Origin of the sequence: Acinetobacter sp. TAC-1 (assembly GCF_029025845.1) — a bacterium.
GTDB classification, from domain to species: Bacteria; Pseudomonadota; Gammaproteobacteria; order Pseudomonadales; family Moraxellaceae; genus Acinetobacter; species Acinetobacter guillouiae.
Genome location: NZ_CP118892.1, coordinates 2,592,618 through 2,650,288 on the forward strand (window position 1 = coordinate 2,592,618; position 57,671 = coordinate 2,650,288).

Sequence of the window (57,671 nt, forward strand, 5' to 3'; positions counted from 1 at the left end):
TGACCACCAAAGCCGCCTTGTTGACCACCGAAGCCACCTTGACCACCGAAGCCACCAGCTTGACCGCCGAAGCCGCCAGCTTGACCGCCGAAGCCACCAGCAGCGCCTTGAGCACCAGCAGGAGCACCAGCTGGACGTGGATTACGTGCAGGTACTACAGTTGAGATAGCATGCTTATAAACCATTTGGCTTACTGTGTTTTTCAACAAAACAACATACTGGTCAAAAGATTCAATATGACCTTGTAATTTAATACCGTTTACAAGAAAAATAGAAACAGGAATACGTTCTTTACGGAGAGAATTTAAGAACGGATCTTGTAAAGTTTGACCTTTAGACATTTTATACTCCAAAAAAAATTAAAATCAGCGCAAAAACTACCTTTATTTTTCAATTAAAATTTATAAAAAAGGTAGTTGTTAAATTTTGCTTTATCCGTATAAGTTTCGCAAGTCTTCTTGTGCTTGGTTTATCGTAAAAAAAGTTTGAAAAGAGTGTATTTCTTGCAAAGATCGTAACCATGTGTATTGACGTTTTGCTAATTGTCGTGTCGCAAATAGTGCTTTATCCTTCATTTGACGCTCACTTTCTTGACTCAAATCACTGTTTTTTAAAAAATCTATCGCTTGTCGGTATCCAACAGAGCGTGAAGAAGGTAAATTTTCTTCGAGATCGTATTTTTTCATAAGATTTTCAACCTCATTTAAAAATCCGATTTCCCACATTTTTTCCAAACGAAGTTCAATTCTCTTGTGCAGCTCTAGGCGATCAGGCAATAAAGCATAATTATGAAAATCATATCGGTACGGTTGATTCTTCGGTTGTTCCGCCTGTAGTTGAGTAATCGGACGACCAGTAATTTTATACACTTCTAAAGCGCGAATGATTCTTTGCTTATCACTGACTTTAAATTTTTCGCCTGCCAATACATCAACAGATTTTAATTCATCATACACCGATTGCCAGCCTTCCGTTTCACCTTTTAACTCAATCGCAGCACGAATCGCGTAATCAGCACTCGGTAAATTTGTAGAAAGCCCCTCAAGCAACGCTTTAAAATATAGCATTGTACCGCCAACTAAAATAGGTGTTTTACCGCGTGCATGGATATCATCAATCAGTTGACAAGCATCCTCGACAAATTCAGCAGCGGAATAAACCTCAAGTGGGGTAATAATATCAATCAAATGATGCGGATAACGCTCCTGCTCCGCTTTGGTCGGCTTTGCAGTACCAATATCCATATCTTTATAGACCAAGGCAGAATCTACAGAAATGAGCTCATAATTCCCATGGTCATACAATTCACATGCCAAAGCAGTTTTACCGCTTGCGGTTGGTCCCATTAAATTGATGACGGGCAATTGATTTGACATGTACAACTACTCTCCTCGAGCAAATAATTTATCTAATTGGGGCAATGGAAATGCACGCCATGTTGGTCGACCATGATTACACTGACTGGCAAATTCTGTGTGCTCCATTTGACGCAACAAAGCATTCATTTCGGAAAGACTTAGCATCCGATGGGCACGCACTGCACCATGGCATGCCATGCCTGCTAAAATTTGATCACGTTTTTGCTGTAGAGCCTGCGCTTCATCATTTGGATCTAAATCATTGAGTAATTCAGGTACCAAGGATTCAAAATCTGCTTTATGTAAAATCGCAGGTACACCACGTACAATCACTTGATCATCACCATATTGATCGATTTCTAGGCCTAAGCGTTCCAACTGTGGTTTTAAATCATCAACACGGGTTGCCTGCATACGGGTAATCGAAATAACTTTAGGAATAAGCAACTGTTGTGAGGTCCAAAATTCTGGTTTATCCCATGCAGATTTCATTTGTTGTAGCAAAATACGTTCATGCGCTGCATGCATATCGACAATAATCAGGCCTTCCGTATTCTGTGCAAGAATATAAATTCCATGTAATTGCGCTATTGCAATTCCCAACGGATATTCATCAACCTGATGGGCCTGTTTATTTTGAATCTCTTGTACAGATCGCTCATAGGACGCTTGATCTGTTAATTCTTGATCAGCATCCCCAGACTCACGTAAAGGAGCTAAATAGCTTTTCAAGGCGTTATTGAGTTGTTGAGTGCCACGATACTGCTGTTGTGGTTCATAGTGAGAATAATTGACTGTTTGGGCTTGTGTATCACTAAAATCTGTTAAACCACTATGCTGTATAGCCCCATCTGAATTGCTTCGGCTATTTTGATCACTTACATGTTGCTCAGCTGGCGTATTGCGATGTAAAGGAAATTGTTCCTGATAGCGTGGCTGCGCTGACAATGCTTGATTTTCTGTTGCTCCATCCTGCTTCATTGCAGAAGATAAATCCGCAGTTGCAGTTTGAAATTGAGATAAGGTGTCTTTAGCAAAATGTCGCACAAACTCATGTACTTCACGCTGATTAAGGAAGCGGATTTCATGTTTAGTTGGATGCACATTGACATCAATATTTTCAGGATCAACTTCTAAAAACAGCAAATACGCTGCATGTTGATGTCCATGCAAAATACCATCATATGCCATACGCAAAGCATGAGAAATGGTTTTATCTTTGACAATACGACCATTCACATAGACATATTGCAAATCGGCTTGTGCTCGCGCATCTGAAGGATGTCCTAACCAGCCTGATAAACGCATGCTAATACTGTCTGCATCTATCCAATAAGCATTTTCAGTAAATTGGCGACCCAATAATTGCTGTACCCGTTGAAATCTTAGCTCACCACTATCTGCAATCGGCAAATTAAGGCGAATATTGTCATTATGTTCTAAAACAAAGCGGATATCGAAATGCGTAAGCGCCATTCGACGTACAATTTCCTCAATATGACCAAATTCAGTACTTGGTTTCTTTAAAAATTTACGCCGCGCAGGCACATTAAAAAACAAATCCTGAATACGGATATGTGTACCTTGTTGGGTTGCTACCGCTTGAATATCTTGATGGTCAAATGCAGTACCATTGACTTCCAGTTGGTAACCGACACCTGAATCATCCTGACTACTGGTTAAGGTTAAACGCGAAACCGCTGCGATTGAGGCAAGCGCCTCTCCACGAAAGCCCAAACTCACAATTGCATGTAAATCTTCAGCAGATTGAATTTTACTGGTTGCATGACGGGTGACTGAAAGTGCTAGATCCTCAGCGTGAATACCTCGACCATTGTCAATAATTTCAATCAGGGTACTGCCGCCATTTGCCACACGAATAATCAGCTCAGTCGCACCTGCATCAATCGAGTTTTCAAGCAACTCTTTCACTACAGATGATGGTCGTTCAATCACCTCACCTGCAGCAATTTGGTTGGCCAGTGCTGGATCTAAGTTTTGGATACGTCTTAAACTGATATCTTCGCGTTGCATTCAATTAACCTAAAAATTTAAATAAATTAAAATATATGATGGGCTTAAAATGCTGAAACCATTGATCAAGTCAACGCTTCAATCAATTCAGCAGAAATACTTTCAATGACCACTTCTCGTGCAGCTTCATCTTCTGTTTTTAAAATGCGAATGACATGATCTGGCTGTGGAATTTCATCACCGCCCTTAGAAGGCCATTCAAACAAGAATAAAGCATTCTCGACCTCTAAATAATCACGAATACCCATCAATTCAAGCTCATAAGGATCATTTAAACGGTATAAGTCAAAATGAAACACCTCTTTCGCATTGATATTATAAGGTTCCACCAAGGTATATGTTGGACTTTTAACCGCACCCTGATGACCTAAACTTTGCAACCAATAGCGTGTAAGTGTGGTTTTACCTGCCCCCAAGTCACCGATTAAATAAATCACGCCTTTTGCAATATGTTGAGCTAACTTTTGTGCCAACATTTGGGTGTCTTGTTCATTGCTCAGACTTAATTTATATGAATATTGCATAACGCTCACGACATGATTCAAACCAGACAATATGATAGCATTGCGTGACTTTAAAACCTATGTTGCATTGTTTAGAAATCATGTTTTGATACTTTCCAACACGCTTAGACAACTCACTTTAAACTTATCTGCATAAAAAATACGCTTATGAAACCCGCCACCCCTGTTTCAGAATATCAACCGCCAATGAGAGATGGTGTAACTGCATCAAAAGTTTATCTCCCCAAGCGAGCAGATTTACCTAAAAATTTATTCAGTTATTTATGTGAGCATTTTTCACATATTTCATCCAATGAATGGCAACAACGTTTTCAAGACCAACTCATTATCGATATGCAAGGTCAAGCATTAACCGTTGATCAGCCTTATCTAGAAAATACCCATCTTTACTACTATCGATTTCTCCCCCATGAAATTCATGTGCCATTTCAAGAAAAGATATTGTTTGAAAATGAAGATTTAATCGTGGTAGACAAGCCTCACTTTTTAACCATCAGTCCTTCTGGGCAATATCTACAAGAAACCTTATTAGTTCGTTTAAAAAAAATCACAAATAACCCAGACCTTACCCCAATCCATCGCTTAGATCGGGAAACTGCTGGCGTTGTATTGTTTTCAAAACGGTCTCAAACACGTGGTTTATATCAACAAATGTTTGCTGAGCGGCAAGTCAATAAGACCTATCAAGCGATTGCTCAATTCAATGCTGATTTAAAATTTCCATGTGCTGTGGACTTGAGAATGGAAAAGGGCGACCCCTTTTACACCATGAAAGTTGTTGAGGGAAAATCAAACTCATATACCGAAATTAATCTAATTGAACACAATCAAATTTGGGCAAAATACTTACTAAAGCCGACTACAGGTAAACAACATCAATTACGGGTACATTTAAATTGGTTAAATATTCCAATTAAAAACGATCCTTTTTATCCGCAAGTTCTACATAAAGATGCTGCTGATTTTTCACAACCTTTACAGCTATTAGCCAAGAAAATTGAGTTCCTTGATCCGATTACACAAGCCGAATATTGCTTTTGTTCTGACTATGAATTGACACTGTAATTTTGACGTAATGACAAATATATGACTTTTTGACGATTAAGCATTGAAATTCCGAAAGCTTTGATTAAAATAAGCATTCAAACTCAAATTTTGTTTGGTCACTATTCATGAGAAAAACCGAAGTCTATCAAGTACGTCTTGATTCACAAGAAAAAAAACTAGCATTTGCTGTTTTTAAACAATTGGGGATTACGCCTGCACAAGCAGTTCGACTGTTTTTTAAACAAGTTGTCATCACAAAATCCATCCCTTTCGCCATAGAAAATCAAAATATCAATATGGATCAGTTATTCAAGCTGAGAAAACTTAAGCAAGACCAACAAAACGGACAACTGAATTCTTCTGTTGATTTAAATGATGACGATGAAGATCTATTTGCAGAGTTAAATGCCATCTTGGGTGAAAGTGACAAAAAATAACACTGTCGCATTTTTAAACAAATAATTAAGTTTACTTTTCTATTTTTTGGTTATGCTCTTTTGCAAAGATAAAAATCATTGCAAGGAGTAATAAATGATCGTTAGACGAGCGACCAAAGAAGATTTAAATCAACTTGCTACTTTATTTGATGAATATCGCCAATTTTATGGTGCATCTTCCAATATCCAACAGTCCTTTAATTTTTTAAAACAACGTTTTGAAAATAAAGAAAGTGTTATCTTCATCCATGTAAAAGATGATGTTTTTACAGGCTTTGTGTTGTTATACCAAGGCTTTTCATCAGTTTCTTGTTCAAAGTACTATATTTTAGATGATGTATATGTAACACCTGTTTTTCGTCGACAAGGTTCTGCCAAACAACTGATTGATACTGCAATTCTGTTTGCACGCCATGAAGATGCGCAACGGATCAGTTTAGAAACCCAGAAAAACAATTACCATTCACATCAGCTCTATGAGCAAATGGGCTTTGTTAAAGACAATGAATTCCAGACATTTCATTGTTTCCTCAAGTAGTTTTTTACAATGCATTTTTTAATCAATTCAACATAGGTTTCCACATCTTTGCGAATTTAAGTACATTGGGTATCGTATCCTGTGAAATAGGAAAGACCACAGCACAGGATTTTTTAGCATCCAATACTGTACTTTCATGCCCTAAATAACACTTTAATTGAGCAATTTTATCAAATTCTTTTTGATTCACCTTGACCACAACTTTACGAAAAGAATGTTCTAACCAATTTTTATAACTTTCAGCATCAGCATCTTGAACAAATTGTAAGTGCGCAGCCAAGACTGCATGCGCAACAAGGGTTGGAACCATAAAGTCTGGCATTTCATCTAAAACAGCAATATAGAGCTTTAAAGCCATGATCAAATCACTATTTGTTCATTTTGACTATTTCTAGCAGCATTCACCTGATCTTCTGTCAAATAAACCCACTCACCTTCAACTAAGTCTTTGAGTGCTAATTGCCCGACTTGTGCACGATGCAAGCTTTCAACCTTATTCCCCACAGCAGCCAACATCCGTTTGACTTGATGATAAACCCCTTGGTGCACAGTGATTTGTAATGCATATTCAGCCAAGCGCTGTACATCTGTTGCTGCAAAGGTACCCTTTTCATTGCGTAATTCTACACCCTGTTCAAGTTGTTGAATCTGATCATCTGTAATCGGATCGGCTGTTTGTATTTGATAAACTTTAGCCACATGCTTTTTAGGATGAGTCAATGCTTGCAAAAACTGCCCATCATCCGTCAGTAGCAATAAACCCGTCGTATCCTGATCTAAACGACCAACAGTTTGTAAACCACGGTTCATAAGGACATCATCGAATAAATCAAAAACACTAAAATGGTGTGTTGATTGATGGGAACATTCGTAGTCCTGCGGTTTATTTAAGGCAATATAGACTTTTTCACGGTATTGAAATGTTTCGGTATACACTGAAAATACTAGATTTTGGGTATCAAGTTTAAATTTAGGGTCAGTAACGACCTCGTTTTGGATTTGAATTGCACCATTTTTAATGAGTTGTTGGCAATGCTTACGTGAACCAAAGCCTTGTGATTGCAACATTTTTTCCAAGAACATAAATCAATACCTTAAAAATTCACGATACATTTTAAAGTATCGTGAATTGAAACCCAAACAACATTCAGACTTTTTTAGCCTTATTGATTAATCAATAGATGCTTTTATCAAGTATTAAAGATAAATGACTTATGTACAGCAACACCCGCCAGTGCCCCATCTGCGACTGAGAAAGCAACTGAACCACCTGAACGGGTAATATCACCACAAGCATATATCCCTTTAAGATTGGTTTCTTTCATGGCTGTGGTTTGAATGGCTTCGCTATATTCATTTATATCAAGCACTATCCCCAGTTTTTTAATCCAAGGCGCGCTGATGCGCATAAAAGTAGAAACGAATAATCCATCTAATTGAACCTGTTCACCATCTTCAAAGACTAAATCACAATGATTGTGTATTTTGACAATTTTGCGTGTATCCAATTTCACATTTCTTTGTTTAAGTTGTTCAAGTATGACGGGATCTAATTCAGCTTGTGAAATTGCATCATTTAAAAATAAAGTGGTATTGCCCCAGTCGGGCAACATCAGTGCCATATGGATCGAATGTAAACCTGAACATAACATTCCAAGTGTTCCAAGATTTAACTCATAGCCATCACAGTATGGACAATGAAAAATGCTTTTCCCCCACCGTACTGCTAAACCATCGATTTTAGGTAAATCATCTTTAACACCTGTAGCAATAATTATTTTTTTGACTTGAATGGTTGTACCCGTGTCATCGGCTTGGTCTATTTGAATCTCATATTGCTGCCCGACAGCCCTCACATCGGTGACGGATGCGTTAATACATGACAAAGTTTGGTATTTGTCTAACTGTAATTTTGCATCACGAATAATTGCGGCTGGCGTATTGCCATCTTGGGTTAAGAAATTATGCGAATGTTCAGCAAAACGATTACGACGCATGCCTGCATCAATCATTAACACTTTTTTTCTAGCACGAAGCAATGGTAATGCTGCGGATAAACCTGCATAACTCCCACCAATAATTACGACGTCATAGTTCATTTTCAATATCAATAAGTAACTTTTAAAGTTACTATATTGAGTTATTTTTCTAATTGCAACTTTTAATGTTACAATTAACAAAAGAGTGTTGACTAAAAAACTATGCGTAAAGACAGTAAGCTTTCTCGGATGTTGCATGTGCTATTACATATGGCCCGTGAAAAAAAACCGTTCACCTCTGAACAGATTTCAATCATGTTAGACACCAATCCTGTCGTAGTACGTCGTACCATGTCTGGTTTAAAAAAAGCAGGCTTTGTCCATGCAGACAAAGGCCCCGGTGGAGGCTGGACCTTAGTACAAGCTTTAGAGGAAATATCTTTATTTGATATTTATCAGGCTGTTGGAGAACCTACTATTTTTGCCATTGGCAATGAACAAGAAACACCCAACTGTCTGGTTGAATTGGTGGTGAATAAGGCTTTAAACCAAGCCATGCAAGAAGCACAAAACATTTTAATACAACAACTTAAATCAACAAATCTGTCTAAACTGGCGCAAGACTTTGAGTATGAATGGAATTTATTGGGTGCTGAAACTCAAAAATTTATTGTCCACTAAATCCACACTCGACTGAATTTAAATGTGAATCATTGCCAGACAAGGCAAATTCCCATACCGCTTTTCAGTATAATGGATGGATATATTAATTTTTAATGCTGAATATTGATGAGTCTTTCTAGTCTAGACCTAAATTTAATTGTGCTCCTTGTTTTATTGGCCTGTGGCATTTTTAGTCACAATACTGCGGTCACCATTGCAGCAGGCGTTTTGATCATCTTTAGAATCACACCTTTAAGTGAATTTTTCCCATTATTACAAACCCACGGTTTAGAAGTCGGCATTATTATTTTAACTATTGGCGTGCTTACTCCAATTGCCAGTGGCAAAATCCCCGGTGATGTCATCTTAAAATCATTTATGCACTGGAAATCATTAACAGCCATTGCGATCGGTTTATTGGTTGCATGGTTAGGTGGTCGTGGCGTTTCCTTAATGAGCAGCCAACCCAATGTTGTTGCAGGCTTATTGATTGGAACAGTCGCTGGAGTTGCATTGCTCAGAGGAGTTCCTGTGGGTCCCTTGATTGCTGCAGGAATCCTATCTTTACTGATTGGAAAAACTTAAGGTATTTTAAAATCACCAATTGTGTATCTAAAAATCATGTGCTCGCTGAACTTTATCAATGGACTTACTTTCGCCAGTAATTCTATTGATAAAGCACAAATTTTGAATTTTCACACATCATTGATCATCCTTCCACTGCTTTAATAAGATTAATTTTTTAAAATTTACTCATTATATTAGGACTCTTGCATAAGTCTTTTTAAAACCAAAGCTCAGCGTAAAATCCCCCTCATTCTAGCCTTCTCTCAAAGGGAAAAAAGAACGTTCAATCCCCATACAACTCACTTTCCATGATCTTTTTTGACTTTTAAAAGATCTTTATTCATCAGATAAATAACAATTTGTTATCATAAAATAAGTAAACAAATCATCGTATTTAAAATAGAAACTCAAGATATTTTAATCAAACAATTACAAGTCATCGCTACGCTTGTTTTTTTCTTAGCCCATTTATCGGGTTTATCATCTGGTATAAATAAGCTACTATATAAGCTTGTATAAAAATACTTTTAAAAATCAGAATCAATACAGAAACATTTTTAGATTGGTTCACCTTACCATTTTTTGATTTGCTCAAATAAAATGAGGAACCATATTAGACATGAAGAATAATGCAAATTCGATAGAAATACAGTCTTCTACGCTGCAATCAGCAAATTATCAGACGCAAATGCAAAGCAACATTGTCGATCATAATGGAAATACTTTATTTAGTATCGTTTATCCAAATCCAGACAAAGAGACACTAATTTTATTGCATGGAGGACCCGGTTTTCCAAGTGATCTCTCTGCCGTTGCCGATCTTTTAAAAGATCATTTCCAAGTGGTCACATTTCATCAAAGAGGAACCCAAAAATCTCCTTGTCTTGATAAAGACTATTCTATGCAGGCTTATTTAAGCGATATTGAAACTGTTCGAGAATTTTATAAAATCAATAAGTTTCATTTATGGGGACACTCTTGGGGTGGACTTTATGCACAAATCTATGCTGAAAAACATTCTGATAATTTACTCAGTCTTTTTTTATGTAGCCCAGGCTCAGGTACCAATACGCAATGGAAACAAACTGAGAAAGAAGTCATGCAACTCAACAAGTCCAAAACAAGTGCTTGGGCATGGACAAAAATGGGATTAAATAGCCTTTTAGGCGCGCTTGGAAGCGATGAAGCTTATAAACGCCTCTTTAAACAAGTCATGAAAAACTATAATGAAGGATTTATTGCAACAGATCATCCAGATCTCGCTGATGATTTTGATTTACTGAAAGCAGAGCCGATCAATAAAACCAGACCTGAAATCATCAAGTATCCGCTGTTAACTGGATTAGAAAAACCAGATTTTAAAATTACCATTGTCTATGGAGATCAGGACATTTATACAACAAGTAAAAACTTTGTGATCAATCGATACCCTACAGCACATTTATTTACACTTTCAAGCTCAGGGCATATTCCTTGGTTACATCATCCAGAGGCTTATAACAATATAGTGATGAGTCATTATCAGTAATTAGTTATTATCAGCGCTAATATGTATAGCTCAAACCTGATCTGACAGTTACCGATATTTGATTGAGACTGTCAGGTTAAATTTGAGCTACATTCAATTCATAAAATTGATAAATGCGTGTACATAATGATTGCAGATACTTTCAATGCATATACTCAATATAAATGATATTGATGAGATCTAAACCTCACTAAAACTTATTTCCTATCAAAGATCTTAAATTTCAAGTGTTTAGATTAATCATTTTTCTAGAACGTTTATGTTCATACATTTTAAGGTCTGCAAATTCAATCAATTTATTGAGTTCAATACCATCTTCAGGAAATAAAGCCAGACCGACACTTGCACCCATAGTTAATTTGACATTTTCAAATACAAACGGTAATCCACATGCCTCAACAATGCGATTCATGACTTTTTTTGCCAGCTCTTGATCGCCAAGACTACTTAATATCACTGCAAACTCATCACCACCTAAACGCGCAACCAAATCATCGTGTCGGGTAATATTAACGATACGTTTACCTATTTCTTTTAATGCCTCATCACCTAAACGATGTCCATATTGATCATTGATTGGTTTCAAACCATCCATATCGATGATCAAGATTCCAAGTAACTTTTGTGTACGTTTAGCTTGTTCAACACCTTGTCTTAAACAATCGAGGAATAAAGCACGGTTGGCAAGTCCTGTTAACTGATCCTGTGTCGCAAGTTTATAGAGTTCTTGAGCACCAAACCTACTGGCATGATACATCGCAGCAGCAATTAGTTCAGACATCAGTGTAAGTAAATTGATATCACTTTCTTTAAAGGCATTTACCCGTTCTGATTAAATTTTTAATACACCAATCGGTTCATCACAATGAATTAGCGGTACAACAGCCATAGAACGCAATCCAACCCGTCTACATGCTTCACGATCTACACGCTCATCAGTTTCACTGTCTTTACAATATAAAGTCGTATTCTGCGCGATACAAAGCCCAGAAAGGCTAGAATCCATCTTTAAGCGTAGGCCTAGAAATTGATTTGCACCATTCGAAACGGCACGATAGACCATATCACCTTCTTCAGCGAGCTCTACAATTGCACCTTTTGCATGGGTAATCAATTGAACTTGCTCTGCCACTAAAGTCATGACAGCATTGATATCTAAGCCTAATTTTGCAATTGCTGTCTGTGTCTGAATCACTGACAGTAATTGTTTTGAGGTTGGTTGTTTCGTTTTAGACATACATCATCCTAGACGAGTGTGATCCAATTTAAGTATATACGCTCAAACGCTACACTGATGAAATAAATGCTAGTGCCTAGCACTGACTTAATTTCAAAGCTTGAACACGCAAAATATATCAAATACAGCGTTTGTGGCATACATATTATGATGATTCATATTTAAAGTATATTACTGTGTTCATTAAATTTTTGAGTAAAACTTCAATCCGTTACATCCTTTAAGCGTTGATCTCGCTCAAATATTCAATTCCTCATCTAAGTGTTTTTGAAAGTTTAAAGTCACCAACAGAAAACCTTAGTCTAAATCACGATTTATTGCAGCCATATGAATTGTATAAAACAGTGTGAGATTCAAAAGAGTAATGATCAAACTGATTTAAATACAAAAAAAACAGCCACTTTTTGTGGCTGTTTCCCAAATGCTTAAGTCATCACATCGCTTTTTCTAACAGAACATTTAAAAGAACTTTGTAATGGTTTGAATAACAACGGCATTCACAATATCAACAAAAAATGCGCCAGTTAGAGGAATAATTAAAAATGCTTTATGCGAAGGCCCATAAGTATTGGTTACAGCTTGAATATTGGCAATAGCAGTCGGTGTTGCGCCTAAATTTACCCCACACTGACCTGCACACAATACTGCTGCATCATAATTTTTACCCATAACCCGGAAAGTAACAAAAAACAGATATAAAGCAAGAAAAACCGTCTGAACGATCAGAATGATCACCAATGGACCAGCTAAATCAGCAAGTAACCACAATTGCAAAGACATCAAGGCGATAGCTAAAAATAAAGCCAAAGAGGCATTACCAAATACATCGATACAACGGTCAAACAGTTCAATTTTAAATACATATTCCAGTGTATTACGTAAAAATACCCCACAACCCAATGCCCATACAAAGGTCGGTAACTCAAACCATTGTCCTTTAGCAACACCGGTCATAAAGTTAGCAAAGACGATACACAGTGCAAACATTCCTATGGTTTTAACCGCATCATCAGCGGTAATCAAACGGGTTTTTTCTGGATATTCAAATGGCGCTGTTTCAGCAGATGGAGGAGCTTGCATACGCGCTGCAGATGGTGCTATTTCTTCAGCCAATTGATAACGACGAATCAGAAATTTTGCAACTGGACCACCCATCATTCCACCAATGACCAGACCAAATGTTGCACTCGCCATTCCTAAGACAATCGCACCTTTGATACCATAATTTTCTTCAAAAATACTGCCCCATGCTCCAGCTGTACCATGCCCACCAGTTAAAGTAACAGATCCTGCAATCAAGCCAATCAAAGGATTTAAATCGAGTGCGGTTGCCAAACTTATCCCAACAGCATTTTGCAGTAGCACATAGATCACTACGCAGACCATAAAAAGAAGCAGCGACTTGCCTCCTTCTTTTAACTTAAGCAGACTTGCACTCAGTCCAACAGAAGTAAAAAACATCAACATAAAACTTTGTTGAATATTGGCATTAAAATTTACGGTTAAATTAAATTGCTTAAAAAGCACAAAAGTTACAGCGGCAGCAATTAACCCACCCACGACAGGTTCAGGAATATTATATTGCTTCAATATACTGATCTTATTTACAAGAAAATAACCAATAAAAAGAACGGCTACAGCAATTGCAATCGTGCCAAAAATATCAACATTAATGTTCATTGTTAACCATTCAAAACTTTTATGGCGTTATTAATACTTAAATTTGCTCAATAATTCATTAAAAAATATGTAAAAAATAAATTTAAAACTCTTATTCAGCTATTCGTTGGTCAAAATATTTAGAAGAGTTTTCATCATTATATAGATTGAATTTATCGTTTTTATGGTTAAGCGCTTTCAGCATTTGGAGCAGATAAAGCCAGGATTGATTCGTATCAGCCAATATAAGGATGGATACAGCTATGCAGATGATGACTGCTGAGTCTAAATAATTCACTACTAATATCATGATAAATGGCAATTACTCATTTTCATTTTAGAGTCAATTCATTATTAAAAAAATTTTCACGCTGAATCAATTCATCCCACTCCCTATAACTGTACAACTTCAAATTTTCGACTTTATTACCTGTTAATAAATAACGTCCATCCCATGACAATACTTCACGACAGTCATCAGGTTGAATTTCCGAAAATTTCGGTAATTGAAATAAATGCTGTTCTAAAATCATTCCTATTTCCAATAGTTCTTTGAGATTTTTCACATTTTTTGGAATCATTGAAAACAACGGACACAAAGTTAAAATCTCTGCCACGATTCCGATTGGTTCTTCATACAAATCATCTAGACACCAGTTTCCATCCAAAGTTCTCCAGATATAGATATTCCAATGCCCTATACCAATAGTTAATGTTTCAGGATCGGCATCAGGTTCTTGATAATACACTTGATATTTTAAAGAAGCTGTAGACACGATATCCATTTGTGGAAGTTTTAAATATGGATAATTTTGACAAACCTCCTCAAAAAATGATTGCAATCGTTTTTGTAAAATATCTAGCCCAAAACTTTCAGAAAAAATACTCACGAATTTAGCTTTTTGTTGTTCAGAAAGATTAAGTTTATTCATCCAAATACTCACTCAGGTAACTTATAACCGCAATTTGGACAGAAACAATACTTGTTTTTTTCTCTTTCCAATTCCTGTTCTTTACGTTCACGAATCAGTTGTAAAACAATATCTCGCGTCTGTTCAGCAGATAAGCCAACATCTCTACGAATATCATCAATCTTGTCTTCATCATGAATGATGTCAATTTCACAGCTTTCTAACAGATCTCGAAACTTTAACTCCAGTTGTTGCTTTCTTAATTCCAACTCATTGGCTAAACCATTTGCCAAGATACCAGCGGGTAAAGCAGCCAATCCAACACCGAGTATGGTAATCAAAGCACCAAGGAAACGTCCAAGTGGGGTAATTGGCGTTACATCACCATAACCCACAGTAGTGAGCGTCACCACCGCCCACCACATAGATGCAGGGATTGAGCTAAAGACATCGGGTTGCGCACGACCTTCGACAACATAAATGCCAGCTGCCGCCATCACGATCATAATCACCAAAATAAAAATCACGGCTTGAAATGAACCTTTTTCACGTTCTATAACGCGCAGTAAAATCTGTAGTGAAATAAAATATCGAGTAAGTTTTAATAAACGCAGTAAGCGTAAAATCCGCAAAAATCTCAAATCAATATGTACAAAGAAGTTGATATATGCAGGTAAAATCGCCAGTAAATCGATAATCGCAGCACCACTGGTCACATATTTCCAGCGTACTCTCCACTCAGCATCAAACGGTTCTTTTTCTGCAACACTCCAAAAACGTAAAATATATTCAACTGTAAAGACAATGATTGAAAAATCCTCAAATGCATCGAAGTAAAGCTGATAGGCTTTATAAACATCATTGATTGACTCTAAAAGTACCGCGACAACATTACCAATGATTAGAAAAATCAAAGAGAAATTGATCGCACGACTAAACCACGTTTCATAATCTTCATTATGCAAATTGTCATATACAAATTTTCGGAGTGTGTACCAAGCTGTGAATCGCATGCATTATTCTTTATTTTAAAGATAAATCATCTTAATACTTCTCGATTTAATTGCACATCTTCAGCTGCTTGAGTTTACAATTTTGTTGATTATTTTGGCTGTTAAAGCATCGAACTCAAAGTATAAATATATCTTATTCATTGCATAATTTTTTGTTATACAATAAATAAGATTACAATGTCTTATTGAATCATATGCAATTTGTGAAGGCGCGGTTGAATTTTATCCTTTTAAAACTATTTTTATAATTTTTTTAAAGCGTAAAATAAGGTCGCGGACAGTATCGTTAAAGGCACCCTTTCCTCTAAAGATACTATCCGCTAAATCAAAGCCAGTCTCCCAAATGTCTTTGATTTGATAAGTTTATTCTAGCGTTCTACTGAATAGAATGTTTCCCGTATTTAATATAAATCTCCAGTATTTTCGGAATGATTTTTCACATATTCCATTATTCTCGAAAATATTTTCTGTGGTAAAGCTCATGAATGAAAGTCAGTACACTTTAGATAGGATTGATCGCAAAATTTTATCGGCACTTCGAAAAGATGGTCGTTTAACGGTCGCTCAGCTCTCTGAACTGGTTGGACTCTCCTCTTCGCCATGTTGGACACGTGTTAAACGTCTAGAATCTTTAAATGTCATTGAAGGCTATACTGCCACCATTAATGCCAAAGCCATCGGGATTAATGAACTATTTTTTATTGAGATCACCTTAGAACGTCATGATGACGAAATTTTAGAACAATTTAGTGATGCACTCAGTCAAATGCCTGAAGTTGTAGAAGCGCACTTGGTAACAGGCGATTATGATTATTTGGTCAAAGTTGCGGTGAAAAATGCTGAACATTATGAGCGCTTTTTACGTAAAAATTTATATTCAATGAAAGGTATTCGTCATACCCGCTCTATTTTTGCTTTACGTCCTTTAAAGCTTGAAAATAAATCAGACCTCATGATGATTGAATAAGCAAAAAGATCTTGAGAAGAGTTTTCATATTGAGGCTGGAAAACTCTTCTATCTCAGCATATTTTTTAGCCAAATTAAAGCTACAAAAAGCTTAACACCTACAAAAAATAGTACTTTAGTCTAAGACTTTTTTGAATATTTATTACACAAATATACTAATCAAATTTTAATCTGGTTGTTTTTTGTACACATCTTTACAAATTTAAAAACAAATTATTTCATATATTTAAATCATTTACGAAAAAAATCATTACACAAACTAACATTTATGTAACTTTTCTACATTACAATATTATTAAAACTTGATGAAACAGGAAATATATGAAGAGATTTTTTAAATACCTACTGATTGTCATCGGGGTTATTTTTGTTATTGGATTGATCTTTTTATTCAGACCAATTGCTTCTAAAAAAGTCAACACAACAGCAGATGAACCAGTTGTAGATGTGGTACTTGTTGGTGGCGGTATTATGAGTGCAACCTTGGGGACTTACCTCAATGAAGTTGAACCAGACTGGACCATCAATATGTATGAGCGTTTGGATCAGGTAGGTCAAGAAAGTTCTGCAGGATTCAACAACGCAGGAACGGGACACTCTGGCTTTATGGAAATGAACTATACCCCTGAAAAAGACGGTAAAGTTGATATTAAAAAAGCCATTGATACTGCTTCACAATTTGAAGTAAGTAAACAATTCTGGGCTTATCAGGTCAAAAATGGCGTGTTGGGTCAACCAAACAGCTTTATTAATCCTGTACCACATATTGCCTTTGTTTGGGGCGATAGCGTGAACTACATGAAAAAACGTTATGAAGCGATGAGCCAAAGCCCAATGTTCGAAGGATTAAAATATACTGAAAATCCTGCTGAAATTAAGCAATGGGCGCCTTTAGTTATGCAAGGCCGTGATGCAAACCAAAAAGTTGCTGCAACACGTATGGACGTAGGTTCTGATGTAAATTATGGTTCAATTACGACTCAATTAATTGATCATTTGAAAAAACAGCCTAAATTCAAACTTGAAACTTCATCTGAAGTAACAGGTATTAGTCAAAATGCAGACAAAACTTGGACTGTATCGTTTAAAAATCTAAAAACCAACACAACCAGCCATGTTAAAACTCGTCATGTGTTTATTGGTGCGGGCGGTGCTGCGATTAGATTATTGCAAATGACAGGTCTGGAAGAGACTAAGCAATATGCTGGCTTCCCGATCGGTGGTATTTTCTTGATGACAGACAATCCAGCTGTTACATCACAACATACTGCAAAAGTCTATGGTAAGCCTGAATTAGGTGCACCTCCAATGTCTGTACCACACATTGATACTCGTTATGTTGATGGTAAAAAGTATGTATTGTTTGGTCCATTCGCAACCTATTCAAACAAGTTCCTAAAAAATGGTTCTCAGTTTGATTTGATTGATGCGACCAACAAAAACAATGTGATTCCAATGGCAACCATTGGTATGGAAAATCTGGACTTGGTGAAATATTTAGTCAGCCAAGTGGCAATGTCTAAGCAAGATCAGTTCAATGAATTGAAAAAGTATTATCCAGATGCAAAAATTGAAGACTGGACTTTAAGCCAAGCTGGCCAACGTGTTCAAATCATCAAAAAAGCACCGGGTAAACCTGCAACACTTCAATTCGGTACAGAGATCTTCACCTCTAAAGATGGTTCAATCACTGGCCTTCTTGGTGCTTCACCAGGTGCATCAACCTCTCCATACATTATGTTGAGCTTGATGGAAAAAGCATTCCCTGAGCAAGTGAAAGGTAAATGGAATCCAAAATTGCATGAGATTGTGAAGTCTTATCAACAGGACTTAAATACCAACCCTGCTCTGCTTGATCAAGTGCGTACATATACCAGCTCGACTTTAGGTTTAAACTACACACCTACTCGTAAAGCTGCAAATGATGCGACAGCCGCTGCTGCACCTGCTGTAGCAAATGCACACTAATTTTCTTGTGTAAAAAAGATGAGCTACGGCTCATCTTTTTTATGGCTGAATATCTCATTTTGTGTTTTAATACAACCAGTATGAGATGAGCCTTATATAAGTATAGAGTGATCTATACGACTAGCCCCTGAATAAGGGGCTTTTTATTGTCTGATCATTTGATCAATAAGTTAAATGAGTATTATTATTTTAAAACGCAGTGAGAATATAAAAGTGATAAATTTCAAAGACACATACCGGGTTGATTTCAATTATATCAAGTTAGATTAAATTGCTTAAAATCATTATGCATAATGAAATAACTATAGAAGCTGAAGATCAATCGTATAATATTAATAAATATGAGATATAGAATTAGGACTTATTTTTAATCAAGCTATATATAAGCTGTTTTAAATTATCTTGAATATCTTTAGGCAGTTGTATAAATAGTGCATCTATGGGCATCTGATCCCAGTTCTCAGCAATGTTTTCATCATCATCTAAGCTTTCTGCCAATAAAAACAATTGCGCTACAGTGCAATTAAATGCTTCAGCAAGGTATTGGAGTATTGCAGGACTGTACCCTTGATTGCCATTCTCAAGATTGGAAATATTACTTTTTGAAGTATTGGAAAAATCGGCTAATTGCTGCTGAGTCCAGCCTTTCCGTTTTCTCAAATAACGTATTGCATGACCTATATTCATTCTTTGATATTAGCTTAACAAAGTATCTTAGACGTATTGCAATGCAATATATTCTGCACCATAAGTATTGTTTTACAAAACAATAGTTTTGCAATACAATACCCATTGATTCACTAAAACTTAAAAAAATGATGCCTTATTCTAATATTATCCAAAATTTATCTGCGGATTTAGCAAGTTCATTTGCCTTGATTCAAAGTATGCTTAAAAACTATTTCATCGATTTAAATATTTTAGTGGTTGATAAAGATGAGTTTGACTACTTCTGTATGGCATTATTATTTACCATATGTTCAAAAAATCTAAGCAATGATGATCAAGAATTCATTCTATCTGGTTTTAAATACTCAGAATATGCAAAAATAAAAGTTAATTATTATATTGAATATTTTAATTTAGATTCATCTTGTATTATCCATGACCTAGAGATCAACTCACTAACAAATGCATTATTTGATTCCGTGAACACTGATTTTGATCCATCGAGCATCAATCATTTTGTCGTTATTTTAGATTTTAAAAATATGATGGCTAATATTATAAAAAATCTATATATTTAAAGATGAATTTAAAATATTTCTAGTATTATATCTTTACATTTCAATATTAAGCAATATCAAAACTGGTAGTAATGATAATTTAAAAATGCAAGTTATTGACTTATTGGAATTTAATACAAAATCAATTTACTAAAAATAATAACAAAAACAAGAAAATGTAACTATAATTCATATATAATAATTTTCTATATATATATAAAATATCACTTTTTTCTTACAATAGATAACATGTAGATCACATATAATTATATTCTCTAGATAAAAAACTTTTACTTTTAAAAAAAATACTTTATAATTTGTAAAGAAATCTACTTCCTAATTTTCTTTAATAATTCACTGTAAAGTGAAATGCACAATTTATGTGTTAGGCTTTTACGGATTAGGTTTAGATTTCTTTCCCTCTTCTTTTTTCAAATACAGAGTGAAACCATATTTTTTCCGATATTCCACCCTTCTTACTAATGATAGTCTTTCTAAAAAGAATAACCTGCACTAAGCTTGTATCTCTATAATTAAAATAAACTTTAGCATTTAACCCTAAATAATCCTCTCTAACGACAACATCATTAGATACATTAATTTTTGCTCTTTTTAATATTTGGTACTCTACGACCGTTTCTAAAATTTTTTTAGCTACGGGTAGTAATAACCATGATGCTATAATTCTATGTGTAGCTCTATCAGGTCGAGTAATATGACGCCAACCTCTTCTGTTTATTAGAATATTTCCAAGCTTTGGGTGTATTGGAGCAGAGTTCTTCCAAAATTTATAAAATAACAATGCCTCTTTTTTTAATGAATGATTTATATTTACTTTTAATGAATTTTCACTTTTAAAGTATAGTTTTGTCAATTTAAAATCATTGACTTTGGGACCGCATAATTTATGAAAATCTCCTTTTGACTTCAAAGTTAATTTATTTTTTCTTGGTACTAAAATTAACTGTTTATTATCGTTACAATAACTTTCTTCCTTTTTTAAATCAACCCAATACATAACAGGCTCATATTTATGAGGTTGATTTACGTCATACCCATCAGCATCAACAAAAATAAGAATTGCAGGGCTAGGAACTATATTCCATCTTTCTCTATGGCTTTCAATATATTCTCTTCCAACATTCAAACCAATATTATCTGGATCTTTTATTCTAACTACCTTATAACCACTCGTAGTCCCACATTTTATCTGAGTAAAAATTATTCCTCCTGTCTCTTTTAATATTTTACTGCCCTTTTTCATGATAATCATTCCATCGAATGCATTATCATTTTTAGCATCATAACCTTGCCAACCACATAATATCCGTGTTTCAACAAAGTTTGTAACTGAATTTACCCCTAAATTATCTAATGTTCTTCTATCAATTGACATAAAAAAGCCTCACCTAAGTGAAGCTTTTATAAACTAATTTAAATTAATTATCAATCAATTAAGACAATTGAGCAGCAGCAATTTTCTTAGTATCGATGTCTTTAGCAGCATCTGTATACTCGCCCATCTTGTCGAAGTTCAAGTATTGATAGATGTCAGCAGACATGCTGTCGATTTGAGCAGCATATTGTTGATACTCTTCTGGAGAAGGTAATTTACCAAGTACCGCAGCAACAGATGCAAGCTCAGCAGAAGCTAAGTAAACATTTGCGCCTTGACCTAAACGGTTCGGGAAGTTACGCGTAGAAGTCGATACACAAGTTGTGTTCGGAGCTACACGTGCTTGGTTACCCATACATAATGAACAACCTGGCATTTCAGTACGCGCGCCAGCTTTACCATAAATGTTATAGAAACCTTCTTCCATCAATTGATGCTCGTCCATACGTGTTGGTGGAGCCAACCATAAACGAGTAGACAATGAACCACCTGGTACTTTATCAAGTAATTTACCAGCAGCACGGAAGTGACCAATGTTCGTCATACAAGAACCAACGAACACTTCATCGATTTTAACGCCTTGAACGTCAGAAAGAAGTTTAGCGTCATCTGGATCGTTCGGGCAGCAAAGAACGGGTTCTTTAATGTCAGCAAGATCAATTTCATACACTTTAGTGTATTCAGCATCAGCATCAGCTTGAAGAAGTGATGGATTCGCTAACCATTTTTCCATGTTCTCAACACGGCGAGCCATAGTACGTGCATCGCCATAACCTTGAGAAATCATCCACTTCAACATGGTGATGTTAGAGTTCAAGTATTCAGCAACTTTCGTTTCAGAAAGTGTGATTGAACAACCAGCAGCAGAACGTTCAGCAGAAGCATCAGAAAGTTCGAATGCTTGCTCTACAGTTAAGTCAGTTTCCATTTCTGTTAAGTCGATTTCTAAGATACGACCAGAGAAAATGTTTTTCTTACCTTTTTTCTCTACAGTTAAGTCACCCGCTTGAATCGCGTAGTAAGGAATTGCATGTACAAGGTCACGTAGCGTGATACCAGGCTGCATTTTACCTTTGAACTTAACAAGTACAGACTCAGGCATATCCAACGGCATAACACCAGTTGCAGCAGCAAACGCGACAAGACCAGAACCCGCTGGGAATGAAATACCGATTGGGAAACGTGTATGTGAGTCACCACCAGTACCAACTGTATCTGGAAGAAGCATACGGTTTAACCAAGAGTGAATAATACCGTCACCTGGACGTAATGAAACACCACCACGGTTCATGATGAAATCAGGAAGCGTATGTTGCATTTGAACGTCAACTGGTTTTGGATATGCAGCTGTGTGACAGAAAGATTGCATCACAAGATCAGCAGAGAAACCTAAGCAAGCTAAGTCTTTCAATTCATCACGAGTCATCGGACCAGTCGTATCTTGCGAACCAACAGTCGTCATTTTCGGTTCACAGTAAGTACCTGGACGAACGCCTTGACCTTCTGGAAGACCACAAGCACGACCAACCATTTTCTGAGCTTGAGTAAAGCCTTTACCAGTGTTTTCAGGTTGAACTGGAACACGGAATAAAGTAGATGCTGGAAGACCTAAAGCTTCACGCGCTTTAGTTGTCAAACCACGACCAACGATTAAGTTGATACGACCACCCGCACGAACTTCGTCAAGAAGAACAGGCGTTTTCAACTCAGATTCAGCGATTTGCTCGCCTGCTTTAAATGCAGTTACTTTTGCAGCAGCATGATCAATTTTAAGAACGATTTCATCGCCCATGTTCATGTTAGCAACATCAATCTCTACAGGTAACGCACCAGCATCTTCCATTGTGTTGAAGAAAATTGGAGCGATTTTAGAACCTAAGCAGTAACCACCGTCTTTTTTGTTCGGGATGTGAGCAATGTCATCACCAAAGAACCAAAGCACTGAGTTAGTCGCAGATTTACGAGAAGAACCCGTACCAACAACGTCACCAACATAAGCAACTTGGTTGCCTTTTGCGATGAGTTCTTTGATTTGGTTTAATGGACCAACTTCACCAGGAACTTCTGGGTTGATACCATCACGTACGTTTTTAAGCATTGCGTTTGCATGCAATGGGATATCTGGACGGCTCCAAGCATCTTGTGCAGGAGACAAATCATCAGTATTTGTTTCGCCAGTTACTTTGAAAACAGTAAGTTTGATTTCTTCTGGAACGTCTTTACGGCTAGTAAACCATTCAGCATCAGCCCAAGATTGCATAACGGCTTGTGCATTTGCATTACCCGCTTTGGCTTTTTCAGCAACGTCATGGAACGCATCAAATACAAGAAGCGTTTTTTTCAATGCTTCAGCAGCTAAGCTTGAAAGTGCAGCATCATCAAGTAATTCAACCAAAGGTGCTACGTTATAGCCACCAAGCATAGTACCTAGTAAGTAAACCGCACGCTCTTTAGAAACCAATGGAGAAGTCGCTTCACCTTTAGCTACAGCAGTCAAGAAAGCAGCTTTTACATATGCTGCTTGGTCAACACCTGCTGGAACACGGTTTTCAAGCAAATCTACTAAAAATGCTTCTTCACCCGCTGGTGGATTTTTTAGTAATTCAACCAAGTCAGCAGTTTGAGCATCGTCAAGTGGCTTCGGTGGGACTCCGAGTGCGGCACGTTCTGCAACGTGTTGGCGGTAAGCTTCTAGCACGGTGTAATTCCTCTTTTTAAAAATTTACCTGTGAATTCCTGCTTATTAAAGCTTCACAGGCAATATGGACTGTCAAATTTTACTAAAAATCAAGCCAAAAGTTAATGCAATGAGCGTATTAATTCGTGATGACCATTATTTTATAAATAAATACTCATCACTTTTCGCTTCATTTAACTACAGATCTACACAGTACGCTTTCATCAGACGTTTATGTAAATTATTTCTCAAATTAATTCGAAAAAGCTCTAAAAATATTATCTTTGTAAAACATGAACTTCACTTTAATAAGATTGAAGTTATGTTTACTTTGCCTTTAGACTGTTTCAGCCATAAAAAAAGCAACATATGTTGCCTTTTTTTTAGAACAAAGTACATTCCACCTTAGTGGACTGTCGTACTGTCTACATACTTTTGGAATTCCGTACGACAACCTTCAAATTTCATTTGCACTTCATCTTCATGAAACATTGAATGTTCAGTACACGCAAATGAAATTTTCACTTGATATAACTTTGCTCGTTCATCAATGACTTCTTGAAAAAAAACTTGATCGCCTAAACTCAGCACATAATGACTTCCGCTAATCACAGCGACACCATTGTCATCTTCTAAGAGCAAATCTGCATTATGTAAATAAGCAACTACTTCCATTGTCTCACTCCTATGCTACTTTTTATTTTCTATTTCTATAGTGTATATATGCTTTTCAATTTTTATGCTAATCATTTTTTGTGACGAGGTTTGACGATTACTTATATTTTTTCGATAACTCAACATAAAAAACCATGTCATCGTGAACTTCATGCCAAAAACACACATAAACGATTTAAAGGGATGGACACTCAAAAGTGTGCATGTCTTGACCATTCACGATTCGGATTTCTAATTTACACAAATCGTATTCTTTCATTGTCTGCTGATCAGGTATATAGCCTGCTTGTTGTGCTTTAAGCCATAAAAAAACCGCTCCTTAGAACGGTTTATAATCTGGCATTTTTTTCGGATCATGCGGTGTATTTAGACATTGTTCAAATGCTTCGTTCTTAAACTTTGCTTGAACTGCATCTTTATCCGCTTTTAGCTCTGCATCTGATAGTGCATAGACTTTCTCTAAATACTCAAGTACAAAGCCCTTAGTTGTTGGATCAGTGACTTTATTTGCATATTCAATTGCTTCTTTCTTGGTAATCCCATTTTGACGATCTAAAGTAATAGAACGTGCAGCATTACCAATACTGGTACAGTAACCTTTCCAAATTTCTTCAGGAGTTGCAGGCTTTTTCTCAGTACAACCCGCCATCAATAAAACAGTGCTTATCGCACCTAAAATTACGAACTTCTGCATTAAAAAATCTCCAATTCCACACTATGATACTTAATTTTTCAGTAAATTGGAGAGTTTCTTGCTTTGAAATCTTACATTCCTCGCCAATCTACACGTGCATTGCGCTCAGTGGCGTAAATTCTTTTCACGTATTGCCCTAAAGGCAGTTCTAACAAATGTTGGCTAAATTCGGTAAATTCTTGAGAAATATTCTCTGCATATTCCTTTTCCCACGGTGTCGCAGGTAATTCTAATAACGGTGCAAGGATTGAACATACCGAGATATCTGCCAAACCAAGACGATCGCCAACAAAATAACGGCAACCGTTATCAATCAAAATCTTATTTAAACTGTCGATAGTCAGCTCTAAATTGTATTTAGATTCTTCGACTTTTTCTTTGTCCAATTGATAACTTTTTGAAACCATGGTTTTTAGAATAGGCTTTGAAATTTTTTCAAATTGACGTAAATAACCTTTTTCACCAATCATAATTTCTAGCGGTTCATCACCTTCTGCTAAAGCATGTGCCAATCCCCAACGACGTACATGAATACCTAACTCATTGGCAATCAAATCAATTTCTAAGGTTTTTTCACGAAGCGTGTGATCTGTACGAAGCAGTCGATGTTCAGGATAAACGTCATCTAAATACAATGCGATTTGAGTCGACCCCGCAATAAAGCGTTCTCCATCTTTTAAAATAGGCAACTTGTTTTGCCCTGTTTTAAGTTGTGCAAATGCACGATGGACACCTGGGATTAAATTCTGCGCAACAAAATCCAATTCTTTATGATCAAGCAACCAACGGGCTTTTTCACAGTAATGCGAGAGTGGGAATTGGTACAACGTACGCATGTAATCTCCAAATTATTTTTTTAATTAAAAGCTTAGATAAATCTAAAAGTTAAGATTAATCCTGAGTAATCTTGTGTACTTTAGACATTCATCGCTTGAATTACAATGTACTTTTTACTTCAATCGCTCGTCATATGACCCAATGCTTATTCTATGGTTATATCAGTTTCTTTATTCTTTATTCGTGATAGGAATAACAAAGCTGCTTCAGGCTAAGAGCTCGACCAGAGGAATTCAAAACAAGTTATAAATTTCAATTACTTAACATATATTCAATATTAAAAAACTTTGCGATTTTTATCCTAACAATAATTTTAAATAAGTTAAGCACAATAGTTCGTTTAATTTTTACCACAATATTGCTTAGCGTTTTGGTATCTATTGAAAGGTGCCAATATGTCTAGTTTGAATTCTTCTACCTCAGCCTTTGTGATCCAAAACGATCAACAAGCAATAAATGCAGCTTACCAAGTTGCTGATTTTGCTTTGGTAGAACGAAATATACGTGATCAACAACGAATTTTACCTGTTGATGTCATACAAGAATTAAGTCTCAAAGGATTAGGTGGAATTCGCATTGCCAAAAAATATGGTGGCGCTCAAGTATTAAATAAAACCCTTGCGCATGTTTTCCGTATTTTATCCAAGGCAGATGCCAGTGTTGGACAGATTCCACAAAATCAATTTGGCCTGTTAAATGCCATTGAGCATATCGCCAATGAACAGCAAAAACAGTTTATTTATACTGAAATTTTAAATGGTAAACGGCTTTCTAATGGTGGCCCAGAACGCAATACCAAAGATACCCGAACCATTGAAACACGTTTAGAACAGATCAATGGTCAATACCTTTTAAATGGTGAGAAGTTTTATTCAACGGGTTCATATTTTGCCGATTGGTTGGCGATACGCACAATTCACCCAGATGGTCATATTGTTTTAACGATTATTGATGCAAAAGCTGACGGTGTTGAAATTGTTGATGATTGGGATGGCTTTGGACAACGTACAACAGCAAGTGGCACAGTGCGTTTAAAGAATGTCGTGGTTCATCCAGATCTTATTATGGATGAAAAATCACTTGCCGATGCGTCAAAATATCGTGGGGCGTACTCACAACTGATTCAGGTTGCGATTGATGTGGGCATTGCAGAAGCTGCCTTTGCAGATACTTTATCTGCAATCCATAAAGCACGCCCAATCATTGATGCCAATGTGGATAAAGCCAGTTTCGAAGCGTATACCCTACAAGAAGTCGGTAAGCTCAATATCTTACTCGATGCATCGATTTTATTGCTGGATGAAGCCGCAGAATATTTAGATCAGTTAGATTCACAAGACATCGTCAGTCCTGAACAAGCCAGTAAAGCCTCCATTATCGTCGCTGAGGCAAAAGTGTATGCCAATGATGCAGCACTACTTATTTCTGAAAAATTACTTGAATTGGGCGGTAGTCGTTCAAGCCTAGAAACTCATAATCTCGATCAACACTGGCGTAATGCTCGTGTGCATACCTTACATGACCCTGTGCGTTGGAAACTTCATGCCATTGGAAATTATTACTTAAATGGTACGCAAAATCAGCGCCATGCGTGGATTTAAAGTTAAACGACTTTGTTACTCATCAGGGAAATATATATGACAACTTATCAAGATATCAATAAAACATTGGATGTACACAATCATCCCTTTGCGCAAGCACATATTATTCAAAATGATCAAGAAGCTTTAGAAATCGCGCAACAATTGAGTCAGCAATTTAAAGAGAATGCGGTACTCCGTGATGCTGAAAGAATTTTACCATTTGATGAGGTTGAAGCTTTTAGTCAATCAGGGTTATGGGCGATCACAGTACCGCGGCAATATGGTGGTGCAGAAGTATCTAGTCACACTGTTGCTAAAATAATTGCATTATTCAGTGGCGTAGATGGCTCTATTGGTCAAATCCCACAAAACCATTTTTATGCATTGGAAGTATTACGTAATACGGGTACAGAGCAGCAAAAGAAAAAACTCTATAGCGAAGTACTTCAAGGCGCACGTTTTGGCAATGCCCTCGCTGAATTTAAGACCAAGACTGCTGCACAAAAGCATACCCAAATTAGTCAAACTGAACATGGTTATGTGGTCAATGGGGAAAAGTTCTATTGCACGGGCAGTCTATTTGCCCATCGTATTCCGACATTAGTCCGTGATGCTGAAGAACGTGAATATTTAGCTTTTATTTCTGCCGATGCACAAGGCTTACAACGTATCAATGATTGGTCAGGCTTTGGACAAAAAACCACAGGCAGTGGCACCGTTAAATTCAATCAAGTTTTTGTTGAATCTGAATACGTCATTCGTTTTGACACCGCATTTTCTGAACCCACCCTCGTTGGGCCATTTGCACAAATTATGCATGCTGCGATTGAAACAGGCATTGCACGTGCAGCTTTTGAAGAAACAATAAAACGGGTTAAAAAAGCACGCGCATGGATTGATGCCAATGTAGAACGTGCAGACCAAGATGCACTGACCATTTATGAATTAGGCCGTGTTGCTGCCGATGTAAGAGCAAGTGAGGTTTTATTAAAACAAGCTGCTCAATCTATTGATGCAGCAAAACCACAACCTACAGTTGAAAATATTGCCAAAGCCTCACTAGATGTAGCTAAAGTCCGTGCACACAGCACAGAAACAGCATTAAAAGCATCTTCAAAATTGATTGAGTTGGCTGGAAGTCGGGGTAGTCAACGTGCCGATGGTTTAGATCGACATTGGCGCAATGTACGGGTACATACACTGCATGATGCATCACGCTGGAAATATTATTTTATTGGAAACTATGTATTAAACAACATCCTTCCACCACGCAGAGGGACATTGTAATGACAAATACATCTCAACATGCAACACAAAAAAAACAAATCTTACTCAATGCTTTTGATATGAACAGTGTCGGTCATATCAATCACGGCTTATGGACCCATCCACGTGATGAATCTCATCGTTTTAATGAGCTCAATTACTGGACTGATCTCGCTAAGACCTTGGAGCAAGGTTTATTTGATGGGTTGTTTATCGCAGACATTACCGGTGTTTATGATGTCTACCAGAATGGTATAGATTTAACCTTAAAAGAGTCCATTCAACTGCCGAGTCATGACCCATCTACCTTGATTTCAGCAATGGCAGCGGTAACCCAAAATCTAGGTTTTGGCGTGACCGTAAACCTAAGTTATGAAACACCGTACCAATTCGCACGGCGCTTCGCGAGTTTAGATCATCTGACACAAGGTCGGATTGGCTGGAATATTGTGACGGGGTATTTGGACAGTGCTGAACGATTGATTGGGCAAAAAGGTCTAAAAGATCATGACTTACGTTATGAACAAGCTGAAGAATTTTTAGAGCTTTGCTATAAGTTTTGGGAAGGTTCTTGGGAAAATGATGCAGTACAAAAAGATAAGCAAAAGCGTATTTTTACTGACCCGAAAAAAGTTCATCAAATTAACCATCAAGGGCGCTTTTATCAAAGCCAAGGTGTTTTCCAAGTCTCACCTTCACCACAGCGTACCCCTGTGCTCTTTCAAGCTGGCGCTTCACCACGCGGTTTAGCATTCTCCACACGTCATGCAGAATGTGTCTTTATTGGGGGGGACCAACCTGCAAAGATCAAACAACAAGTGGATAAGATTCGAGAATTGGCTGTACAGCAAGGCCGTAATCCAGAAGATATTAAAATCTTTGTGGGAATCACAGTGGTTACAGCTGAAACAGATGAGTTAGCTCAAGAGAAATTAGCTGAATATGCTCGCTATGCAAGTCCTGAAGCTGGTTTAGCACATTTCTCAAGCTCAGTCGGTATCGACCTATCCAAATATGCTGATGATGAAGCCATCCCATATCAACAAACCAATAGTATTGCTTCAGTCAATAATAAATTTAAGGAAAACCAGATCACACCTAACGATCTTAAAGCACAGCATCAACTCGGTGGTCGTTATCCACTGATTGTTGGAAGTGGAGAAACAATTGCTGAAAAATTAATTCAGTTGATTGATGAAACAGGTATTGATGGTTTTAACCTGACTCGTACTGTTGCGCCTGAATCACATCATGACTTTATTCGTTTTGTGATTCCTGAACTGCAACAACGTGGCAGATTTAAAACCAAATATGAAAATGGTTCTTTACGCAACAAAATCTTTAAACAGGGTGATCATTTAACCCAACAACACCCTGCTGCTGATTTTCGATGTCAAAACTCAAATCATAACAACAGCATCGAAACGGCAGATCAGCAAAAGCAAACTGCCTAAATATCCTAATCAGCAAACATGATGAATTGAATAATTTCACTTTAAGGGGTGTCACATGACTCAAATAAACTCACCTGCAAATGGTAAGCCATCCAAAAAATCAGGCTCCAAGAATAAATTTATTTTGCTTGGCGTGATCATTATTGCCGTGATTGCAGGACTTTTTTATTGGAACCAACATAAAAAAGCCGGTTCAGAAGAAATCACCATTGGTATTAGCCCACCCTTTGCCAAGCCTTTGCAAGTTGCAGCAGAGGAAGCCAAGAAACAAGGGATTCATATTAAACTGGTGGAATTTTCAGATTGGAACACACCGAATATCACACTGAATCATGGTGATATTGATGCAAACTATTTCCAACACCAACCATTTTTAACCAATGCGTTAAAAGAAACTGATTTTAAACTGAAACCGATTGCCACAGGTGTTGCAACTCATGTGGGCTTATATTCTAAGAAATATGATTCTTTAGCGGCGGTACCTGAAAATGCACGTGTGGTAATTCCAAATGACCCAGTCAACCAAGGTCGTGCACTGTTACTTTTACAACAGGCTAAACTCATCACCTTGAAAGATCCGAATAACCATTTATCAAACTTACAAGACATTAGCTCAAATCCTAAAAACTTTAAATTTATTGAAGTTGAAGGACCTCAAACTGCACGTGCTGTAGATGATGCTGATTTAGTATTTAGCTACCCGCTTTATTTACGTCTTGCAAAAACCATTGATCCAAACAAAGCATTATTACTCGATGATAATACCAATACACGTTATGCCATCTTGTTTGTTGTAAAAGATGACTATGAGCAAAAGCATCCAGAAAAAGCCAAACAGTTAAAAGAATTTGTAAAAATTTACCAAACTTCGGACAAGGTCAAACAGGCTTTGAATGATGATATTGGTGAAAATTTATGGTTCCCAGGTTGGAAATAAGGAATAACTCATGTCCCAAGTTTCCAAGCTCAAAAAAAAGAACCTGCTGATTGGTCTTGCTGTTGTCATCGTATTATTAGGACTTTTTGCCTATCGTTATGTACAAAATCAACAAAAGGATAATGTACTCACGATTGGCATTAGCCCACCTTATGCCGAATTACTACAAACGGTTGCCAAAGAGGTAGAGAAAGATGGTATCCATGTCAAACTGGTCGAATTTTCAGATTGGCAAGCACCCAATGTTGCGGTACAAAACCGTGACATTGACGCTAACTTTTTCCAACAAAGTGTATTTTTAAAGAATGCCATTAAGCAAACCAATTACGATTTGCATGCTTTTGGTACAGGTAGCGGCAGCCATGTCGGTTTATATTCAAAACAATATAAATCCTTAGCGGCCTTACCTCAAAATGCTCGTGTTGTCATCCCGAGTGACCCCGTCAACTCTGCGCGTGCTTTGATCTTGCTACACCGTGCGGGGTTAATTCAAATCAAAGACATCAACAATGAACTTTCCACACTTCAGGATATTGTTTCAAACCCTAAACAGTTGAAGTTTTTAGAAGTTGAAGGTCCACAAACAGCTTTAGCTTATGATGATGCAGATCTGATTTTTGGTTTTCCACATTACTTAAATATGGCAAAAAAAGCCGATCCGCATAGTGCCCTGTTTTTAGATCCCGTTGATAAAAAGTACGCCATTCTTTTTGTGACACGTACTGATTATCAAGACAAAAATCAAAAGTTAGAGAAATTTATTCAAGCTTTCCAAAACTCACAGCAAGTTCGAGATATTTTAGATAAAGATTTCGGCAAAGATATGTGGTTTGCAGGCTGGAAATAAGGAGAATAGAAATGGTGAGTTTCGGTTCGCATGTTGATTTTTCAGTCCCTCATATCAAAATTCGTGATTTGAATAAATACTATGATGGGCAAGATCAACAGATCCATGCGTTAAAAAATATCAACTTAGATATCCCTCAAGGCAAGATTTTCGGCATCATCGGTAAAAGTGGCGCAGGTAAATCTTCCCTAATCCGAACCTTAAATGGTTTAGAAGGTATTTCTGAAGGCAGTATTCATATTCATCAACAGAATTTGGCTGAACTCAGTCATGCTGAGTTGATTCAAACACGTCAAAGAATTGGGATGATTTTTCAGCATTTTAATTTAATGTCTGCTAAAACAGTTTGGGACAATGTGGCATTGCCTTTAAAAATTGCCCATGTTGATAAAGCTGAAATTGAAACACGTGTCAACGATGTTTTAGATCTGGTCGGATTGGGAAATAAAGCGCATAACTACCCTTCACAACTGTCTGGTGGTCAAAAGCAACGTGTTGGTATTGCTCGTGCGCTGGTACATCATCCTGAAATTTTATTGTGTGATGAAGCAACATCTGCACTTGATCCTGAAAGTACCTCAGTGGTTTTATCCTTGCTGAAAAAAATCAATCGAGAATTGGGGATTACCATTGTTTTAATTACCCATGAGATGCAAGTGATTCGTGAAATTTGCGATCAAGTGGTGGTAATTGAACATGGTGAAATCGTTGAGTCAGGACAAGTCTGGTCCGTGTTTTCACAGCCTCAGCAGAAAATCACACAAGAATTGTTAAACCTAGAACAACTCGATTTGCCCTTTCCAGTGCATACAGCGTTGCAACAAGATTCAACCCATAGCATTTTAAAACTACGTTATGAAACCGATCCAAAAAACTCACCTGATTTAGTTGAACTTTTTCAGGTTTTTGAAAAATCGGTACATTTATATCAAAGTCATATCGACAATATCCAAAACCATTTGATTGGAACGCTGATTGTCGGTACTGAACAAACCCATTTAGACCTGCATAATTTACAAGAAAGGTTAAAACATAAAATTGCACAAATAGAGGTACTTGGCTATGCAAGACCAACTCATTGATTTATTGCTGACAGGAACCATAGATACCTTACTGATGGTTGGCGTATCTGCCTTTGTTGCTTTTTTGATTGGCTTACCTTTGGCAGTGATTTTGGTCAATACATCTGAACAAGGGATTTATCCATCTAAAAAGATCAATCATGCATTGGGCACGGTGATTAATATTACTCGATCGGTTCCCTTTTTGATTTTAATGGTGGCGCTGATTCCTTTAACCCGATGGATTGTCGGAACCAGTTACGGAGTCTGGGCAGCTGTTGTTCCATTAACTTTAGCAGCGACACCTTTCTTTGCCCGTATTGCAGAAGTTAGCTTACGTGAAGTTGATCAAGGTCTAATTGAAGCAGCACAAGCGATGGGCTGTAACCGTAAGCAAATCGTTTGGCATGTGCTTTTACCTGAAGCGTTACCCGGCATTGTGGCAGGTTTTACAGTTACAATTGTCACCATGATTAACTCCTCTGCAATTGCGGGTGCAATTGGTGCTGGTGGCTTAGGTGATATTGCTTACCGTTATGGTTATCAACGCTTTGATATGCAAATGATGTTTGCTGTGATTGTGGTCTTGGTGGCTTTGGTCATGATCGTTCAAGCATTTGGTGACAGTTTGGCAAGCCAGTTGGATAAGCGGAAGATTTAAGTTTTTCCAATTAACTTAATTCGCATCAATATAAATAAAATAGATTTCGCTTTTGCCTTGTTGAATGATACAAGGCTTACCCATCTGTAGGGCGACATGGATGTCGTCGTTAGACGAAGGATAGTAACTTTACTTAATTGATCCACTTATAAAAATTATGCTAAATCAATTGTCACTCCCCTAGAATGCTCATTTTGTTCAATAAAAGTGCTGATCTCAGGCAAATATGTAGCACTTGATATATTTGAGATGATCTGATTTTAAAACTTATAGGTCGCAGACCTGACTTTGTCATGGCTTTCATGTAAAATCATCCGCAATTTTTATATAACACTTTGTGAGTTATTTCATGGGTTTTAATTGCGGTATTGTCGGCTTGCCGAACGTTGGTAAATCTACACTTTTCAATGCATTGACTAAAGCTGCTATTGCTGCGGAAAACTTCCCATTCTGTACCATTGAACCAAATACAGGCATCGTACCTGTACCTGATCCACGTTTAGACAAATTAACAGCCATTGTTAAACCACAACGTGTTATTCCAACTACGATGGAATTTGTAGATATTGCAGGTTTAGTTGCGGGTGCATCTAAAGGCGAAGGTTTGGGTAACCAATTCCTTGCAAACATCCGTGAAACTGATGCAATTGCACACGTTGTACGTTGTTTTGAAGATGAAAACGTAATTCATGTAAATGGTAAAATTGATCCATTAGATGATATTGCAACGATTAATACTGAACTTGCACTTGCTGACTTGGAAACCGTAACTAAAGCAGTTACCCGTTTGGCAAAATCAGCTAAAAGCGGTGATAAAGAAGCGCTTGCAACAAAAGCAGTTTTAGAAAAAATTCTACCTTTACTTGATGAAGGCAAGCCAGCTCGTGCAGCTGATTTAGATGATGATGAACGTAAACTTGTGCGTGGTTTTGGTTTAATGACATTAAAACCAACCATGTATATTGCAAACGTTGCAGAAGATGGTTTTGAAAACAACCCACATCTTGAAGCTGTGAAAAAGTTAGCTGCTGAGGAAAATGCAATCGTTGTTCCGCTTTGCAACCAAATCGAAGCTGAAATTTCATTGTTGGATGATGAAGATCGCGCTGAATTCCTTGAAGCATTAGGCATGGAAGAACCAGGTCTAAATGTGGTAATTCGTGCAGGTTATAGCTTACTTGGCTTACAAACTTACTTTACAGCAGGTGTTCAAGAAGTGCGTGCTTGGACTGTAAAAGTGGGTGCAACTGCACCTCAAGCTGCGGGTGTAATTCACACTGACTTTGAGAAAGGCTTTATTCGTGCAGAATGTATTGCTTATGACGATTTCATCCAATACAACGGTGAAAACGGTGCTAAAGAAGCAGGAAAATGGCGTTTAGAAGGTAAAACTTACATCGTTCAAGATGGTGATGTATTGCACTTCCGTTTTAACGTATAAACGGATCTCATGCTTTAATGAGACAGGTTGAAGACTTCTTCAACCTGTTTTTTTATTTATCCGTCTTTTAATCACATCATATAATTATCACTTCAAAAAGTTCATTAGCCCATTTAATTTTTCTTTGTAACTATCAATATTAAAGTAGTCAGCGATTTTTAGGCTAAATATTATTAGCTTTCATAATGAATAAACATGTATTTGCTGTTTTGAAGATAAAGGCATTCTCCCTTTTTGCACAATGACATCAATATCGCCTTCACCAAATTTAATATTGACTCCCATGTATTCTGCAAAGATTACAATTTTATCTAATGCCTAGGCAGTTCAGCCCTTTTCAGAAAAAATTGCAAATTTCTGTGATTCTAAGTCAGGCTGAACCATTAACCAATTGGTTATTTTATAGCGCATTATTGCTGATGATGTCATTAGGGATTAAATGTATTTATGCAACAAAGCCCTGTATAAACATAACATTGTGAATAAAAGCCATTAATTATAGATATCATCACATTTAATTTCTTTTATTTTTTTACTATTAAATTCTGCTTTACATTTTACCAGCTTATAGTATCCATTCGCACCCAATTTATACTCTAGTATTTTTTTTGGATTTCCCAGAGATTTAGTAATTATTATATTTGGTAATTTTGCATTTTTTTCATTAAAATTTATAGTGAAAGACATAGGTGCATCTAATATTTCACAATACAGACCGTTTTTTCGTTCTATAATAAAATGTTCAGGTGAATTGTTTGCTGTTTTGTCTTTAATAAATATTAAATTTGAATTTTTAGTATTTTTTACTAAAATGTTTTCATCTTCTTTAAAGCTCTCTCCAAATCTTTGCATTAAATATGCATCAATATTTTTAAAGCATTTATTATCAATACCACCTGCATTTGTATAAGTATTAAATACTATAAAAAATAATAAAAATCTAAATAAAGTCATAATTTACTTTCCCAATTTTGATCAATTTTACTGAAATATTTAAAGGCCAACGCTGAAGTTCTGCTCCCATAGCCGGATATTTATAATTTTCTTCCCCAGTTTTTAGCTCATCATCTAATAATATATTTTGTAAATATTTAGCATATTCTTGCCTTTCTTTATATCCATTACCACCACCATTCAATAACCAACAATTAAATCCAATAGAAATCTCATCATAATGACAATCTGCAACCCGATTCATATTAGAAGTACCTCGAAATGATTTTGAAACCCAAAAATACCCACTAGCTTCAGATGCATGGTTAAAGTCAGTTTCTATAATATTAGGGTCAAATCTAGGAAACCATTTTTCGCTTTCCCCAGTATCAGCATTCTTATGTACCGAAGTTTGGGTTATTCTGCTATCACGATAACTTCCAGTATGTTGTGGAAGGGCTTTGAATTTACCATATCCACTATAATTTGGAAAAGCCCAAGTTAATTGATGGAAACCCCGACCATAGAATGCTCCATAAACGTTAGTACGTCCTTTACCATATTCAGTTAAGGTTTGAAATAAATCAATTTCAATAAAAGTTTGAGTTAAATTGTGTGCGTATCTTTTAAATGAGCCACATGAATATTTATTAATAAAATGATTATAAAAAATGTAATAATTTTTTACCCTATTAATTGCTTCGTTAAATGAAACACTACCTTTTGACTGTGTCTTTCGGGGAATACATCTTGCAAACTCTTCATTAGATAAAAAAGTACATTTTCTAAAATGTCTGATAAATTCTCTTGGATGAAAATGCCAAACTTTATCTTTTACTGGTAGTTCAGATACTTTATCCCAAAAACTTAGATCCATAATATACTTTTTAAACTTAGTGAAATCGGCTGTAGTCATTGGATTTGGATTTTCATCACTTTTTTGGGTTACCCAATTGTATTGAGTTTCAACCAATGACTCGCTCCATTCGGTAGGAAATTGACAAATTGTTCGACTTAATCGAAATTTAACCTCAGCATCTCCGAGCATATTTTTTAAATCAGCATTTGTAGACTTACCATCTTTGTTTCCATCTAACCAAGCCTTCAGCAAGGGAGAGTTACACTGACTATCAGGTGTTGGATCATCATTAAATAAACGCCACCCAACCCAATGAGGAAAATCTCCATCACTAAATTTCTTTATGGCATCTGTATTAAGATTTACAAAACCTTCTTTGTTATCAGGTAAAGGAATTTTATGCCAATGAGATATAGTCGATACGTTACTTGGTTCAACCGCTACATTCAATATACGACCAAACCTAAATAGTTCAAAAATTGCGCTGTGCGATACTGTAGCTGTCGCAAATTTTTTAGAATATTTATATAAATCATATTCGTATTCTTCTCGTTCATTTTTGTCTTTATCATTCAGTTTATATTTAACTAATAATGGTTTTGTTCTTTGTTTTTGAAAAATCCCCTTTCCAAGCTCCTTATAAGTTTGTGTATAAGCCTTTCCATTTTTAAAACTTAAACACATGTATAAAGCCATATTTGAAGTATAAATTTCATTTGTTGCACTAGCTTCTTTGTAAAATTTAGTACCAGATGGTAAATAAAAATGAATATCTCCATAGACTACATCTTTACGCCCGTTTGTACCTAGATTTAATTCAGCTGTGCTACGACCAATTATTTTTGTTAAATTTGCTTGGTCACAAACAATTTCAAAATGTATTTTATTCTCATTTTGGTGTTGTCCTACTAAACCAATTTTTTGCTTCCGATATATTTTTCTTCCTTTATCTAAGCCAATTTCTATCTGCCTTAGATGCATATAAATAGAAAAATATTTAACTTTAACATTGTCACCAATTTCCGTTTCATGTTCGATTACAACACAAGCTTTGTGAGATTTAGAACCTTCATAATCAATGAGCTCGAAATCTTTTTTTGCATAAATCACTTTTCCATCAGCAATAGCTCTAACTACGTTATCATTACCATTGGCAACTTGGTTATAACCCCCATGCCAAGCCAATGTATCCAAAACAGGATATTCGTCCGCTATTGTACCCACAGGCATCAAAGTATTTATCCAATCATCATCAGATTGATTTGTATTAGGTTTTAAAATAAGAGGACTAATAATCATTGTTATATACTCACGAAAAATTCTTTTTTGTTTTTACTTTTGGTTCTGGAGGTAAATTTGGAGTATTGGCCTCAACTTTTGCCCCACTTGTAAAAATTTGTTGTCCAGATTTTACTTCAAACTTTCCTCCTGTTTTTGAGAAAATACCTGAATTATTTATCTGAACCAATGAACTCCCACCAATCAGTTTTATTTCTTTAGAAGCAATAAGATAAATCGTATCTTCCGTCGAAATAATTTGAATGTCATTTCTTGCAATAAGATCCATTACATTATTTTGTGCCTGAACTTCAAATTTACCTTTACCTGTAATTAGCTTCATATCATCGGTAGCTGCAAATAAGCTGACTTTATTTTTAGCATGTGCAATCAAGTTGTTTTGAGTGCTGAAATGAATACTATCTTGTGCAACATTATTGACCTGACCATCAGCAGATAAATGAATATCACGAATTGTTGATAGAGCAATTCCAGCAGGAGAAGTCAACAACATTAAATTTTGATTAAATTTAGCGATATCAGTTTGTATTTGTTCAGCAAACAGCTTTAAATTTTTTAACAATTCAACTTCATCAGTTTTTTGATTTTTAGCTGCTTCATTAAGTGAATTTGCCGAATATTCACTATTATTTAGCTGTTTTTTTGCTTCTTCTGCATTTAAGTGATTTCCTGATGCTTGAGACTGTTGATAGGTTGAAAGAAGTAAGCCATCACCAGCTCTAAGCGCTCCCCATTGATCTGTCCTTAATTCAAACCCTTCACCACGACCATCACTTTCTGCCGTTTCTTTAGGATGGCTTAGGTTTCCAAGATTCAATTGTGTGGTGCCATGGCTGGATTGTAATTGTGTACTTATTTGCCCAGTACTATCGTCAAATCTGAGTTGCCCAAAGCCTTCCCCTGAAACCTCTTTTGATCTGATTCCGCTGAGTTTTTTTGTATCAGGAAGTTGTCCTCTGATATCAAATTTGGTTGGGTTACGTTGTGCCTCATGAATACGACCTGTCACAAAAGGTCTATCAATATTGCCATCAAAAAAATCAATCACTACCGTCTCACCAGCACGAGGTAGAAATCTTGCACCATAACCTTCACCCGCCCATGGCGTGAGTACATCTACCCAAGCTGAATCTGTGTCATTGTCATTAGAACCAGCACCTCCATCATGGACATGATCTTCAATTCGAGTAAACAGGAAACGTACTTTTATCCGACCCCATTCATCCACATAGATTTCTTCACCATCACTGACCACTTTGGCACGTTGTACGTGAGCCGTTGGTCGATGTTTTAAAGGATCATATTCTGGAACAACATCAATACTTCTACGCACCACCATTAGCTCATTCGCTTGACGTTCATGTATGCTATGTTTATTGCTTTGCCAATGGCTGAGGGTGAGTAGTTTTTCAATTTGGTCTTGTATATCTTTAGGGAGATTATTTTGATTGTAAAAGTGCTTACTCAGTATAAGCAGTTCCTTATCGGCCCCGCTGTGATTTTTTTCCAGCTCGGGATGATCATTCAATTGAAACCAATAGCCAACCTGTGTATCACCGACACTACTATGCGCGGTAAAATATTTGGCTTGTAAAGCTTGGTATTGATTGAGCTGTTTATTCAGTTTATCCAGTTGACTATTCCCAGATGTAGTAGCTTGGTCTTCACCTTTAAGATCACGAATCCAAGCAGGGGAGATATTCCAAGCTTGCTCTAAACTTAAGCTTTCATTATCACGTTGCGCGCTGTGTTTGTGTGAACTGAGGACGGAACCACTGGCATCTTCTTGAGTTAAGCTGTCTGCTTGCCAACGCTGGACGTGGATTGCTGTAGATTGTAATTGTCTCTTTGCGATAAAACTGGTGATACTGTCATACTGTTCCGTCGCATTTGAACGATGATAACGAATGGTTCTACGTTCAATTGCTTTAAATTGGGCATTGTCATCAATTAATCTTAGTTTCTGTGGTTCAATACTTTGACGACTACTAGAAACCAAGTAATTTGACTCATCAATCAGCCAGTTAATTGATTCTTCACGTAAAATCCGAGTAAGGTATTCATAATCAGATTCGTTTGATTGCATGGAGAATGGACGGACATCATAGTCTTTGGTTAAGCCACTGGTATCCAGTATTAAACTTGCTGCAAACAAGGCACTTTTGGACTGCCATTCTTTTACGATAATTTCGCAAATTTCAACAACGCTCTTATCCATGAACACACGGCTATTACGTCTTTTATGCCAAAGAGAAGTTGGATCTTGCATGATCAAGCGATAAAGACTAAACGCACCATCGGATTGTCCTTGACTTGCACCTGTGATAATCCCTGTCGTTCTAAACAACCTGCCTGAATCTGTAACTTGGTCCACACTCACCTGACAACCAATAAATTGTTTTAATTCTATGAATGGGTTTGATGATAGGCAGATAAGCTCTGCCGATAATCCCTCGTTGATAGCATGATAGCCATCAATCCGCTGCAACATTACTTGCGAACTGAGTTCCAAATTTGAAAATTGAACATTAATTACTCTCTTTTGAGTTCCAAAGCCGAACTTATCTAAAATAGTAAAAATATTATTTAACATTATTATGACCTTATTTTTAATGTAGAAAACGTTAACAGAATGATTAGATATACTCAAAAATTATTCGTTTCATTTTGTTTCAATGTTACTGAAATTTTTTGATATTTTTGGATAGTGTATCGCTCAATTTTGTATTTTTCTTCAATATTTTCAATACTTAATCGTTCTAAATCATATTGATGTTTAAGTACCCAAGCTTCTATTTGATCTTGTTTAGTAATACCCAGAAAATTTCTCAAAATCATTCTATTTTTAACAATATATTTTTCTTTACGATTGAGTATTTTTGCAATTTCAGAAATTCTTAAATGCAAAGAAAGCAATATCTGTTGATTCTGTATACGCCAGGCTTGAACTTGATCATTGTAGTGTGGGATGTTAAGTAGTTTTTTAAGCTGCGCCTTTTTACTATTTACCTGACTGGGTTTGATATTGAGCCTTTTTGCCAGATCTTCTTTACTTAGATTGGTATCTAGTAAAATTTTTTGATTTGCGATTAGCCATGCTCGATTTTGGTCTTTCACTTTTGGTGTTTTTAAAGTTTCTCTTAACTTTACTCTTGCTCTTAGAATTTGCCCTGTGGTCTTTTGGAATCGTTCAGCCAGCTCTGCAACTGTTTTACCCTGATTTAACAATTCATCTTTATTATCAATAATACATTGATATTTATATAGTTTATTCTTTTTAAACTGTTCCGAAAAACTTAACTCTCCAAGTTCTTTACGAATACGGTTATAAATTTTTTGCGCACGAAAGTGACTAATATTGTGAGTTATTGAAATTTCTTGAATACTCATTCCAACCATTTGGTCTTTATGTTCTTGGAACCATAGTTCTTGTAAATCATCAGATTTCTTTTTTCGAATTCTTTTTCTTGTTGGAATACTGATCAAATCAGCTAACCATTTTTTATGCTGATACACCTGATTCCGATTTAAACCATATTTTATTTTTAGTGTTTCAAGACTGTCGTATAAAAGTTCTTCTTGATGCTCTAAAAGCCAATGATCATTGCGATAGATAAATTTATTTTGTATCCCTAAAGTTCGTCTGAATTTGGCAATAATACTATTGCTTAAACCAAGTTCCTGCTCAGCCTCACGAATTGAATGCACTTTAAGAAATTCTGCAACTTCGGGCGTTAAAATATTAGAAAACTGACCACCAATACCATCTCTAGGTGTCAATGAATATGGCCAGCCTTTATAAGCCATGATGCCTGAAAAAGACTTTCGCTCTTCATAAACATCCCAATCGTCACCTTCCCAGTCTTTAATCGTTCTTATTGGATAAAGTTTATACTTTTTAGACATAACCACTAAAATTCATTATGTTAATTAACCACATTATTATCAATATTAACTTAACAATAAAAGGGTTTATTAATAAATTTTTTAATTTACATCTATTTTTGAATATTAAACCGCCTCCGAAAGTATACTTTTAGGTGAATTCTAGATTAAGTGAAGCTGTATAAATCATGAAATTCAAATAATTAATTTCTAATCACAAAAATATCTAATATATTCGAGCTTTACAAAAATCAAAAATTCTCCTTTCTTCTTTTCTACAATCTCGGCTTATTACATTATTTTTATTTTGAAATCAGCTACACAATAATAAAGTTAAGTAGGTTGCACTTTTGATGCTCATATATAATAATGATAATTATTAGCATTATCATTACACTCAACATCACAGGATTGCTTCATGGCTTACTCTCTACCACAACTGCCTTATGCATACGATGCACTTGAACCTAATATTGATACAAAAACAATGGAAATCCACCATACCAAACACCATCAAACCTATATCAATAATATCAATGCCACAGTTGAAGGCACAGCATGGGAAAAGTTGTCGATTGAAGAACTGGTTTCAAAAGTGAATGAAGTTCCTGCTGATCTTAAAAATAGCGTGATTAATAATGGTGGTGGACATGCCAACCACTCTTTATTCTGGACAGTAATGAGCCCTCAAGGTGGTGGTGAGCCAATTAAACAAATCGCTGAAGCAATTGACAGAGATATTGGCGGTTTTGAAAAATTTAAAGAAGCCTTTACCAAAGCAGCACTGACACGCTTTGGTAGTGGCTGGGCATGGTTAAGCGTAACCCCTGAAAAGAAAGTCATCGTAGAAAGCAGTGCCAATCAAGATTCACCACTGATGAATGGCAATATCCCAGTGCTGGCTTTAGATGTCTGGGAACATGCTTATTATTTAAAATACCAAAACCGTCGTCCCGAATATATTGCGGCATTTTATAATGTTGTGAATTGGGAAGAAGTGAATCGCCGTTATTTAGAAGCAATCCAATGAAATACTATACAGACCATATGACGATGCCAATGTTCAATTCTTCACTGATTAAAAAAATAAAATTTTATATTGGTTGCGCCATTTTTTTCTTTGGTTTAGTGATATTTATCAAAGAATTCTTATTCTAAAACAAACAAAAATATAGAAGTCGATACCCTTTAAGTCAGTTTAAATTACTGCCTTAAAGGGTTTTATCTTGATTTAGATTGGTTATCTTTCAAATTATTTCGCGTGTAAAGCCTGTAATGATTTTTCATCCATTGCAGTACGTTGCTTTCTGGCTTCTGCTAGCATTTTTTCTTGTAGATCTTTACGAAAACCTAGCAAGAATACAAATTCAGCCAAGACAAATAATGGACCAATCGCTAAACCAACTAAATCGTCAACAAATGCAGGTTTTTTCTTTTCATAAAAATGCCCTACAAATTGGAATACCCATCCTACAACAAAAGTACCAATGCTGATACTTAGCCAAGTTCCCATGCCTAATTGGGCAATTTTATAGGCAAATGGATAGGCCACTGCATAAATAAGCAACATTAAAAAGCCGAATGATTTATCCAGACTTAAATAATAAATCACACTTAAAACCAGTAGAATCAATGCTAAAGTGATTTCAAAACCTGAAAGCATCACCCCTGCTCTAGCCGTTAAACACATAATTGAAAATACGATCATCGGAATACCAATAAAATGCGTAAATACATTTTTATGGTCTAAATGATAAGCTGCGTACTGGCTAAGAAGTTGTTCTAATCTGTTCATTTTCAGCGTCCTTGTTAATCTCTTCATTTCACTATATAAAAACGCTAAGATAAAAGTTGTCGTCTAGCTGACAAGTTGAATTGATTTTTCATTTAAATTTGCAAAGAAGTAGATAACAACAGCTTTCACAATAAATTTATTGATACATTATGGCCAGTGACTCTGTCATATTCACGCTAAATTGTTGCTCTTAAAGGAGGATTGTAAATGGTTCTACTCTGCGCTTATCGCCACTGATTTTATCTAATGTAATTTCTACCCTACTGACTATGCTGTTAGATATATTTGAAAATCAAAGCAAAGATTAACAATGATACATAAAAGGACATATTGTGCTGAATTCAACGGACCTTGAATTATTATCAAAGAATTTATGGTATTCACAACTGCCTATTCCTTTTCAACAATTGATTCAACAACAAGCCCATTATCAAAAATTTGAGCGTGATCAAGCGATTTTCAGATCAGGCGATCTATTTAATGGCATCTATGCCGTCTTAGATGGTCGGGTACGCTTAGGCTATATTGATATTGAAGGAAATGAATCCGTTGCTGCTATTGCAGAACCGATTATGTGGTTTGGAGAAATTTCTTTGGTGGATCAGCAACCACGTTCTCATGATGCCATTGCTGTTGGAAAATGTTTAATTTTACATCTCCCCAGCCAAGCGATTCAGAAAATTTTAAATGACTATCCGCAATATTGGTTCCATATCGCCCAATTGACCAGTCAAAAACTTCGCTTTGCTTTTTTAGAACTCATTTCAATTCAAACCCAGCATATACAACAACGATTGGCTCAGCGTTTGATGTTTATCTTAAACGGCTACGGCAATCATATCCGTATTGAAAATAACATCATTCATTTATCTCAAGAACAATTGGCATTGCTGCTCAAATGCTCACGTCAGACCATTAACCAAGAATTACATTTACTCGAACAACAAGGCGTTTTAAAAATTGCCTTTAAAAAAATAGAAATTTTAGATATCAAGCAATTACATTCTATTGCTCACTCACTAGGCTAATTCTAATTTAACTCATTACTTTTCTACTTTTAGACAAATATTAAATTCACCTTAAACGGCTGGAATATATAATCATTTTATAAATAAAATATACAAATAATCTATTCTACTTTGTGAAAAATACAATTATATTTTAGCGAGGCGCTAATGCCATCTCAATAAAAGTTGAAATAAATGAAAAAAATCACAACATTGCTCACAGCGGGATTATTCACTGTACTTAGCGCTTCTGCTTTTGCTTGCCCTAAAGGTACAACATTGGTTGGTGGTACAGGTCCAAACCATAAAGGCGGCAAATGTGTTGCGGCTAATCCTGCAGCTCAAGCGACTCAAAAAGCAACAGCTGCAAGTACAAAAGCCAAAGCTGATGCAACGCAAGCAAAAGACAAAAGTGTAGCTGCAACAAAAGCTGTTGAAGCGAAACCGAAAGAAGCAGCAACAAAGCTAAAAACTGAAACTGAAACTGAAACTGCTGCAAGCAAAGCAAAAGCTGAAGCAACAACCAAAGCAGTAAAAAATGACGCCGCTGCAAAATCAACTGCTGCCAAAGACAAAGCAGTGAAAACTGCATCAACCAATCCATTAAAACCTTAAGCAACGAAAAGCTTACTTAACGAACATTCGTATGAATTAAAAAAATGGCGCATATTTGCGCCATTTACTAAGATCCTTTAAAAAATATTATTATTTGCTTTAGTATTGCCTAAACTTGGATTTTCAATTGCATCTTTGCACTGGGCTTTATCACGCTCATATTGCGCTTGATTTTTTTGCATTTCACCATCTTTTTCCAATGTCGATCTTGCCCAAGTATCTAAACTGGTCATGGCTTTACGACACAACGCGTATTTACCTTCTGTCACCGAATCGGTCATTTTGACATTGATACGCCAGTCGGTACTGAGTTTCCGTAAAGGTTTACGTACATTGTCTTCAATCAAATTCAATTGCTTACGGTAGACAAAGGGTTCCACCTGATTGATCAGCTTCCATGCTTCATTGGCATAGGTTGTCGCATCATTTGTTAGTTTTGGCGCAGCTTTAATTTCAACTTTTTCTTTAGGTTCAGAAGATGAATTACCACATGCTTGTAAACCTAAAACACCTAACACCAAGGTCATACTCAATAATAATTTCGACTGATTTGCGAACATAAAGTTACGCCTAAATAAACATTTCGCTACTATGCTAGTAAATTCGGGTAGAATACACAATCTTGATTTTACCTTTTGTTTTACTCTCGTTTTAGGTGTCCTGTGTCAGAGCACAATCCCTCAGTCCAAACTGCTGGCTTTTGGCAAGGCGCTAAAGACAGTCAAGCCATCATCTTTACTTATCTGCCTGTATCTTTTGCCTTTGGTGTATCCGCGACCCAATTTGGTTTTAGTGCATGGGAAGCCTTATTTCTATCTTGCTCTATGTACGCTGGTGCTAGCCAATTTCTTGTGGTTGCATTATTGGGCAGTGGCACATCTATTTGGATGACAGCACTTACAGTCATTGCACTGGATATTCGCCATGTACTTTATGGGCCAGCCTTACAAAACCTGATTCAAGACCGTTTAAACCTAAAAAAGACCGCAGTATGGGCATGGGGTTTAACCGACGAAGTTTTTGCGGCTGGAATGATTAAACTTTCCCAACGTCGTCAAGAATGGTCAGAGTCTTGGATGCTCGGACTCAGCTTGTTTAGCTGGATGTCATGGGCCTTGGGTTCATTTTTAGGTGGTTTATTTGCAGATCAAGTCAGCGACTTGCCGCAATTTTTACAAGCCGCTTTAGACTTCTTGTTACCTGCATTGTTCTTAAGCTTCTTACTGGCAGCTTTTGAGAAAAAACATACTTTTGTGGTTGCTGTATCTTTAGTGGTTTCCGCATTGGCCTGTTATTTTATCAACATGTCTGCTGCAATTTTTATTGGGATTGCATCTGGGATTTTAGCGGGATTATTTAAACATTATGTTTTAAAGCAAACTGATGAAGTGAGTATTTAAAATGGATTTACAGATTATCTTGGTGGGGATATTGGTCGGTATTGCAAATTTTGCTTCACGCTTTGGTCCATTCTATCTGCTGCAAAAAAGCCAACAACACACGCAATCTCGTGGCGCAACATGGTTAAAAATTGCATTAGGCAGTATCGGAATTGCAGCAATCAGTTCAATGTTAATTGTCGCCACACTCCCACCATTGATCGAAACGCCAAATAAAAGTTTTGCGATGCTGGTGGGCTTTATCGTACTCACAGGATTGTATTTTAAATTTAAAAGAATTGTTTTAGCGACACTTACAGCAGCATTGGCCTATGGTTTGGTCTACACCTATCTGTAGTTTTGTTGTTTAAGCATATTTTAATGTATCATCAGATCAGCGTTTAAATTTAAAGTCTCTAGGATTTAAAATGCTTTTATCTAATCAATTTACAATAAAAAACCATGTGAATTAATTAGTTGTGTATGATTGCTTTCAAATATAATATTTAAAATACGCAACTTGATATGTTTATCGCACACTTACCTTCTGGCTATATCTTGGCTAAACTTTTACTCAAGAAATTTAAACAGACAAAAATCACCAATAAAGCTTTTTTTACGCTGATTATGCTTGGTGCAGTTTTTCCTGATATTGATCTATTCTATTTCTATTTATTCGATCATAGGTCGGTACATCACCATAAATATTTTTTACATTGGTTTTCATTTTGGATTCCAATCTTTCTAATCGCTTTATTTTATTTCATCCATTCAAAATACACGGCTAAACCTGCCCTGATGATCAGTCTTTTTTCGGGTGCTGCCCTGCTACATATTGGCTTGGATACTTTTGTAGGTGATGTTTGGCTTTTTGCACCGTTTATTGATCAACCCTATGTGTTTTTTGAAGTCAGCTCACGTTATCAGCCGTGGTGGTTAAACTTTATTCTGCATTGGTCGTTTTTTGTAGAATTACTGATCTGCCTCATTGCGTTGATTCTGTGGGTTCGTAAAAAGAATTAATTAAAAACTCTTAATCAGTTTCCTTGCGCAAATTCAAAGCCACTTCATTTGTAGTGGCAAACCACCGATAAGCTAAAAACTTTATAAAAAAATCTGTTAGACAATATCATTATTTTATGTCAATCAGCCCTTAACACACGCCTGAGTTCTGCTATGCTAACAGTCCATAAGACAAGCATGGAAGAATAGCATGAGCGTTACTATTGGTACCCCACTTCAATCATCTGCATTTAAAGTTTTACTGTTAGGTTCAGGAGAGCTTGGTAAAGAAGTGGTGATTTCATTACAACGACTTGGTGTTGAAGTTCACGCGGCAGACCGCTACGAAAACGCACCTGCCATGCAAGTTGCTCATTTCTCTTATGCCTTAAACATGGCAGATGCAACAGAATTAAAAGCTTTAATTGAAAAAGTAAAACCCAATCTTATTGTTCCAGAAATTGAAGCGATTGCTACTCAAGTATTAGTCGAAATCGAACAACAAAATATTGCAACCGTGATCCCTTCGGCAAAAGCCGTGAATTTAACCATGAACCGTGAAGGGATTCGTCGCTTAGCGGCAGAAGAACTTGGTTTACCGACTTCCGCTTACCGTTTTGCCAATACTTTAGAAAGCTTCCGTTCTGCATGTGATGACATTGGTTATCCGAACTTTGTTAAACCTGTAATGTCTTCTTCTGGTAAGGGGCAATCTCGTGTCAAAGAATATGCAGAAGTAGATGCGGCTTGGGAATATGCTCAAACGGGTGGTCGGGTAAATCAAGGTACGGTCATCGTTGAGTCACAAATTGACTTTGATTTTGAAATCACCTTACTCACTGTACGTTCGAAAAATCCAGAAACAGGTGAAATTGAAACCGCTTATTGTGATCCAATTGGGCATCGTCAAGATTCAGGCGACTATGTAGAAAGTTGGCAGCCCCAAGCAATGACAGAAGCAGCTTTAAATGAAGCCAAACGCATTGCCAATAAAGTCACTGTAGCACTTGGTGGCTGTGGGATTTTTGGGGTAGAACTGTTTGTAAAAGGTGATAAAGTATGGTTTAGTGAAGTATCACCGCGTCCACACGATACAGGCTTAGTCACACTTGCATCACAATTCCAAAGCGAATTTGAATTACATGCACGTGCGATTTTGGGTTTACCTGTCAATACTGAACGACATAGTATTGCTGCAAGTGCTGTAATCTATGCAGGTATGGATGCAAAGAATCTTTCATACTCTGGCTTAAATCTTGCTTTGCAAAATCCTGCGACAGACTTACGCCTGTTCGGTAAACCTGAAGGATTTAAACGTCGTCGTATGGGCGTGGCAACAGCACGTGCTGAAACAACAGACCAAGCACGTGAACTTGCACAAGAAACGGCTGCAAAAGTCACTGTTCATTTAAACAACTAGCCAATATATTTGCGGACAAGACATCCATGATCAACACCTCTCCTCTATTGGAATATGTAACTGATATACATGACATTAAAGCGATTAATCAATGGCGTAGCGATGTTGAGCAACAGTTAAATGAGGCCTATGATCATGGTACAACAATACGCGAAATTGTCCGTACCCGTTCAAATGTGGTAGATGAAGCCCTTATGTTTCTCTGGAAGCATTCGGGGCTAGATCAAACAGATCTTGGTTTATTTGCTGTTGGTGGCTATGGGCGACGCGAAATGTTGCCCTATTCTGATGTCGACATCATGATTCTTTCAGAAGAAGATCTTTCTCCTGAACAAGAACAAACAGTGACGCAATTTATTTCTACACTTTGGGATGTGGGGAATTTTAAACCGGGTGTCAGTGTACGGAGTATCCGAAGTTGTTTTGAACAAGCCACCAATGATCTCACTGTGGCAACCTCGCTGATTGAAGCGCGATTAATTATTGGCAATCAACATCTGGCAAGATGGCCTCGTCGTGTCGTTTCCCAAACTTGGACAGACAAGACTTTCTTTGATGCCAAGATGGATGAACAAGCGCAACGCTATGCACAACATAACAATACTGAAAGCAATTTAGAACCCGATATTAAAAATGCACCCGGCGGTATTCGGGACATTAACCAAATTGGCTGGATTGCCAAACGACATTTCCGAGTCAATCGTATTTACGACTTGGTTCATTTGGGTTTTATTTCTGAATTTGAATTGGGCGTTCTGGAAGAAGCTGAAAACTTTCTTTGGGAAATTCGCCATCATTTACACCGTTTAACCAAACGTGATGAAAATCGCCTATTGTTTGATTATCAACGTGATATTGCAGCTAAATTTGGCTATACACGAGAAGATGATCATCATCCAAATTATCCAATTGAACAGTTCATGAAGCGTTATTATCGTACCGCGCAACAGGTTTCGACCTTAAATGAAATGTTATTGGCTTATTTCAATGAATCGGTGATTACCCCACGTTTACCCGACTATGAACGTAAAATCGAAAATATTAACGAACATTTTAAATTGGTTGATGGCAAGCTTGCCGTTCAACAACATAAAACCTTTTCCGAAAATCCAAGCGCTATTTTAGAGATTTTTTATATCTTGGCGAATCGCCCTGAAATCGAGGGTATTCGTGCACGTACATTGCGTCTTTTGACTTTAGCAGCAAAACGCATTGATCAAGCATTTCGTGATAATCCGACCCATCAAGCATTATTCATGGCGATCATCCGCTCTCCATATCGTTTATATGAAACCATGGTGGCAATGAAGCGTTATGGTGTATTAGGAAATTATATCCCTGCATTTGGGCAAATCATGGGACTGATGCAATATGACTTGTTCCATATTTATACCGTCGATGCACATACCTTACTGTTAATTCGTAATTTAAATCGTTTTAAAGAACCCGGCTTTGCCAAAGACTATCCTGTTGTCAGTTCTGTATTTCAACGCTTAGTCCGTCGTGACATCGTATTCCTTGCTGCATTATTCCATGATATTGCCAAAGGCCGTGGTGGAGATCACAGTGAACTTGGTGCCGAAGATGCAATTGAATTCTGTCTTGCGCATGGGTTTACTGAGCGTGAATGTAATTTGGTTGCTTGGCTTATCCAAAACCATTTACTGATGTCGATGACCGCACAGAAAAAAGATATTTCAGATCCAGATGTGGTGAAAGAATTTGCTGAAAAGCTTGGTGATATGGAGCATTTAGATTATCTCTATACGTTGACGGTTGCCGATATCAATGCCACCAATCCAAAACTTTGGAATACATGGCGCTCTTCTTTGATGCGTCAACTCTATACCCATGCGCGTGATGTGATTCGTTCTGGTTTGGGCCGACCTGTTGATTATCAAATGCTGATTGAGGATACCAAATTCTCTGCAAGCGAAGTCTTGGTAGATGAGTTTCCACTGGATCAAGTTGAAAAGGTCTGGCAAGAGCTTGGGGATGAGTACTTCCTTAAAGAATCCGCAGATGAAATTGCATGGCATACCCGCGCCATTTTGCAACACGGCGACAACCCTGCACCATTGGTGCTCATGCGTGCGCACCGTAAAGCAGCACAAGATGCTGTACAGATCTTTATTTATACTCAAGACCAACCCAATCTGTTTGCCACTACAGTGGCAATTTTGGATCGTATGAATCTGGATGTCCAAGATGCACGGATTATCACTGCAACCAAAGCCTTTAGTTTAGATACTTATGTGGTCTTGGATCGTTTCGGTACCTTATTAACCGATCCTGAACGTGAAGAAACAGTCAAACAGGCGTTAATTAAAGCCTTAAGCGAATCAGATAAATATCCGGGTTTGATGCAACGTCGTATTCCACGTCAACTTCGCCACTTCGATATTGAAAATACTGTGGATGTAACACTTAACGAAGCTTTGCAGCAAAATATGGTAGAAATCTCTACCCTCGACCAACCGGGCTTACTTGCACGCGTTGGGGGTTTATTTATGATGCAAGGTTTAGACATACATTCTGCTAGAATCGCTACGCTGGGTGAAAAAGCAGAAGATATTTTCTTTGTCACCAAAAAAGATGGCACCCCCCTCACTGAAGCTGAGGCTGAAGTCTTTACCGCAAAATTAAAAGCGGCATTAGATGAAGCATCCAATCAAATCTGTGGGCAACATTAATCTTACTTTCTATCGTGGTAATTGTTTCATGAACTCTAGTTTGTCTTTATTACATCCTTATCCATTTGAAAAGTTAAGCCAGCTTTTTCAGGATGTAAAACCTGCAGATTTACCTTTGATCCCACTTTCAATTGGAGAACCAAAGCATCCTGCTCCTGAGTTTGTGAAGCAAGCGATCATTGATAATTTTCAGCACCTTTCAACTTATCCAAACAGTAAAGGTTTACCAGAACTTCGTGAAAGTATTGCTCAGTGGCTAACCCGTCGTTTTAAACTGAATGCAATCAGTGCCGAAGATCATGTCCTTCCAGTAACAGGCACACGTGAAGGGATTTTCTCTTTTGTACAAGCCTTGATTAATCGTGATGACGCACCTTATGTGGTAATGCCTAATCCGTTCTATCAGATTTATGAAGGTGCAACACTTTTAGCTGGCGCCAAGCCATACTTTGTTAACTGTACCGAAGATAACAATTACCTCGGTGATTTTGATGCTGTACCTGCTGAAGTTTGGGAAAAAACTGCACTTTTGTTTGTTTGTACGCCGGGAAATCCTACTGGTGCGGTACTTTCAAAAGCACAATTCAAAAAGCTCATTGCACTTTCTGACCAATATGACTTTGTGATTGCGTCTGATGAATGTTACTCAGAATTGTGGTTTGATGAAGCACCGATCGGCTTATTAGAAGTCTGTGCTGAATTAGGTCGTGACGACTATAAAAATTGTATCGTGTTCCATTCACTGTCTAAGCGTTCAAACCTACCGGGTATGCGCTCAGGTTTTGTTGCTGGGGATGCAAACTTACTTAAACCTTATTTAAAATTTCGTACTTATCACGGCGCTGCAATGCCAGTCCAACATCAATTGGCTTCAATTGTTGCTTGGAACGATGAAACACATGTTGAAGAAAATCGCAGACTGTATCGTGCCAAATTTGATTTGTTCCAAAATGAACTCGGTCATCTTTTACCATTACAAAAGCCCGATGCAGGTTTCTATTATTGGTTAAAAGTCGATCATGATGAAAACTTTGCCAAAATGTTAATGGAAAAAGCCAACATTAAAGTTTTACCGGGGCGTTATTTGTCTCGTGATACTGAACAAGGCAATCCTGGTGAAGGTCATGTTCGTATGGCATTGGTCGCAGATATTACTCAATGTGAGCAAGTGATTCAACGTTTAAAAACCATTTTATAAAAATATGCTGTTATAAAAAATGCCCCAAATTTGGGGCATTTTTTTGTGGTATTTAAAAATCAAAAGCCGCACTTAACATAAATGTACGAGGTTGCCCAGCAACCAAGTAGCCGTTATTGGTGTTAGAAGTACTGTTGATGTTGTCGAATAGACCAACTGATGACCAATAATTTTTATCGAAGACATTATTTACACGGAAATTAAAAGTTGTCGGTGTTTGCCCCAACTGAGTTTTATATGTCGCACCAAGATCTAAAGTTGTCCAATCACCTACTTTCAATTTGTTGTCTAAACTCGCATAAGTCGAACCTGTATAGGTGACTTGAGCATTTAAAGACACATCGTGAACTGTTGGCAATTTCCAATCAGCACCAACATTTGCTTGAAATTTTGCAACACCCACTTCCTTTTTATTATCGTAGTTAACATTTCCTGTATTTTTTTGCTTTGCATCAATCCAAGTTGCACCACCTAACACTTTTAAAGAATCCGTCAATTGACCAAAAGTATTGAGTTCAACACCACGATGTACATATTTACCCGCATCACTAAAAATACTGTTTTCAAGTACTGCGCGCTGCTTATCGATATCAAACAAACTTAAGCTTGCACCAAACTGATCATTTTCATATTTGGCACCAATTTCTTTTTGTTTAGCAACGAATGGTTTGAGTGTTGTGGTTTCTTTCGTCGTTGAATTGGTATTACTCAAACCTTTAGCTAAAGATTCAATATAATTTGCATAAACTGAAACTTCAGGCAGAATTTTATAACTTAGACCCAAAGCAGGGGTAAACTTACTTTCATCATACTCACCTGATTTAGTTGAAGTTCCATAATTATAGTTTTCTTGCATGATGGTTTGATAACGTCCACCGAGCATGACTGTTAATTTATCATCTAAAGCTTTGAGGTTATCGCCAATGGCAATGCTTCTTAAACGCGTCCGAGTCGTTAATTTAGGCGTATCTAAGTTATTCCCAAACAATGCATTTTGTGAATAAGCAGGTTGATCATACTGAATTGGATTATAGATATTGTTGGCTAATGTATTTTTATAGTCCATCACATAAGCATTGCGGGTATTCTGTTGAAATGCTGATGCAGAAAGCACTAAATTATGTTCAATTGAACCTGTGTTTACTTTGCTACGCACACCAACTTCACCAGTATTGACCATATCTACACGTGCATTGTCAAATCGGTAAATGGTCCCCGCGCCTGTTGTCTGATTGGTCAAGGTCATATTTGCTAAACTGTTTTGCTCTTCGCCATGTCGAAAACCATAAGCAGCATAAGCCGTTAAATTATCAGCTAAATCATATTCAGCACGATAACTTCCAAAAACATCCTCTTCATTTGAATACGTCCATTTTTGTGCAAAGTTATCTGAGCTATCAATTGCTTTCGGAATCTCGGTAATACCCGCGCCTAAAGTCACGTTTGGACGAGTCGCTTTTAAACGATTATTCACATAACCCATATCGCCAGAAAGACGTAAACGATCACCGCGGTAATCCAAGCCTATAGAAGCTAAACCTAAAGATGCTTCTTCATTATCAACAGCCGTATCACCACCATGATATGCTGTGTTTACACGTACACCGAATTGTTGATCTTCACCAAAACGTCGAGAAATATCATTGGCAATATAACCGCCATTAAAATCCGTACCCACTGTGACACGATTGAGTGGTTCGTTACTTGCACGTTTTGGCAATAAGTTAATTGCACCACCAATCCCACCATTACTTGGCATGGCTCCATTTAAAAATGAGGATGCCCCTTTTAATACCTCAACACGTTCAAACAGCTCCGCAGGAATATATTGACGTGGTAAAATTGAATATAAACCGTTATAGGCTGTGTCGTCTGAACCCAAGTTAAAGCCACGAATATAATAATTTTCTTGGAAATTACCAAAACCACGTCCGACACGAACACTTGGATCCGCTTTTAAAACATCCCCAACACTTTTTGCTTGTCGCTCTTGAATATATTGATTGGTATAGCTGGTTAGATTAAACGGCGTATCTATATTTTTCTGATTACCAAATATCCCAACTTTACCGCCAGAAGCCACTTGTCCACCGGCAAACGCTGGCATTAAACCCTCTGCTGATGCATCTGCACTTGCGACTACTGTAATCGTACTCAGTTGTTTTGCATTACCATTGCTCGATTGAGTCGATGAAGCATCTTGTTGTTCAGCATGCGCAATTGCAGCACTTGTCGCCACTGCCATCATCACAATTAAGGGTTTAATTTTTCGCATAGGAGGCTCTAAAACAGTCATCTAAATTAAGCCGCAATATTAAATGATAATCACTATTACTTAAACTTACTTTCTCATTTTATAAGCACGTTTTTTCAAATAAAAAAGCAAGAACTCATGGTATTTATTTATTAAAAAATATTATAAATTGAGAAAGTTTTTGTAGTTTTTATACAAAATTATGCTGGTTTTGATGGTTTTTATATTAAAAACATATAAATAATTTTATTCATTCACGTGATCTAATAATCAGTGCTTTAAAACCACAAAGGTCGCTAACTTCAACGGCCTCTCTATAGCAAAATTTAACCGCTTAACTTTCAAAAAATCACATTAAGCGCTGTATTGCAACTTGACCAAACATAGAGCCTTTAGAGATACTCAACTTATCTCTACTCATTTAAAAAACTAAAATGAAATCGCATGACCCAATGAAAAAAAAGCACATAAACTCAAAACTCGGGATCATTATTGCAATTATTTTTATTGTGCTAATCGTCGCTTTTATTGGATGGAAATCTTCAAGTAAAAAACAGACTTCTCCAGAAAATGCAGCAACATCCGCTTCTAACACTAAGCCAGCACTGACTGTAATGGTGATACAACCCGAGCTGCAAAACTGGAAGCAAAACTTTACGGCCAATGGCAATATTGCTGCATGGCAAGAAGTGGTGATTGGCAGCGAACTTTCGGGGCAACGAATTACCAAAGTCAATGTCAACGTTGGTGATAGCGTACAACGTGGGCAAGTTTTGGCTGAAATTAACAGTGAAAGTATTCGTGCTGAATTGGCGACAGCAAAGGCCAATTATGCAGAAGCGAAAGCTGTACTAGCTGATGCCAGTATCAATAATCAACGTATTCAACAACTCAAAAATACCGGTGCAATTTCACAACAAGAAGCGACAAAATATTTGACTTCTCAAAGTACAGCACAAGCCCGCTTAGATGCAGCCAAAGCCCAAATTGACAGTAATCAGCTTCGTTTAACGCAAACCCAAGTGATTGCACCCGATCATGGGGTTATCTCAGCACGTACAGCAACAGTTGGCTCATTGGCACAAACGGGACAAGAACTGTTTCGCTTGATCCGTGATAACCGTTTGGAATGGCGTGCCGAAGTCACCTCGACAGACTTATATAAACTTAAAAAAGGCATGACAGCGCATATCACCTCACCTGATCCTAGCCGTTCAGCCGTTTCAGGTAGCGTTCGCATGATTGCACCAGTCATTGACCCGCAAACACGTTATGGCTTGGTCTATGTGGATATACCTACCACTGATGCTGTTCGTATGGGTATGTTTGTCAAAGGTGAGTTTGATCTAGGCGAAAAGCCAGCACTAACAGTGCCTCAAACCGCAGTACTTTTACGTGATGGTTTCTCTTATGTGTTTATTGTCAATAAAGATAATCGAGTGACTCAACAGAAAGTCACACTTGGTCGGCGTTTAAATGATCGCGTTGAAATTGTTGATTTAGCAGCAAATACTCAACTGGTTGCCTCTGGAACAGGATTCTTGTCAGATGGTGATTTAATCAAACGTGGTCATGCCATTCCAGATACACCATTGACCAAACAACTCGTTAGCACGCAGGAGAAATAACATGAATTTCTCCGCTTGGTCGATTAAAAATCCGATTCCCGGTATCTTGCTTTTTATCATGCTTGGTTTAGCCGGTTTGATGTGTTTTCATTGGATGAAAATCCAACAATTTCCCGATATTGAATTACCAATGGTTACGGTTACTGCGGCTTTACCCGGTGCAGCACCACCGCAACTGGAAACAGAAGTTGCACGTAAAATTGAGAACTCGATTGCAACTTTACAGGGACTTAAAAATCAATATACCAATATCCAAGATGGTGTAGTTACCGTAACTGCCGAGTTCCAACTGGAAAAACCACTGCAAGAAGCTGTTGATGATGTCCGTAACGCGGTTTCACAAGTACGTTCAGATTTACCTGCGGATCTTCGTGATCCAATTGTCAGTAAAATCAATCTTTCAGGTTCACCGATTCTCACCTACACCATCCAATCCCCTCGTATGGATGAGGAAGCACTGTCTTGGTTTGTGGATTATGACGTTGCACGTGCAATGTTAAAAGTCAAAGGCGTTGGTGC

51 protein-coding genes and 1 pseudogene (2 of these 52 cut by a window edge) are annotated in these 57,671 nt (G+C 37.0%); 28 read left to right on the forward strand and 24 right to left on the reverse strand.

Annotated features, from left to right (window positions below; translation table 11 throughout):
- The 4 genes from hfq to tsaE form a co-directional block, all read right to left on the reverse strand.
- Nucleotides 1-341, reverse strand: partial view of an RNA chaperone Hfq gene (gene hfq / locus PYV58_RS12205; protein ID WP_004720864.1) — the 5' portion only. It extends 175 nt beyond the left edge of the window; only the first 341 of its 516 coding nucleotides appear in the window; its start codon is at nucleotides 339-341; the stop codon falls past the left edge of the window.
- A 90-nt stretch (nucleotides 342-431) separates the two neighbouring features.
- Nucleotides 432-1,376 carry a tRNA (adenosine(37)-N6)-dimethylallyltransferase MiaA gene (miaA, locus tag PYV58_RS12210; protein ID WP_034610197.1) on the reverse strand — a complete coding sequence of 315 codons (945 nt, stop codon included), beginning with the start codon at nucleotides 1,374-1,376 and terminating at the stop codon, nucleotides 432-434.
- Nucleotides 1,377-1,382: 6 nt separating this feature from the next.
- On the reverse strand, nucleotides 1,383-3,392 hold the full coding sequence (gene mutL / locus PYV58_RS12215; RefSeq protein ID WP_034610195.1) for a DNA mismatch repair endonuclease MutL: 2,010 nt from the start codon (nucleotides 3,390-3,392) through the stop codon (nucleotides 1,383-1,385).
- Nucleotides 3,393-3,457: 65 nt separating this feature from the next.
- Nucleotides 3,458-3,916, reverse strand: coding sequence for a tRNA (adenosine(37)-N6)-threonylcarbamoyltransferase complex ATPase subunit type 1 TsaE (tsaE, locus tag PYV58_RS12220; RefSeq protein ID WP_004720868.1), 459 nt, complete (start codon nucleotides 3,914-3,916; stop codon nucleotides 3,458-3,460).
- A 147-nt stretch (nucleotides 3,917-4,063) separates the two neighbouring features.
- Here tsaE and PYV58_RS12225 point away from each other — a divergent pair, with 147 nt between their 5' ends.
- From PYV58_RS12225 to PYV58_RS12235, 3 genes are all read left to right on the forward strand, one after another.
- Nucleotides 4,064-4,981, forward strand: coding sequence for a pseudouridine synthase (locus PYV58_RS12225; protein ID WP_034610193.1), 918 nt, complete (start codon nucleotides 4,064-4,066; stop codon nucleotides 4,979-4,981).
- A gap of 107 nt (nucleotides 4,982-5,088) precedes the next feature.
- The gene (locus PYV58_RS12230; protein ID WP_004720870.1) at nucleotides 5,089-5,400 is read left to right on the forward strand and encodes a type II toxin-antitoxin system RelB/DinJ family antitoxin; all 312 of its coding nucleotides are present in this window, start codon (nucleotides 5,089-5,091) and stop codon (nucleotides 5,398-5,400) included.
- A 94-nt stretch (nucleotides 5,401-5,494) separates the two neighbouring features.
- On the forward strand, nucleotides 5,495-5,938 hold the full coding sequence (locus PYV58_RS12235; RefSeq protein WP_004821200.1) for a GNAT family N-acetyltransferase: 444 nt from the start codon (nucleotides 5,495-5,497) through the stop codon (nucleotides 5,936-5,938).
- A gap of 22 nt (nucleotides 5,939-5,960) precedes the next feature.
- Here the strand turns inward: PYV58_RS12235 and PYV58_RS12240 are convergent, their stop codons facing one another.
- From PYV58_RS12240 to PYV58_RS12250, 3 genes are all read right to left on the reverse strand, one after another.
- The gene (locus PYV58_RS12240; RefSeq protein ID WP_004821198.1) at nucleotides 5,961-6,296 is read right to left on the reverse strand and encodes a peptidyl-tRNA hydrolase; all 336 of its coding nucleotides are present in this window, start codon (nucleotides 6,294-6,296) and stop codon (nucleotides 5,961-5,963) included.
- 2 nt (nucleotides 6,297-6,298) lie between these two features.
- Complete coding sequence (locus PYV58_RS12245; protein ID WP_004720873.1) at nucleotides 6,299-7,021, reverse strand: pseudouridine synthase; 723 nt, start codon at nucleotides 7,019-7,021, stop codon at nucleotides 6,299-6,301.
- A gap of 107 nt (nucleotides 7,022-7,128) precedes the next feature.
- A complete protein-coding gene (locus PYV58_RS12250) occupies nucleotides 7,129-8,037 on the reverse strand; it encodes an NAD(P)/FAD-dependent oxidoreductase (RefSeq protein ID WP_034610188.1) in 909 nt (302 codons plus the stop codon).
- Between the two features lie 102 nt (nucleotides 8,038-8,139).
- Here PYV58_RS12250 and PYV58_RS12255 point away from each other — a divergent pair, with 102 nt between their 5' ends.
- The 3 genes from PYV58_RS12255 to PYV58_RS12265 all read left to right on the forward strand — a co-directional run bounded on the left by PYV58_RS12255 (nucleotide 8,140) and on the right by PYV58_RS12265 (nucleotide 10,675).
- On the forward strand, nucleotides 8,140-8,598 hold the full coding sequence (locus PYV58_RS12255; RefSeq protein WP_034610185.1) for an Rrf2 family transcriptional regulator: 459 nt from the start codon (nucleotides 8,140-8,142) through the stop codon (nucleotides 8,596-8,598).
- A 108-nt stretch (nucleotides 8,599-8,706) separates the two neighbouring features.
- On the forward strand, nucleotides 8,707-9,165 hold the full coding sequence (locus PYV58_RS12260; protein ID WP_034610182.1) for a DUF441 domain-containing protein: 459 nt from the start codon (nucleotides 8,707-8,709) through the stop codon (nucleotides 9,163-9,165).
- 601 nt (nucleotides 9,166-9,766) lie between these two features.
- Nucleotides 9,767-10,675, forward strand: a complete 909-nt coding sequence (locus PYV58_RS12265; RefSeq protein WP_034610179.1) for an alpha/beta hydrolase — start codon at nucleotides 9,767-9,769, stop codon at nucleotides 10,673-10,675.
- Between the two features lie 223 nt (nucleotides 10,676-10,898).
- Here the strand turns inward: PYV58_RS12265 and PYV58_RS12270 are convergent.
- From PYV58_RS12270 to PYV58_RS12285, 4 genes and pseudogenes are all read right to left on the reverse strand, one after another.
- Nucleotides 10,899-11,912 (reverse strand): annotated as a pseudogene (locus tag PYV58_RS12270) (sensor domain-containing diguanylate cyclase).
- A 459-nt stretch (nucleotides 11,913-12,371) separates the two neighbouring features.
- A complete protein-coding gene (gene gltS, locus PYV58_RS12275; RefSeq protein WP_004720888.1) occupies nucleotides 12,372-13,592 on the reverse strand; it encodes a sodium/glutamate symporter in 1,221 nt (406 codons plus the stop codon).
- Nucleotides 13,593-13,903: 311 nt separating this feature from the next.
- Nucleotides 13,904-14,503: a hypothetical protein gene (locus PYV58_RS12280; RefSeq protein WP_034610173.1), complete on the reverse strand. Its 600-nt coding sequence runs from the start codon at nucleotides 14,501-14,503 to the stop codon at nucleotides 13,904-13,906.
- An 8-nt stretch (nucleotides 14,504-14,511) separates the two neighbouring features.
- A complete protein-coding gene (locus PYV58_RS12285; RefSeq protein ID WP_034610169.1) occupies nucleotides 14,512-15,495 on the reverse strand; it encodes an ion transporter in 984 nt (327 codons plus the stop codon).
- Between the two features lie 481 nt (nucleotides 15,496-15,976).
- Between PYV58_RS12285 and PYV58_RS12290 the strand changes: the two genes are divergently transcribed.
- A complete protein-coding gene (locus tag PYV58_RS12290) occupies nucleotides 15,977-16,462 on the forward strand; it encodes an Lrp/AsnC family transcriptional regulator (protein WP_004720894.1) in 486 nt (161 codons plus the stop codon).
- 321 nt (nucleotides 16,463-16,783) lie between these two features.
- Nucleotides 16,784-18,430, forward strand: a complete 1,647-nt coding sequence (gene mqo, locus PYV58_RS12295) for a malate dehydrogenase (quinone) (RefSeq protein WP_004720897.1) — start codon at nucleotides 16,784-16,786, stop codon at nucleotides 18,428-18,430.
- A 354-nt stretch (nucleotides 18,431-18,784) separates the two neighbouring features.
- On the opposite strand, the gene PYV58_RS12300 is transcribed toward mqo, so the two are convergent.
- Nucleotides 18,785-19,117 (reverse strand): helix-turn-helix transcriptional regulator, encoded by a 333-nt coding sequence (locus PYV58_RS12300; RefSeq protein WP_004821175.1) that lies wholly within the window; start codon nucleotides 19,115-19,117, stop codon nucleotides 18,785-18,787.
- A gap of 128 nt (nucleotides 19,118-19,245) precedes the next feature.
- Here PYV58_RS12300 and PYV58_RS12305 point away from each other — a divergent pair, with 128 nt between their 5' ends.
- On the forward strand, nucleotides 19,246-19,677 hold the full coding sequence (locus PYV58_RS12305) for a hypothetical protein (RefSeq protein WP_034610167.1): 432 nt from the start codon (nucleotides 19,246-19,248) through the stop codon (nucleotides 19,675-19,677).
- 385 nt (nucleotides 19,678-20,062) lie between these two features.
- Here the strand turns inward: PYV58_RS12305 and PYV58_RS12310 are convergent, their stop codons facing one another.
- From PYV58_RS12310 to PYV58_RS12330, 5 genes are all read right to left on the reverse strand, one after another.
- Nucleotides 20,063-21,052 (reverse strand): DUF4365 domain-containing protein, encoded by a 990-nt coding sequence (locus PYV58_RS12310; protein WP_034610164.1) that lies wholly within the window; start codon nucleotides 21,050-21,052, stop codon nucleotides 20,063-20,065.
- Between the two features lie 58 nt (nucleotides 21,053-21,110).
- Nucleotides 21,111-23,750, reverse strand: coding sequence for a bifunctional aconitate hydratase 2/2-methylisocitrate dehydratase (locus PYV58_RS12315; protein ID WP_004720906.1), 2,640 nt, complete (start codon nucleotides 23,748-23,750; stop codon nucleotides 21,111-21,113).
- 384 nt (nucleotides 23,751-24,134) lie between these two features.
- Nucleotides 24,135-24,404 carry a hypothetical protein gene (locus PYV58_RS12320; protein ID WP_004720907.1) on the reverse strand — a complete coding sequence of 90 codons (270 nt, stop codon included), beginning with the start codon at nucleotides 24,402-24,404 and terminating at the stop codon, nucleotides 24,135-24,137.
- A 319-nt stretch (nucleotides 24,405-24,723) separates the two neighbouring features.
- Nucleotides 24,724-25,098 (reverse strand): hypothetical protein, encoded by a 375-nt coding sequence (locus PYV58_RS12325; RefSeq protein ID WP_004821171.1) that lies wholly within the window; start codon nucleotides 25,096-25,098, stop codon nucleotides 24,724-24,726.
- Between the two features lie 71 nt (nucleotides 25,099-25,169).
- Nucleotides 25,170-25,934, reverse strand: a complete 765-nt coding sequence (locus PYV58_RS12330) for a glutathione S-transferase (RefSeq protein WP_004821170.1) — start codon at nucleotides 25,932-25,934, stop codon at nucleotides 25,170-25,172.
- Between the two features lie 396 nt (nucleotides 25,935-26,330).
- Between PYV58_RS12330 and PYV58_RS12335 the strand changes: the two genes are divergently transcribed.
- From PYV58_RS12335 to ychF, 8 genes are all read left to right on the forward strand, one after another.
- Nucleotides 26,331-27,536, forward strand: coding sequence for an SfnB family sulfur acquisition oxidoreductase (locus PYV58_RS12335; RefSeq protein ID WP_034610160.1), 1,206 nt, complete (start codon nucleotides 26,331-26,333; stop codon nucleotides 27,534-27,536).
- Between the two features lie 36 nt (nucleotides 27,537-27,572).
- Nucleotides 27,573-28,805 (forward strand): SfnB family sulfur acquisition oxidoreductase, encoded by a 1,233-nt coding sequence (locus PYV58_RS12340; RefSeq protein ID WP_034610158.1) that lies wholly within the window; start codon nucleotides 27,573-27,575, stop codon nucleotides 28,803-28,805.
- Nucleotides 28,805-30,238, forward strand: coding sequence for an LLM class flavin-dependent oxidoreductase (locus tag PYV58_RS12345; protein WP_034610156.1), 1,434 nt, complete (start codon nucleotides 28,805-28,807; stop codon nucleotides 30,236-30,238). Before PYV58_RS12340 ends, PYV58_RS12345 begins: the two co-directional genes overlap by 1 nt.
- A gap of 55 nt (nucleotides 30,239-30,293) precedes the next feature.
- Entirely contained in the window at nucleotides 30,294-31,175 is an 882-nt protein-coding gene (locus PYV58_RS12350) for a MetQ/NlpA family ABC transporter substrate-binding protein (RefSeq protein ID WP_051670963.1), read from the forward strand.
- A 10-nt stretch (nucleotides 31,176-31,185) separates the two neighbouring features.
- A complete protein-coding gene (locus PYV58_RS12355) occupies nucleotides 31,186-32,022 on the forward strand; it encodes a MetQ/NlpA family ABC transporter substrate-binding protein (protein ID WP_034610154.1) in 837 nt (278 codons plus the stop codon).
- 11 nt (nucleotides 32,023-32,033) lie between these two features.
- Nucleotides 32,034-33,104, forward strand: coding sequence for an ATP-binding cassette domain-containing protein (locus PYV58_RS12360; RefSeq protein ID WP_034610153.1), 1,071 nt, complete (start codon nucleotides 32,034-32,036; stop codon nucleotides 33,102-33,104).
- Nucleotides 33,085-33,744, forward strand: a complete 660-nt coding sequence (locus tag PYV58_RS12365) for a methionine ABC transporter permease (protein WP_034610152.1) — start codon at nucleotides 33,085-33,087, stop codon at nucleotides 33,742-33,744. Before PYV58_RS12360 ends, PYV58_RS12365 begins: the two co-directional genes overlap by 20 nt.
- Nucleotides 33,745-34,093: 349 nt before the next feature.
- Nucleotides 34,094-35,185 carry a redox-regulated ATPase YchF gene (gene ychF / locus PYV58_RS12370; RefSeq protein ID WP_004720929.1) on the forward strand — a complete coding sequence of 364 codons (1,092 nt, stop codon included), beginning with the start codon at nucleotides 34,094-34,096 and terminating at the stop codon, nucleotides 35,183-35,185.
- A 492-nt stretch (nucleotides 35,186-35,677) separates the two neighbouring features.
- Here ychF and PYV58_RS12375 read toward each other — a convergent pair whose 3' ends face one another.
- The 4 genes from PYV58_RS12375 to PYV58_RS12390 are packed head-to-tail and all read right to left on the reverse strand — an operon-like array spanning nucleotide 35,678 to nucleotide 42,182.
- Complete coding sequence (locus tag PYV58_RS12375; protein WP_034610149.1) at nucleotides 35,678-36,139, reverse strand: hypothetical protein; 462 nt, start codon at nucleotides 36,137-36,139, stop codon at nucleotides 35,678-35,680.
- Nucleotides 36,126-38,276: a M23 family metallopeptidase gene (locus PYV58_RS12380; protein ID WP_034610148.1), complete on the reverse strand. Its 2,151-nt coding sequence runs from the start codon at nucleotides 38,274-38,276 to the stop codon at nucleotides 36,126-36,128. The genes PYV58_RS12375 and PYV58_RS12380 overlap by 14 nt, the downstream gene beginning before the upstream one ends.
- A 10-nt stretch (nucleotides 38,277-38,286) precedes the next feature.
- Nucleotides 38,287-40,869, reverse strand: coding sequence for a type VI secretion system Vgr family protein (locus PYV58_RS12385; protein WP_275059534.1), 2,583 nt, complete (start codon nucleotides 40,867-40,869; stop codon nucleotides 38,287-38,289).
- Nucleotides 40,870-40,922: 53 nt separating this feature from the next.
- Entirely contained in the window at nucleotides 40,923-42,182 is a 1,260-nt protein-coding gene (locus PYV58_RS12390) for a hypothetical protein (RefSeq protein ID WP_034617406.1), read from the reverse strand.
- 397 nt (nucleotides 42,183-42,579) lie between these two features.
- On the opposite strand from PYV58_RS12390, the gene PYV58_RS12395 reads away from it, so the two are divergent.
- Nucleotides 42,580-43,191, forward strand: a complete 612-nt coding sequence (locus tag PYV58_RS12395; RefSeq protein WP_275059535.1) for a superoxide dismutase — start codon at nucleotides 42,580-42,582, stop codon at nucleotides 43,189-43,191.
- Between the two features lie 222 nt (nucleotides 43,192-43,413).
- On the opposite strand, the gene PYV58_RS12400 is transcribed toward PYV58_RS12395, so the two are convergent.
- The gene (locus PYV58_RS12400; RefSeq protein ID WP_034617400.1) at nucleotides 43,414-43,956 is read right to left on the reverse strand and encodes an Mpo1-like protein; all 543 of its coding nucleotides are present in this window, start codon (nucleotides 43,954-43,956) and stop codon (nucleotides 43,414-43,416) included.
- 332 nt (nucleotides 43,957-44,288) lie between these two features.
- Between PYV58_RS12400 and PYV58_RS12405 the strand changes: the two genes are divergently transcribed.
- Together PYV58_RS12405 and PYV58_RS12410 are read left to right on the forward strand one after the other, a co-directional pair.
- Nucleotides 44,289-44,984 (forward strand): Crp/Fnr family transcriptional regulator, encoded by a 696-nt coding sequence (locus tag PYV58_RS12405; protein ID WP_034617398.1) that lies wholly within the window; start codon nucleotides 44,289-44,291, stop codon nucleotides 44,982-44,984.
- Nucleotides 44,985-45,158: 174 nt separating this feature from the next.
- Nucleotides 45,159-45,578: a hypothetical protein gene (locus PYV58_RS12410; RefSeq protein ID WP_034617396.1), complete on the forward strand. Its 420-nt coding sequence runs from the start codon at nucleotides 45,159-45,161 to the stop codon at nucleotides 45,576-45,578.
- A 77-nt stretch (nucleotides 45,579-45,655) separates the two neighbouring features.
- Here the strand turns inward: PYV58_RS12410 and PYV58_RS12415 are convergent, their stop codons facing one another.
- Nucleotides 45,656-46,138, reverse strand: coding sequence for a hypothetical protein (locus PYV58_RS12415; RefSeq protein WP_004720940.1), 483 nt, complete (start codon nucleotides 46,136-46,138; stop codon nucleotides 45,656-45,658).
- 102 nt (nucleotides 46,139-46,240) lie between these two features.
- Here PYV58_RS12415 and PYV58_RS12420 point away from each other — a divergent pair, with 102 nt between their 5' ends.
- From PYV58_RS12420 to dapC, 6 genes are all read left to right on the forward strand, one after another.
- A complete protein-coding gene (locus tag PYV58_RS12420) occupies nucleotides 46,241-46,978 on the forward strand; it encodes an AzlC family ABC transporter permease (protein WP_004720941.1) in 738 nt (245 codons plus the stop codon).
- A gap of 1 nt (nucleotide 46,979) precedes the next feature.
- The gene (gene ygaH, locus PYV58_RS12425) at nucleotides 46,980-47,315 is read left to right on the forward strand and encodes an L-valine transporter subunit YgaH (RefSeq protein WP_004821146.1); all 336 of its coding nucleotides are present in this window, start codon (nucleotides 46,980-46,982) and stop codon (nucleotides 47,313-47,315) included.
- Nucleotides 47,316-47,482: 167 nt separating this feature from the next.
- Nucleotides 47,483-47,980 (forward strand): metal-dependent hydrolase, encoded by a 498-nt coding sequence (locus PYV58_RS12430; protein ID WP_034617393.1) that lies wholly within the window; start codon nucleotides 47,483-47,485, stop codon nucleotides 47,978-47,980.
- Nucleotides 47,981-48,170: 190 nt separating this feature from the next.
- Nucleotides 48,171-49,379, forward strand: coding sequence for a formate-dependent phosphoribosylglycinamide formyltransferase (purT, locus tag PYV58_RS12435; protein WP_034617391.1), 1,209 nt, complete (start codon nucleotides 48,171-48,173; stop codon nucleotides 49,377-49,379).
- Nucleotides 49,380-49,405: 26 nt separating this feature from the next.
- Nucleotides 49,406-52,072 (forward strand): [protein-PII] uridylyltransferase, encoded by a 2,667-nt coding sequence (gene glnD, locus PYV58_RS12440; protein ID WP_004821140.1) that lies wholly within the window; start codon nucleotides 49,406-49,408, stop codon nucleotides 52,070-52,072.
- Nucleotides 52,073-52,100: 28 nt separating this feature from the next.
- On the forward strand, nucleotides 52,101-53,270 hold the full coding sequence (gene dapC, locus PYV58_RS12445) for a succinyldiaminopimelate transaminase (RefSeq protein ID WP_034617415.1): 1,170 nt from the start codon (nucleotides 52,101-52,103) through the stop codon (nucleotides 53,268-53,270).
- A 52-nt stretch (nucleotides 53,271-53,322) separates the two neighbouring features.
- On the opposite strand, the gene PYV58_RS12450 is transcribed toward dapC, so the two are convergent.
- Nucleotides 53,323-55,545 (reverse strand): TonB-dependent receptor, encoded by a 2,223-nt coding sequence (locus tag PYV58_RS12450; RefSeq protein ID WP_034617412.1) that lies wholly within the window; start codon nucleotides 55,543-55,545, stop codon nucleotides 53,323-53,325.
- A gap of 431 nt (nucleotides 55,546-55,976) precedes the next feature.
- On the opposite strand from PYV58_RS12450, the gene PYV58_RS12455 reads away from it, so the two are divergent.
- The gene (locus PYV58_RS12455) at nucleotides 55,977-57,152 is read left to right on the forward strand and encodes an efflux RND transporter periplasmic adaptor subunit (protein ID WP_081407408.1); all 1,176 of its coding nucleotides are present in this window, start codon (nucleotides 55,977-55,979) and stop codon (nucleotides 57,150-57,152) included.
- Nucleotide 57,153: 1 nt separating this feature from the next.
- Nucleotides 57,154-57,671: the 5' end (the start) of an efflux RND transporter permease subunit gene (locus tag PYV58_RS12460; protein ID WP_034617386.1), read on the forward strand. 2,653 nt of this gene lie beyond the right edge of the window; 518 of the gene's 3,171 nt are visible here — the first part of the coding sequence; it begins with the start codon at nucleotides 57,154-57,156; its stop codon lies beyond the right edge, outside the window.

Coding starts and splice junctions, on each gene's coding strand:
- PYV58_RS12240 (WP_004821198.1), bottom strand. CDS start 6,296: ATGGCTTTAAAGCTCTATATTGCTGTTTTAGATGAAATGCCAGACTTT.
- ychF (WP_004720929.1), top strand. CDS start 34,094: ATGGGTTTTAATTGCGGTATTGTCGGCTTGCCGAACGTTGGTAAATCT.
- PYV58_RS12455 (WP_081407408.1), top strand. CDS start 55,977: ATGAAAAAAAAGCACATAAACTCAAAACTCGGGATCATTATTGCAATT.
- PYV58_RS12390 (WP_034617406.1), bottom strand. CDS start 42,182: ATGTCTAAAAAGTATAAACTTTATCCAATAAGAACGATTAAAGACTGG.
- PYV58_RS12335 (WP_034610160.1), top strand. CDS start 26,331: ATGTCTAGTTTGAATTCTTCTACCTCAGCCTTTGTGATCCAAAACGAT.
- PYV58_RS12320 (WP_004720907.1), bottom strand. CDS start 24,404: ATGGAAGTAGTTGCTTATTTACATAATGCAGATTTGCTCTTAGAAGAT.
- miaA (WP_034610197.1), bottom strand. CDS start 1,376: ATGTCAAATCAATTGCCCGTCATCAATTTAATGGGACCAACCGCAAGC.
- dapC (WP_034617415.1), top strand. CDS start 52,101: ATGAACTCTAGTTTGTCTTTATTACATCCTTATCCATTTGAAAAGTTA.
- PYV58_RS12225 (WP_034610193.1), top strand. CDS start 4,064: ATGAAACCCGCCACCCCTGTTTCAGAATATCAACCGCCAATGAGAGAT.
- PYV58_RS12355 (WP_034610154.1), top strand. CDS start 31,186: ATGTCCCAAGTTTCCAAGCTCAAAAAAAAGAACCTGCTGATTGGTCTT.
- gltS (WP_004720888.1), bottom strand. CDS start 13,592: ATGAACATTAATGTTGATATTTTTGGCACGATTGCAATTGCTGTAGCC.
- PYV58_RS12250 (WP_034610188.1), bottom strand. CDS start 8,037: ATGAACTATGACGTCGTAATTATTGGTGGGAGTTATGCAGGTTTATCC.
- PYV58_RS12300 (WP_004821175.1), bottom strand. CDS start 19,117: ATGAATATAGGTCATGCAATACGTTATTTGAGAAAACGGAAAGGCTGG.
- tsaE (WP_004720868.1), bottom strand. CDS start 3,916: ATGCAATATTCATATAAATTAAGTCTGAGCAATGAACAAGACACCCAA.
- PYV58_RS12325 (WP_004821171.1), bottom strand. CDS start 25,098: ATGCAGAAGTTCGTAATTTTAGGTGCGATAAGCACTGTTTTATTGATG.
- PYV58_RS12400 (WP_034617400.1), bottom strand. CDS start 43,956: ATGAACAGATTAGAACAACTTCTTAGCCAGTACGCAGCTTATCATTTA.
- glnD (WP_004821140.1), top strand. CDS start 49,406: ATGATCAACACCTCTCCTCTATTGGAATATGTAACTGATATACATGAC.
- PYV58_RS12365 (WP_034610152.1), top strand. CDS start 33,085: ATGCAAGACCAACTCATTGATTTATTGCTGACAGGAACCATAGATACC.
- PYV58_RS12340 (WP_034610158.1), top strand. CDS start 27,573: ATGACAACTTATCAAGATATCAATAAAACATTGGATGTACACAATCAT.
- PYV58_RS12255 (WP_034610185.1), top strand. CDS start 8,140: ATGCGTAAAGACAGTAAGCTTTCTCGGATGTTGCATGTGCTATTACAT.
- PYV58_RS12305 (WP_034610167.1), top strand. CDS start 19,246: ATGATGCCTTATTCTAATATTATCCAAAATTTATCTGCGGATTTAGCA.
- PYV58_RS12395 (WP_275059535.1), top strand. CDS start 42,580: ATGGCTTACTCTCTACCACAACTGCCTTATGCATACGATGCACTTGAA.
- PYV58_RS12415 (WP_004720940.1), bottom strand. CDS start 46,138: ATGTTCGCAAATCAGTCGAAATTATTATTGAGTATGACCTTGGTGTTA.
- PYV58_RS12430 (WP_034617393.1), top strand. CDS start 47,483: ATGTTTATCGCACACTTACCTTCTGGCTATATCTTGGCTAAACTTTTA.
- PYV58_RS12310 (WP_034610164.1), bottom strand. CDS start 21,052: ATGTCAATTGATAGAAGAACATTAGATAATTTAGGGGTAAATTCAGTT.
- PYV58_RS12290 (WP_004720894.1), top strand. CDS start 15,977: ATGAATGAAAGTCAGTACACTTTAGATAGGATTGATCGCAAAATTTTA.
- PYV58_RS12380 (WP_034610148.1), bottom strand. CDS start 38,276: ATGATTATTAGTCCTCTTATTTTAAAACCTAATACAAATCAATCTGAT.
- PYV58_RS12350 (WP_051670963.1), top strand. CDS start 30,294: ATGACTCAAATAAACTCACCTGCAAATGGTAAGCCATCCAAAAAATCA.
- PYV58_RS12345 (WP_034610156.1), top strand. CDS start 28,805: ATGACAAATACATCTCAACATGCAACACAAAAAAAACAAATCTTACTC.
- PYV58_RS12285 (WP_034610169.1), bottom strand. CDS start 15,495: ATGCGATTCACAGCTTGGTACACACTCCGAAAATTTGTATATGACAAT.
- PYV58_RS12245 (WP_004720873.1), bottom strand. CDS start 7,021: ATGTTCTTGGAAAAAATGTTGCAATCACAAGGCTTTGGTTCACGTAAG.
- PYV58_RS12385 (WP_275059534.1), bottom strand. CDS start 40,869: ATGTTAAATAATATTTTTACTATTTTAGATAAGTTCGGCTTTGGAACT.
- PYV58_RS12280 (WP_034610173.1), bottom strand. CDS start 14,503: ATGAATAAACTTAATCTTTCTGAACAACAAAAAGCTAAATTCGTGAGT.
- PYV58_RS12360 (WP_034610153.1), top strand. CDS start 32,034: ATGGTGAGTTTCGGTTCGCATGTTGATTTTTCAGTCCCTCATATCAAA.
- PYV58_RS12375 (WP_034610149.1), bottom strand. CDS start 36,139: ATGACTTTATTTAGATTTTTATTATTTTTTATAGTATTTAATACTTAT.
- PYV58_RS12410 (WP_034617396.1), top strand. CDS start 45,159: ATGAAAAAAATCACAACATTGCTCACAGCGGGATTATTCACTGTACTT.
- purT (WP_034617391.1), top strand. CDS start 48,171: ATGAGCGTTACTATTGGTACCCCACTTCAATCATCTGCATTTAAAGTT.
- PYV58_RS12260 (WP_034610182.1), top strand. CDS start 8,707: ATGAGTCTTTCTAGTCTAGACCTAAATTTAATTGTGCTCCTTGTTTTA.
- ygaH (WP_004821146.1), top strand. CDS start 46,980: ATGGATTTACAGATTATCTTGGTGGGGATATTGGTCGGTATTGCAAAT.
- PYV58_RS12330 (WP_004821170.1), bottom strand. CDS start 25,934: ATGCGTACGTTGTACCAATTCCCACTCTCGCATTACTGTGAAAAAGCC.
- PYV58_RS12230 (WP_004720870.1), top strand. CDS start 5,089: ATGAGAAAAACCGAAGTCTATCAAGTACGTCTTGATTCACAAGAAAAA.
- PYV58_RS12265 (WP_034610179.1), top strand. CDS start 9,767: ATGAAGAATAATGCAAATTCGATAGAAATACAGTCTTCTACGCTGCAA.
- mqo (WP_004720897.1), top strand. CDS start 16,784: ATGAAGAGATTTTTTAAATACCTACTGATTGTCATCGGGGTTATTTTT.
- mutL (WP_034610195.1), bottom strand. CDS start 3,392: ATGCAACGCGAAGATATCAGTTTAAGACGTATCCAAAACTTAGATCCA.
- PYV58_RS12235 (WP_004821200.1), top strand. CDS start 5,495: ATGATCGTTAGACGAGCGACCAAAGAAGATTTAAATCAACTTGCTACT.
- PYV58_RS12450 (WP_034617412.1), bottom strand. CDS start 55,545: ATGCGAAAAATTAAACCCTTAATTGTGATGATGGCAGTGGCGACAAGT.